The following is a 55287-nucleotide window of genomic DNA, read 5'->3' as shown; positions in this document are numbered from 1 at the left end:
ATCGCTAACGCGAACGCCGCGGAAGAGATGGAGGAGGACCAATATCAGACGTTGATGGATATCAACCTGAAAGGTGTCTTTCTTTCCTGCCAGGCCGAGGCTCGCGCCATGCTCAAGAATGGACGCGGCTCCATCGTCAACATCGCTTCCATGTCCGGCGTGATCGTAAATCGCGGGCTGAGCCAAGCGCACTATAACGCCTCCAAGGCGGGCGTCATCCATATGTCGAAGTCCATGGCGATGGAATGGGTCGACCGCGGCATTCGCGTCAACACCATCTCCCCCGGATACACGGCAACGCCCATGAACACCCGTCCGGAGATGGTCCACCAGACCAAGCTCTTCGAAGAGCAGACGCCGATGCAGCGCATGGCAGCGGTGGACGAGATGGTAGGCCCGGCGGTGTTTCTGCTGTCGAATGCAGCAAGTTTCGTGACCGGCGTCGATCTTCTCGTCGACGGCGGTTTCTGCTGCTGGTGATGAGAAAGCTCATTGCCGCTGCTGGAAAGTGACCGATCTCGCTTCCTCCCTGGCTGAGATCGAGGCGCTGAAGGGACCAACGGGCAAGACGGCGTGCGATATCGCCGTCTTGCCCGCCCTTCACGCTGATCGAACGGGTTGTCGAACGGACCGAGGGCTCGGATCGTCATCGGCGCTCTAGACTGCCTGAATTCGCGACAACCGTTTGATCTCCAATAATGATCGCATGGTAGGTCGCACCCAGATTTGCTGTTTATCGACGGACAAGGAAAGAGCATGAAACGCTTTGAGCAGAAGACTGTCGTCATTACCGGGGGTAGCCGCGGCATCGGAGCGGCGATCGCCAAACGCTTCGCGAAAGAAGGCGCCAATCTCGTCGTCTCGGCCAATGAGGACCTGGTCCACGGCGTCGCCGAACAGATCCGGGCCGAAGGCGGCAAGGCGATCTCCTTCATCGGCGATGTCACCGACAAGGCAAGCGTCACCGCCCTCTACGATGCCGCCGAGAAGGAATTCGGCTCGGTCGACGTTTCGATCCAGAATGCTGGCGTCATCACCATCGCCCGCGTCGAGGACCTGACCGAAAACGAGTGGGACAAGGTCATGGCCGTCAACACCAAGGGCGTCTTCCTCTGCGCCCAGGAGGCAATATCACGAATGCGCAAGCACAAGCGCGGCGGCCGCATCATCAACACCGCTTCCGGCCAGGCGCGCGACGGCTTCATCTACACCCCGCATTATGCCGCCTCGAAAATGGGGGTCGTCGGCATCACCCAGAGCCTGGCCAAGGAAGTCGCGACCGAGAAGATCACCGTCAACGCCTTCTGCCCCGGCATCATCGAGACCGACATGTGGGCCTATAACGACCAGGCCTGGGGCAAGCTGCTCGGCAACTACGCCCCCGGCGAGCTGATGAAGGAATGGGTCGAGGGCATCCCGATGAAACGGGCCGGCTCTGGGGAAGATGTCGCAGGCCTGGTGACCTTCCTCGCCAGCGATGACGCCGCCTATATCACCGGCCAGACGATCAATGTCGACGGCGGCCTGATCATGTCCTGATGCAGGCGCCCAAAATTGCGTAGCGGTTTTGGGACAACGACATGCATCGAACAAAGAGCAAACCACCAGCGAAGTGCGGAAGGCGACACGGTCGTCGCCTCCGTGTGAACAGTGTGTCCATCGGCGTCAGGGCAGCTTTGCATTTTTGCCTGGTCGAGTGACCTTGCCATCCGCCTGTTTTTGATCCTATCTTTGAAGTGTTCTCAGGGCGGGGTGTAATTCCCCACCGGCGGTATCAGGAGCAATCCTGGAGCCCGCGAGCGCTTCCGGCACCTCCTGTCGGAAGGTCAGCAGATCCGGTGAGATGCCGGAGCCGACGGTATAGTCCGGATGGAAGAGGACAACACGGGCAGTCGCACTCCATCCCGGAGTCGGCCGACGTTTGTTCGCCCAAGGGCAGAAGGCTCGCTCACGGACTGAGCCGAGCAGACCATGTCAGTCAGCTGACATAACCCTTGAAAGGCCAGACAGCATGACTATCGCAACAATCGAAGATGCCATATCAGCCATTGCCAGCGGCAAGATGGTCGTCGTCGTCGACGACCAGAACCGGGAAAATGAAGGTGATATCGTGGTCGCGGCCGATGCCGTCACCCCTGAGGCAATCGCCTTCATGATGACCCACGCCCGTGGACTCGTCTGCATCGCCATGGAAGGCGAGCGTCTCGATGCGCTCGATATTCCGCTCATGGTGCCCAACAACACGGAATCGCACAAAACCGCCTTCACGGTCTCGGTCGATTATCTCAAGGGCACGACGACCGGTATCTCGGCTGCCGACCGCGCCGCCACCGTCCGCGCCCTGGTCGACGATCGCGCAAAGCCCGCCGAATTCGCCCGCCCCGGCCATATCTTCCCGCTGCGCTCCAACCCCCGCGGCGTGCTCGGCCGCCCCGGCCACACCGAAGCCGCCGTCGATCTCGCCCGCCTCGCCGGACGGATCCCCGCCGGCGTCATCTGCGAAGTCGCCAACGACGACGGAACCATGTCCCGCCTGCCCGAACTCACGCTCTTCGCCGAACGCCACAACCTCCCCCTCGTCACCATCGAGGACCTGGTCGCCTATCTCGACCGCCAGGCGGCAAAAGACATACGCGAAGTCGCCTGATCTGCGCAAAGCGGCCAGCCCCGTCCTTCGAGGCCCCTGCGGGGCACCTCAGGATGAGGCTGGAGAGAGGTTGCGACCTGGTTCAACGGGAAGCGCAGCGGCATGGCACACGGACCAGCCCTCATCCTGAGGCACGCAGGCCGCAGGCCGCAGCCTCGAAGGACGAGGGCGGGTGGCTGGGTCCCAGACGCGCACGGCTGGTTGCCACAGCACACCCTATTTCCTGCCCCTATGTTCGGCTGATCGAAACCCCACCATCTGCCAGCATCGCCGTGCCGGTCACGAAGCTCGACATGTCGGAGGCGAGGAAAAGCGCCGCATTGGCGATCTCTTCGGGTTGCGCCATGCGTTTCAGCGCATGCAGCCCCTCCACGAAGGCGAGCACCTCCGGCGTGGCATCAGGCGCGTTGGTGATGCTGGCGGGTGTGTCGGTGCCGCCGGGAAGCAGTGCGTTGACGCGGATCTTCTGCGCTCCGAGTTCAGCGGCGAGCACCTGCACGAAGCCGATCAGCCCCGCCTTGCTCGCCGCATAGGCGGCCATGCCAGGCATGCCGACGGTGTGGCCGACGAAAGTCGAGGTGAAGATCAGCGATCCGCCGCCTTTTGCCATCGCCGCCGACTGGTGTTTGGCGCCGAGGAAGGCGGCGGTGAGATTGGTCTCGATCGTCTCGCGCCAGCCCTCCAGCGACAGCCCGGCGACCGGCCCCATCTCACCGAGGATGCCGGCATTGTTGAAGGCGATGTCGAGCCCACCGAAGCGCGAGACCGCCGTTTCGACGAGCCTTGCCTGCAGCGCCTCATCCCTGACATCGCCTGATATGGCGACGGCCTGACCGCCCTCCGCCTCGATTTCCGCGATGACGGCACCGAGCGCGTCCTGTCGCCGGCCGGTGACCACGAGCTTGGCGCCTTGCCGCGCAAAGAGTTTCGCCGCCGCGAGGCCGATGCCGGAGCTTGCGCCGGTGATGATGGCGATCTTGTCTTTGAGAAGTGTCATATCGGTCTCTCCTGGGTTGTTGCGAGATCTGAGATGCTCAAACATCAGGCGATGCAGCCACCCGTTTCCCGCGCAGGAAGAGAAAAATGCCTATGGCCGAACCGGCAGTGCGACGGCGCGTCCTCATCGACGCCTTGATTACGGCGTCGGAACTGTCGGAATTCAGCTTATAAAACGGAGATTTGCCTGGACCTCCACCCACACGCCTGCGTTGACATCAGCGCCATTGTGCACCGCATCATCGATTTATGGCTGGTGTGACATTCATCCGATTCCCTTCATGCATCTTCGCGACTAAAAGGGGCGCACAGGTAACGGGAATCTCTTCATGCCGCGGTCACGCAATACTGAGGGCGCCATCTATATGAGCATGGCGATGGCCGGCTTTTCTGCAAGCGACGCTCTATCCAAATCGGTGATCGCCTATATGAACGCCGGCGAGATCATGTTCCTGCGCGGCCTCTTCACCAGCCTGCTCGTCTATCTGATCGCCTGGAAAATGGGCGCGCTGCGCTCCTGGCGCATCATGCTGCAGCCGATGATCATCTTCAGGATCATCTGTGAGACGCTCTCCGCCGTCACCTATATCACCGCGCTCGGCATGATGCCGATCGCCAATGCCTCGGCGATCCTGCAGTCGCTGCCGCTGGTCGTCACCTTCGGCGCTGCCCTCTTCTTCGGCGAGCCGGTCGGTTGGCGGCGCTGGTCGGCGATCCTTGTCGGCCTCGTCGGCGTGATGATCATTATCCGTCCCGGCCCTGAAGGATTCACCGCCGCCGCCCTCCTCTGCGTCGCCGCGGTGCTGACGACGGCCGGCCGCGATCTCGCCACCCGTAGCATCAGTCCGGAGATTCCCTCGCTGATGATAACCGTCATCACCGCCATATCAGCCTCCTTCTTCGGCGCGCTGCTCATCCCGGTGCTCGGCGGCTGGCAGCCGGTCAGCGCCGCAGCACTTGGGCATCTCGTACTCGCATCGGTGCTGGTGCTCGTCGGCTACCAGTCGGTCATCCTCGCCATGCGCACCGGCGAAATCTCTTTCGTCGCGCCGTTCCGCTATACCAGCCTGATCTTCTCTTCTGTGCTCGGCTTCTTTTTCTTCGCGGAAGTGCCTGACAGCTGGACGCTCGTCGGGGCTGCGATCGTCATCGCCTCCGGCCTCTATACGTTCTATCGTGAGGCCAAGCGCCGTGTGTCGCCGATTGCGCAGGAATCCGCGCCGCGTGCGCCGGTTTGAGGAAGGATGATGGCTCAATTCTCGTTGGATAAATCTCATATAGCGGGCGTCGTATTGGCCGGCGGCCGTTCGCAGCGCATGGGCCGCGACAAGGCAGGCGTGATGCTTGGGGCCGAGAGCCTGCTCCGCCATGTGCTGACCCGCCTCTCGCAGCAAACTTTCCATGTTGCCGTCAATGCCGATGCCGCCGCCGAGGGTGTGCCTGTCATTCCCGACCGTTTTCCCGGCAAGGCCGGGCCGATGGCCGGTATCCATGCCGCCATGGTCTATGCCGCCGGTCTGCCCTCGATCACCCATGTCGTCACCGTCTCGGTGGATTGCCCGTTCTTCCCGACCGATCTCGTCGCCCGGCTGGCGGCCGCGGTCGAGCACGCGTCGCAGATCGCAATTGCCACCTCCGAAGGCCGCAGCCATCCGGTCTTCGGGCTCTGGCCGGTGACGCTGGCCGCCGATCTCGAAGCCTGGATCGCCACCGACGAGAAGCGCCGTGTGCGCGACTTCCTGTTGCGGCATGACGTTATGGAAGTGGCGTTTCCGCTGCATCCGACCCGCGCCAGCCTGCTCGACCCCTTCTTCAACATCAACACGCCCGACGATCTCGTCGAGGCGGAACGCTGGCTGGAGGCCCTTCGCGTATGACTGCACCGAAAATCTTCGGCATCGCCGGCTGGAAGAACTCGGGCAAGACGGGTCTCGCCGTCCGGCTAGTGACGGAGTTCACCCGCCGCGGTTACAGGATCTCGACGATCAAGCACGCCCATCATGATTTCGACATCGACAAGGTCGGGGCCGACAGCTACCGCCATCGCCAGGCCGGCGCCCACGAGGTCACCATCGTCTCCGGCACCCGCTACGCCATCATGCACGAGCTGCGCGGCGCCCCCGAACCTGAGTTCGAAGAGATCCTCGCCCGCCTCGCCCCCTGCGATCTCGTGCTGATCGAAGGTTACAAGCGCGAGCCGATCCCGAAGATCGAGGCCCGCCGCCTGGAAGCGGCAAATCGCGAACCGTTGGCGCCGAGCGATCCCCATATCTGCGCCATCGCCGCCGATCATGCCGTCACCTATACGGCCCTGCCGGTCTTCGATCTAGACGACACAGGCGCCATCGCCGATTTCATCGCTGACATCGTTGGCCTTGGACAGGCGAGGCTTTGAACCACCTGCGTTGCCGCCGGATCTAAGAAGCGGAACCGTTTCGCTTGCCATCGCCTTGGCGATTTCCTTGGCGAGCTGAGCCTGATCATAGGGCTTTGCCAATCTCGGAAGATCGATATCGGTGCCGGCAGGAAGATCGGCGTAACCTGTCGCCAGCACGATCGGTAACCCCGGATGAATGTCCCGCGCGGCCTGGGCAAGCTGTGCGCCGGTCATGCCAGGCATCGAATAATCGGTGATGACAAGGTCGAAATGCTGGCCGCTGCTGATCAGTTCCAGTGCCTGCGAGCCGGAATTTGCTTCGACGACCTCGTGGCCGAGATCTTCAAGCATGTCGACCGAACTCATGGCGATCAAGGCATCGTCGTCGACCAGAAGTATCTTCAGTCTGGACGCAGCTTGCGGAACGGGCAATTCCGCTTCGATCGCCCGCTCGGGGCGCCGTTCCGTCGCCGGAAGCCACAGCTCGGCGGTCGTTCCCACTCCAAGCTCGCTGGTCAGACGAAGTGCACCATTGAGCTGAACGGCCAGTCCGTGGATCATCGATAAGCCTAGGCCCGTGCCCTTTCCGAGTTCCTTGGTCGAGAAAAACGGATCGATCGCCTTCTTCAGCGTCTCCGCATCCATGCCGGTGCCACTGTCGGCCACCGCCAGCACCAGATAGGCCCCCTCGCCGAGAGCGCCGTCATCGCCGGGCACCTGCTCCTCGCGCAGCGATATGGACAGGGTCCCGCCATCCGGCATCGCATCGCGGGCATTGACCGCGAGGTTGAGCAGCGCCAACTCGAGTTGGTTCGCGTCGATCAGCGCCGGTGGCAGCGTCGCCGGCAGGATGGTTTCGATGCTGATCGAGGATCCGACCGAGCGCCGCAACAGGTCGTTCATGCCGGAGACCAGCTCGGCCAGATCGATGGGCTTGACCTGCAGATCCTGCTGTCTGGCAAAAGCCAGCAGCCGCTGCGTCAGCGCCGCCCCGCGCCGCGCGCCCTGGATAGCCCCGTCGACCAGACGCGTCGCTTTGGCATCTCCGCCAACGTGCTTGCCGAGCAGCTCCAGATTTCCGAGAACGACCATCAGCAGATTGTTGAAATCGTGGGCGACGCCGCCGGTCAGTTGGCCGATCGCCTCCATCTTTTGCGATTGGCGAAGCTGCTCCTCGGCTCTTTCACGCTGGGCGACTTCCTCAAGCAGGGTCTGGTGAGCGGCGTTGACCTCTTTGGTCCGTTCCCTCACGCGCTCTTCGAGGTTTTCATTGAGCCGCCTCAGATTTTCCTCGATGGTCTTGCGGACGGTAGTATCGGAGCAGACGCCGACGAGCTTCCTGGCGGAACCATATCTGTCGGAATAAAGCTGCGCATGGACCTCGGTCCAATGCAGTGATCCATCCGGCCAGATCGTCCTGTGCTCGATCGAATAGTCGCGTCCGGTATCGATCGTCTGGCGCAGGCGTGCCAGCACAAGGTCCCGGTCGTCGGGGTGAATGCTTGCGATCAGATCGTCGCGCGTGACATCATCATCCGGCTTTCGGCCGAAGACCGCTTTGCAGGTCGCCGAGGCCGACAAGGCCATCGAGGACAGCTCCAGCTCCCACGCCCCGAGACGACCGGCGGCAAGCGCCGTCTGCAACCGTCGCTCTCCTTCGCCCAGAGCCTCGAGCCGGGCTCGCGCTTCATATTGGCGCAGGCGCCCCTTCAATGCGGTCCGGGCAACGCTGATGAAGGAGGTCGCATGGAACGGCCTTTCCAGGAAAGTGACGTTGCCAAGAACCTCGGAAAGCCTGGCAGCGGCCGGATTTCGTTCAGGTCCCCCGCCGCGTTGGGTGAGAACGATGAACGGCAGGTCCGACCAGCTCGGCTGTGCTGAAACCCAGGCGGCGATCGGTTTGAGATCGCTCGAGCGAACGGCCTCTTCCGTCAAGACGCCAAGCGCAACGTCGTCGCTGAGCGATGACGCGAACATAGACAGGTCGGTGGCAGCAATCGATGCCAATCCGGCCTCATCGACCAACGATCTCGCCACCCAGGCATCACGACCGGCGGGGGTGTAGATCAATGCTTTCGGTTTTCCGGAATTAGGAATTGCCGCTGTCCCCGCCATCGGTCTTTAGGAGCGGCGTTGAGGTCGCGATAAATTCGGGAACGCCGCGAAGCACGCCCTGGAACCCGACGAGAGGATCTCCAAACCTCAACCCGGAGGCGTCGATACGATACTCGCGGATGGTATCCTCGTGAAAGCCGGTCCTCTTCTTGATCACCGAGACTGCCCGCCGCACCTTTCCCGCAGCCTCGAAGTAACGCAGCAGAATGACGGTATCTGCGAGATAGGTGACGTCGACAGGGGCTTTCATGTCACCGACCAGCCCGTGCTGGGCAACGGTGAGAAAGGTGTTGGCGCCTTGCCTGTTCAAATATTGCAGCAGCTCATGCATATGAAGGATCAGCGAATTCTCATCCGGCATCGAAGCCTGATAACCATTGATACTGTCGATGATAACGGTTTTCGCATCCGACTTGTCGACGCAGCTGCGCACGCGGTGGGCAAATTCGCCCGGCGACAGTTCGGCGGCATCGAGCTGTTCGATGTGGATATGACCGGCGTCCCGCATTGCTTCGAGATCTATTGCGAGCGCCTTCAGCCGCGTGAAGAGCAGGCCCAGCTCCTCGTCAAAAATGAAGGCCGCCACTTTCTCGCCGCGCGCGACCGCAGCCACCAGGAATTGAAACGAGAAAGTGCTTTTGCCGGTGCCGGCAGGACCAAGGATGAGTGTGCTGGAACCTCGCTCGAGGCCACCTCCCAGAAGAAGGTCCAGTTCCGCAATATTGCAGGAAATCTGATCGCGGGTGTAGCTCGACCTGTGTTCGGCGGCGACGAGCCGCGGAAAGACGATAACGCCGCCAGTCTGGATGATGAAATCGTGATAACCGCCTCGGAAGGCCTGACCGCGATATTTTATGACCCTTAGACGTCGGCGTTCGGAGCCGTAGTTCGGCGCCATCTCTTCGAGATGGATCACGCCGTGAACAACGCTGTGCACCGTCTTGTCGAGCACGTCGGAGGTCAGATCATCGAGCAGAAGGACTGTCGCGCCCTGCCGGGCAAAATAGTGCTTGAGCGCGAGGATCTGCCGGCGGTAGCGTAGTGAGCTTTGTGCGAGCAGCCTGATCTCCGACAGACTGTCGAGAACCACGCGACGTGGCTTGACCCGCTCGAAAGCGGCAAAGATTTCCTTTGTCGTCTCTCCGAGTTCAAGATCTGATGAATAAAGCAGGCTTTGCTGCTGGTCGGCATCCAGCAGGCTTTCCGGAGGCACGACCTCGAAGATCTCGATATTGCCATCGATCACCATGCCATGCGATGCGGCCCCGGCTCGGAGTTCGCTCTCGGTCTCTGAAAGGGTTATGTAGAGCCCCTGCTCGCCGAGCCGTGCACCTTCGATCAGAAACTGCAGCGCGATCGTCGTCTTCCCCGCTCCCGGGTTTCCTTCCAGGAGAAACACGTGGCCCGGCGAAAGGCCCCCCGCCAGAACTGTATCCAAACCGGACACGCCGGTCCGAGCTTTCGTGGCAGGTGCCGCAGTATTCATTCACTGTTTCCTTCGATTTCAAGTGTGAATTAGCGGCGAGTGATGGAATGTCAAATCACTGGCAGGCATGATTTCGCTTCCGACAAGAGCCGGTCACTGGTGGCTGCCTGTCCGGGCGACTCGAAACGGTGGGCGTTATGGTCGATAGCGAAGTGCATCGACGAGCAGAGCAAATGCCGGCGACGTATGCCGGCGGCTCGGATAGTAGAGATGGTAACCGGAAAACGGCAGGCACCAATCCTCGAGGACGCGCACCAGCCGTCCATCGGCTAGATGCGCGTCGACCAAGTTCTCCGGCATGTATGCCAGCCCCAGACCTGCCAGTACTGCGTTCAGCCGCAGCGCTATATTGTTGAATACCAATTGCCCTTCGACCCGAACCCTGAGTTCGCGCCCATCCTTCTCGAACTCCCATGCATAAACGCTGCCATAGGTCGGTAGGCGCAGATTGATGCAATTGTGATCCGTAAGCTCCTGTGGCGTCAGTGGTTTCGGCCTGGTGCCGAAATAGGCGGGAGAACCGACCACGGCCATGCGCATGTCGGGGCCAATGCGCACCGCGATCATGTCTTTCGCCACCTGTTCGCCAAGCCGCACCCCAGCATCGTAACGCTCGGCGACGATGTCGGTCAGACCGTAGTCGACAATGATCTCGACATTGATATCGGGATAATCGGGCAAGAGCTTTTGCAAGGCGGGCCAGAGGACGACATCGGCCGCATGCTCGCCGGCATTGATGCGGATGGTGCCTGCCGGCTTCTCCCGGAACGCACTCAAGGCCGCCAGCTCGCTCTCGATCTCGTCGAGCCGCGGTCCGATGGAGACGAGCAGGCGTTCGCCCACCTCTGTCGGCGCGACGCTGCGGGTCGTGCGTGTCAGCAATCGCAGTCCAAGCCGCTCCTCGAGCCCGCGGATGGTGTGGCTGAGCGCCGATTGCGACACACCCAGCTTGCCCGCCGCCTTTGTGAAGCTCTGTGCGCGTGCAACGGCGAGGAAGGCGATGAGGTCGTTGACGGCGGGGCGCGGCATTGATGAAACTTTCTCATGGGTTCTTGCCGTTTATACCATCTAATCGCGACCCGGCGCACGCCCTAAATACCTTGCTACTCGAGTGGACACGTCCACCCCGGCATCGAAAGGAAGAAGATAAAGATGGATATCAAGCGAAGCGGTTCGCAGCCTTCGGCCAAAGGACCAGCCGATTGGTTTACCGGCAGCGTGCGTGTCGACCCGCTGTTTGCCGTGACCAGCCCCGCACGCGCGGCTGGCGCCAGCGTCACCTTCGAGCCCGGCGCCCGCACCGCCTGGCACACCCATCCGCTCGGCCAGACGCTGATCGTCACATCGGGCTTCGGTCGCGTGCAGCGCGAAGGCGGTCCCGTCGAGGAGATCCGCGCCGGCGACGTCGTCTGGTTCGCGCCGGGTGAACGCCATTGGCACGGCGCATCGCCGACGACGGCGGTGACCCATATCGCCATCCAGGAACAGCTCGACGGCAAGGTCGTCGACTGGATGGAGCATGTCACCGACACGCAATACCAAGGTTAGAAAAGGAATTTCTATGCAGAAGCGTGAACTTGGAAAGAGTGGACTTCAAGTCTCGGCCATCGGTCTCGGCTGCATGGGGCTGAGTTACGGCTATGGCCCGGCGACAGATATTCAGGAAGCGACCGTACTGATCCGGCGGGCATTTGAACGCGGCGTGACCTTCTTCGATACGGCCGAGGCCTACGGCCCCTATAAGAACGAAGAGCTTCTGGGAGAGGCCCTCGCCCCCTTCCGCGAGGAGGTGGTGATCGCCACGAAATTCGGTTTCAACTTCGATGCCAATGGCGGCCAGAGCGGCATGAACAGCCGGCCCGAGCAGATACGCGCGGTGGCCGACCAGGCGCTGAAGCGTTTGAAGACCGATGTCATCGATCTCTTCTACCAGCATCGCGTCGATCCCGATGTTCCGATCGAGGATGTCGCCGGCACGGTCAAGGCGCTGATCGCGGAAGGCAAGGTCAGACATTTCGGCCTCTCGGAAGCGGGCGCCCAGACGATCCGCCGCGCCCATGCCGTCCAGCCGGTGGCGGCGTTGCAGAGCGAATATTCGCTGTGGTGGCGCGAGCCCGAACAGGAAATCCTGCCGACGCTGGAAGAACTCGGCATCGGTTTCGTGCCGTTCAGCCCGCTCGGCAAGGGCTTCCTGACTGGCGCGATCAGCGAAACGACCACCTTCGATAGCAAGGATTTCCGCAACGTCGTGCCGCGCTTTTCTCAGGAGGCGCGAAAGGCCAACCAGGCGCTCGTCGATCGTCTCGGAGAAATCGCCGCCCGCAAAAAGGCAACCTCCGCCCAAGTGGCTCTCGCATGGCTGCTGGCGCAGAAGCCCTGGATCGTGCCGATTCCCGGCACCACCAAGCTGCATCGCCTCGAGGAGAACAACCAGTCCTCCGAGATCGAACTGACGGCCGAGGATCTCCGTAGCATCGAAAGCGCGCTCGCCACGATCAAGGTGGAAGGCGATCGTTATCCCGCGCATCTGCAGGCAAGGGTCAACCGCTAAAAGCGACCGACGGGCCATGAAGGTGACGTCTTATCGCCAAGGCTAGAACACCAGAAGAGAATCGGCCGCAGTCACTTGCGGCCGATTCTTCATAGATTGGATCATTGTCTCGGGGCCGGTGCGTTCTCCTGGAAAGCCGGTATCGCCTCCAGTCTGGCGACAATCTCCGCGATATTCGGCCAGCGGGCGAGATCGAAGCCGAGGCGCCGAGCGCTGATCGCCTGCGGGAAGAGAAAGATCTCGGCAATACCAGGCTGATCCGCAACAGCGAAAGCCCCCTGCCTGTGGCCGGCGATCATCGCCTCGACCGCGGCCATTCCTTCACCGACCCAATGACGATTCCAGGCAGTAATGGCATCGGCATCCGCCTGGAAGACCTTGCCGAGATGCAGACCGATCCGCGGCGGCAGCAGCGCGTGGATCTCGGCTGCGATCGCAAGCGCGATCGACCGCGCCTGCGCCCGGCCTTCCGCGGTGTCAGGCAATAGCGGCGGTTCAGGCTTTATCTCATCGAGATATTCGACGATCGCCAGCGACTGGGTAATGAGGACACCACTATCCGTCAGCAAGGCGGGCACGAGCCCCTGCGGATTGATACTGCGATATCCGGCCTGCCGGCTCTCGGAATTTTCGCCGAGGATGGTGACCGGCAGCGCTTCGGCCATCAATCCTTTCAGGGCAAGTGCGATGCGGACTCGAGATGTCGCCGAGGAAATTTCGTTCTGATAGAGTTTCACTGTCTTTCTCCCTGGTGATCTAAAAGAACAGCTGGAGCGGCAGTCGCTCCCCTGAGGATGAAGCTGCGGATGCCGCCGTCACCAGGCCGGCAAGCGGCGACGGCTCCTGTGACGTTACATCGTAGATGCAGGGCGCTGCGAAAATCGTCGCCCCCAGAATGCAGATGATCATCAGTCTCATTGGTTCCTCCATCGACGAGGCCCGACTGGCCTCGTCATGTTTCCTTTTGGCGATCGATCCCATCTGTCAGGCAATGCTCAATTCGACATTGATATTGCCGCGGGTTGCTTTCGAATAGGGGCAGGTCCGGTGCGCTTCATCCACAAGCGCCCTTGCCAGATCCGCTTCGATGCCCGGAAGGCTGACCTTGAGGCGAGCCTGCAGGAAATAGTCGCCGTCGGTCGCCCCGAGATCGACCTCGGCGTTGACGGCGGCATCTGCAGGAAGCTTGACCTTCAGCTTGCCGGCAGCAATGCCGATCGCGCCGATGAAGCAGGCAGACCAGCCGGCGGCGAAAAGCTGTTCGGGATTGGTGCCGGCACGGTTGCTGCCCGGAGGCGAAAGCTTGATATCAAGCTGCCCGTCGTCGCTATGCGACGCGCCGTCGCGCCCGCCCGTCGTGTGGGTCTTGCCGGTATAGAGAACCTTGTCGATCTTTGTCATGGAACACTCCTTTGTTGCGTCGCTAAAGGCGACTGGCCGCGGTGCGCGGCCGGGTTGACGGAGTGTGGTTTGACCGACGGATATATCCGCCATGTTTCCGAAATCGCCCGAAATGTCACAAAACGTAGCATCCGATATCGAAGACATCTTTACATACAAACATCTCGAATTTTGTGGTGACTGCCGATGTCAGCGGATGGTGACTTCCGCAGCCAGCCCGCCGCCGGCGCGATTGTAGAGCCGGAGCGACCCGCCGATCTTGGCCGTCAGTTGCTGGGCGATCGCAAGACCGAGACCGGTGCCGCCGGTCTCCCGGTTGCGGGATTGCTCCAGCCGGAAGAAAGGCTGCATGGCGGCTTCCAGCATATCGTCCGGAATTCCAGGCCCGCGGTCCATGACTGATATGACGATATCGTTCTCGGCGCTACGCTCGACGCTGATCTCGGCAGCACCGGCAAACTTCAGCGCATTGTCGATGAAATTCGACAGGATGCGGCGAAGAGCATGCGGCTTGGTAATGGCGGCGCCCTGAACCAGGCCGACGACCGTGACGGCCTTTCCGGTATCCTGGTAGTCGTAGGCTATGCTGTCGATGAACGAGGCGAGATCGATGCGGGCACTCTTCTCGCCATTGCCATGCGCACTGCGTGCATAGGCAATGCCGTCCTGAACGAGGCGCTGGATCTCGGCGAGATCGTGCACCAGCTTGTTCTTCTCAGGCGAATCCTCCGCCATGTCGGCACGCAGCCGCATGCGGGTGATCGGCGTCTGCAGATCATGCGAGATTGCCGCCAGGATCTGGACACGCTCTTCGAGGTAATGGGCGATCCTCTCCCGCATCGCATTGAAAGCCCGTGCCGCATGCGCGACCTCGCTCGGGCCTGCCTCACTCAAAGCCGGGCCGTCCTTGTTCGGGTCGAGCGCATCGGCGGCGGCAGCAAGCTCGCCGAGCGGCCGGATTGCCTGGCGAACAGCAAACCAGGTACAGAGGATGAGCAGCGCCATCTGGATAACGAAGACGTAGGGCAGCCATGCGGCGATCGGCATGACGCCCTTCGGCGTTACGTCGATCGTCAAGGGGCTTCCGTCGCTCAGCGTCAAATGCGCCTGCAATCGGTTCACATCGCCAGGAATTCGTTCGATACGGATCGGAAAGCGATGCCCGATGGCCTCCTCGATTTTTCCTGAGATTTCTGCCCCTTTGCTTGACGTATCAGGCACGCCGGGAAGACCGGGTCCGAGCACGAAACGGTAATTGCCGCGGCTCAGCCGGTCGAGCAGCTCGCCGCGTTCGCTTGGCGGAAGCCGATCGAGAACAGCAATCGATGTTGCCACGTCATTTTCCAGCGTGCCGAGCATCACCGCCTTGGCCGACATGTACCGCTCCATATAGAGCACACTGAAGGACAGACCGTAGGCGAGGGCCAGTCCGATCAGCAGGATCAGGAAGATCCGCGACCGCAACGTGCTCGGCCACGTCAGCCCCGAACGCAAGGGGATTGCCGCCTTCATCGGCGCGGCTCCGATATTTCGACCGGAACCGAAAACACATAGCCTTCGCTGCGCACCGTCTTGATATAGGTCGGTTCGCGCGCATCGTCGCCCAGCCGTTGACGCAGGCGACTGACCAGAAGATCGATCGAGCGATCGAAGAGATCGGCGTCGCGCCCCTGCGTCAGGCTCAAAAGCTGGTCGCGATTGAGCACTCGCTGCGGATGGTCGATGAAGACGCGAAGCAGACGGTATTCGGCGCCGCTCAGCGCAATCGCGGTCCCCTCCTTGTCGAGAAGGTGCCGGGCCACCGTATCGAGCCGCCAGTCGCCGAAAGTCAGCAATTGCCCGGCTTCGCTGATCTGCAGGTTGGGCGGCAGCATCCGCGTGCGTCGCAGCACCGCCTTGATGCGGGCGAGCAGCTCACGCGCAGCAAAGGGCTTGGGAAGATAGTCGTCGGCGCCCATCTCCAGCCCGAGGATCCTGTCCATTTCGTCGGTGCGGGCCGTCAGCATCAGGATCGGGATCGCCTTGTGCCGGCCAGCGCGCAGTTCGCGGCACAGCACCAGCCCGTCATCGCCGGGCATCATCACATCTAGCACGATCAGGTCGACTGCATTGGCTTCGACAAAACTGCGCATCTGCCGTCCGTCGGCGGCAACGCTCGTGCGCAGGCCGTTCTTCTGCAGATAGCCCGATACCAACTCGCGGATTTCGCGATCGTCATCGACGATCAGGATGTGATCGACATGATCCATATTTCCCTGTTCCTTATCGATAGAAGCGGCCGCGCCGGTCGCTTCGTTCCCGACCGAAGCGACAGACGCGACCTACGCATATTCCGCTGGCCGGAGCAACGAGGCGCTGCAACCGGCATTGTCGACCTAGAAACGATCGACGTCTATGACCGCCTGCGCGAAGGCCTGCGGCGCTTCCTGAGGCAGGTTGTGGCCAATGCCGCCGCCGATCGTGCGATGCTCGTATTTACCGGAGAATTTTCCGGCATAAGCGGAAGGCTGCGGATGCGGCGCACCGTTTGCATCGCCCTCCATGGTGATGGTCGGCACCGAAATGACGGGCGTTGCGGCGAGCGTCGTCTCGTAGGCATCGTACTTGGCCTCGCCTTCGACAAGCCCCAGGCGCCAGCGATAATTGTGAATGACGATCGCGACGTGGTCGGGATTGTCGAAGGCAGCGGCCGACCTGTCGAATGTCGCATCGTCGAAGTTCCACTTCGGCGATGCCGTCTGCCAGATAAGCTTTGCGAAATCATGCGTGTTGGTCTCGTATCCCTGACGACCGCGTTCGGTGGCGAAATAGAACTGGTACCACCAGGCGAGTTCGGCTTTGGGCGGAAGCGGCTTCTTGTTGGCCTCCTGGCTACCGATCAGGTAGCCGCTTACAGATACCATCGCCTTACAGCGCTCGGGCCAGAGCGCCGCCATAATGTTGGCGGTCCGCCCGCCCCAGTCGTATCCGGCAATGACGGCCTTCTCGATATCCAGCGCATCGAGCAGCGCGATCATATCGGCGGCGAGCGCTGACGGCTGGCCGTTGCGCGGCGTCTGATCGTCCAGGAAGCGGGTCGTCCCGTAACCGCGTAGATAAGGCACAATCACCCTGTAGCCCGCCGCGGCAAGCAGGGGCGCGACATCGACGAAACTATAGATGTCATAGGGCCAGCCATGCAGCAGCAATACGACAGGGGCATCCGCCTTTCCCGCCTCGGCATAACCGATGTCGAGCACGCCTGCCTTGACCTGCTTCAGCGCTTCGAAGGACGTGTTGGTTCCGGGCTTTACAGCTGGCACCGAAGCGGCCGTCGCAGACGACTGGGCGGCGGCCCTGCCTGCCACGCCGAATTCGACGGCCGCAAGGGCGATTGCCGTCATGCCGAAGAAACGGCGGCGGTGATGGTTGATTTGCTCTGACATCGGTCTCTCCTGTCGAATGGATCACGGTCGCGAAAAGGCGCTCTACTTGTATCCCCGATATGTCGTAAGCAACCGTTTTTTGAATGCGGATGTAGCTTCCGGCCGCCTGGATACATTCCGATACAATCGCGCTGCCTCAGCAAGTGGTCGCATTGGCCGCAGCCGTTTCCTCGCCACCGCGGCAGTTTGTATCGCTTTGTATCGCCGCCCCCTACCCCGACACTTCGGTACATTTTCCCGCAAAGCCGGACACATCGGGGATACTTCACACCGGCCATATCCCCGCCGTTGCTGGTTCAGGCCCCATCGCCGCCCAGAGCCCGATCAATCGGTTTCAAAGGAAACGATGATGACACTTCTGATCATTGCCTATCTCGGAGGCGCGCTGACGATCCTCAGCCCGTGTATCCTCCCCATCCTGCCCTTTGTCTTCGCACGCGCCGGACAGCCCTTCGTCAGAAGCACGCTGCCGATGCTGGCGGGCATGGCCGCCACTTTCGCGCTGGTCGCCACGCTTGCTGCAGTCGGTGGCAGCTGGGCCATTCGCGCCAATGAATATGGCCGCCTTGCCGCCATCGTCCTGCTTGCCCTCTTCGGCGCGAGCCTGCTTTCGCCGCGTTTCGCAAGCACGCTTGCCCGGCCGGTCGTCGACCTTGGCAACAATCTTGTGAACGCCACCGGCGGCGGGCGCGGCACCACGACAGTGAAGAGCGCGCTTCTTCTCGGCGTCGCCACCGGACTGCTCTGGGCGCCTTGCGCCGGTCCGATTCTCGGCCTTGTGCTGACCGGAGCCGCATTGCAGGGCGCTAATCTGCAAACGACCTTCCTGCTGACCGCCTATGCCGCTGGTGCTGCAAGTTCGCTTGCCGTCGCCCTGCTTGTCGGCGGCAAGCTCTTCGCCGCCATGAAGCGCTCCCTCGGCCTTGGCGACCGGATTCGCCAGGTGCTCGGCGCTGCCGTGCTGGCGGGTGTCGCCGTCATCGCGCTCGGCCTCGACACCAGCCTGCTCGCCCGGCTCTCCTATGCCAGCACCGCATCGCTGGAACAGGCCGTGCTCGACAGGCTGCATGCAAAGCCGCTCAGTGGCGCATCTTCCGAGCTGGCGAGCAACGAGGTGATGATCGCCGCAGCCGATGCGAACAAACCCTTCCGTAGCGACTTGCCCGTCGAAGGCCACGCCCCTTCGCTCGACGGCGCGGTCGAATGGCTGAACTCTGAGCCTCTCACCACAGAACGGCTGCGCGGCAAGGTCGTCCTCGTCGACTTCTGGACCTATTCCTGCATCAACTGCATTCGTACCATCCCCTATGTCAGGGCTTGGGCCGAAAAATATGCGGACCAGGGTCTGGTCGTCATCGGCGTCCACGCCCCGGAATTTGCCTTCGAGAAGAAGATCGACAACGTCAAGAAGGCGATCGGCGACTTCCAGATCGGCTATCCCGTTGCGATCGACAATGATTATAGCATCTGGCGCGCCTTCGAAAACAGCTACTGGCCTGCCGCTTATCTGATCGATGCCAAGGGCCAGATCCGCTACCACCATTTCGGCGAAGGCAATTACAGCAGGACCGAAAAAGCCATCCAGGACCTGCTGCGCGAAGCCGGCAGCCAAACGACGGCGAGTGCGCCGGTCGTACCGGATGCCAAGGGTGTGGAAGCAGGTCCTGATCTCGGCAATATCGGCTCGGGCGAAACCTATCTCGGCTACGAACAGGCGGCGAACTTCGCCTCTCCCGAAGGGCTGCAGGCCGATACGGCGAAAAACTATTCGATCGCCGAACCCGGCCTCAATGGCTGGGGCCTGTCCGGAACCTGGATCGTCGGCCGGGATCAGGCGACGCTTGATCAGCCGGGCGGTGGCATCACCTATCGCTTCAGCGCCCGCGACTTGCATCTCGTTCTTGGGCCTGGTGCCGGCGACAAGCCGATCCGCTTCCAGGTGAAGATCGACGGCAAGGCGCCAGGGCCCGACCACGGCTCAGACATCGATGCCGATGGCAATGGCACGGTGACCGCGACGAGGCTTTATCAACTTGTCCGCCAATCCGGCACGGTCGCCGCCCGCAACTTCGAAATCCGCTTCCTCGACCCCGGCGTGCAGGCTTACGCCTTCACATTCGGCTGAACCTGAAACGCGTCAATATCCCGATCATCAACAATGACCAAAGGAGTGATAGTCATGAACAAACGTCTTCTTTTCACTGCAGCGCTTGCATTTGCCACCACCGCCATCGCGTTCGCAGCAGAGGCTGCCGCGGTAAAGAACATCGTGATCGTCCACGGCGCGCTGGCCGATGGCTCGGGATGGCGCAAGGCGACGGACATTCTCGAGAAGCGCGGCTTCAACGTCACCATCGTCCAGCAGCCCATTACCTCGCTCGACGACGATGTGGCGGCGACCAAGCGCGTTCTCGACCTTCAGGACGGACCGGTCCTGCTCGTCGGCCACAGCTATGGCGGCATGGTCATCACCGAAGCCGGCAACGATCCCGCGGTCGCGGGCCTGGTCTATGTCGCGGCATTCCAGCCCGACAAGGGCGAAAGCCTGCTCAGCCTCGCCAGCTCGAAGCCCGCCGGCAGCATGGATATAAAGGAAACGAAGGACGGCAAATATCTCTATCTCGATCCGGGCGCCTTCGCCGCGGATTTCGCAGCCGACCTTCCGCAAGCCGAAGCCGATTTCATGGCAAAGTCACAGGTCTTCGCCGCAAAGCAGGCATTCTCCGCCAAGATCACTCAGCCGGCATGGCGGACGAAGAAAAGCTGGTCGATCGTCGCCACCGAGGATCGCTCCATCAACCCCGAGCTTGAACGCGACATGGCAAAACGTGCCGGAAGCGACGTGACTGAAATAAAGGCAAGCCACGCCGTCTTCGCATCCCAACCGGAAAAGGTTGCCGATGCGATCGAAACGGCAGCAAGGAAAGCCGGCGAGTAGCGCGCGCAGCCAGGAATGTCCTCAGCAGCCGCGAGGATGAAGCCTCTGGTCGGAAGGCCACCCCGTCCAGAGGCGTGACCAACTCGCCCCTGCCGGCCGAGAATGTCGATCTCGTCGTCACCCGCTTCCCCGCAGCCGAGGTGATGCGCCATCTATGCAGTTTTGTGACTATTCCATCACAAAAATGGAAGATTGGTCACAAATTCTCATTTCAAATTGCGGGGTTTCCCTGTAAAATTGTGACGATATGCCATGTTGCGCGCAACTGGCTGGTGCAGAAGCTGTAGCTCGGCGCAAATGCCGAATCGTAGCTCGAGGGACATACAAGATGAGAATGGCAGTCCCTTGTTAAATTTTGATCAGAACACTATTCCAGGTGTAAACGATAAGGGAGAGATGCGATATGGATAGTCGCAAGGGCCGGCGCATCGCAGTCTTATCCGAGGCCCTTTCACAACATCGCATTCTGCACATCAAGAATGCTGCGGAGATCCTGGGCGTCTCAGAGATGACGGTTCGGCGTGATGTCAGCGCCAATACAGACCAATTCGCGTTTCTCGGCGGTCATATCGTTGCAGCTGTCGAAGCGGAAAACGATCCCTATGAAATTTCCAAGGCAGCCGACAGTCATGCCGCTGCAAAACGGCAAGTTTGCACACAAGCCATTGATTACATTCACCATGATGATACGGTGTTTTTCGATTGCGGCACCACCTTACCCTATCTGGTCGATCTCCTCCCAGACCAGATTCATATAACGGCGATCTGTTACGCCATGAATGTCGCTGATCGTCTGACGCGAAAACCCAACGTTCGCCTTGTTATGCTCGGTGGTCTTTACCACCCAGCATCGGCCAGCTTTTCCGGTGCCACGGGGCTGGAAATGCTCGATCAGCTTGTGATCAACGTGGCATTTCTATCAGCAGCCGGTGTCGATGCCCGACGTGGCGCAACCTGCGCGCATTTTCACGAAGCGGAGATCAAGAAAAAGGCGATGTCACGGGCACGAAAGAATATTCTTCTCGCCGACAGCAGCAAAATCGGCAAGCTCAAGCCAGCCTTTTTCAGCGACATGAAGTCGTTCGACGTGGTCATCACCGAAAACGGCATGAACGATTTCGATTGAGAAATCCCGCATTTTTTCCGCCTCTGCCGAAATCTAAACTTGACGCAGCGGCGCGGTGATGCAAACTTCACAATCAGTGAAAAAAAAATCACATTTGTGCCAGTCGTGAAGCTTCCTCTGCGTGCCTCTGCATTGATGGCAACAGGGTCTTCACGTTCGGATCGGGAGGATTCTAGTTGGAAACCGTTGCTGTTCACAATGCGGCAAACGCGGCGCATCATGGAGGCCCTTCGCGATTGCCGGGCGGCACCCATAACCGGCCACGCAATACCGGTATGGAACTCGATTTGTCGTGGGTGCTTGATACCCGGGTCAACCTGTCTGCCACCGAGCGCCGCGTAGCCTCGCTTCCCGGACGCCGCACCGTCAAAAAGGACGCACAGGCTGCTTGGCTCCTGAAGGCGGTGACCTGCATCGACCTGACGACGTTGAACGGCGACGATACCCCCGAACGCGTCAAGCGGTTGTGCGCGAAGGCGATGAATCCGATACGCGCCGACATTCTGGATTCTCTCGGCATGAGCGGCCGTTCGATCACCACCGGCGCCATCTGCGTCTACCATCGTTTTGTTGCAACGGCCGTCGAGGCGCTCGGAGATTCCGGCATTCCGGTCGCCGCGGTTTCGACCGGTTTCCCTGCCGGCCTCAGCCCGCACCACCTCAAGGTCAAGGAAATCGAGGCGTCAGTTGCCGATGGCGCGAAGGAAATTGACATCGTCATCACCCGCGAGCATGTGCTGACCGGCAACTGGACAGCACTCTACGAGGAAATGAAAGAATATCGCGCCGCCTGCGGTGATGCGCATGTCAAAGCCATTCTGGCGACCGGCGACCTGAAGACGCTCCGCAATGTCACCAGGGCCTCGCTGGTCTGCATGATGGCGGGAGCCGATTTCATCAAGACCTCGACCGGCAAAGAAGGCGTCAATGCGACGCTGGCCGTGACATTGACCATGCTGCGGGCGATCCGCGCCTATCAGGAGCGCACCGGTGTCAAGATCGGCTACAAGCCGGCCGGAGGCATTTCCGCGGCGAAGGACGTGTTGAACTACCAGTTCCTGATGAAGGACGAACTGGGGCGCGAGTGGCTGGAGTCCGATCTCTTCCGCATCGGTGCATCAAGCTTGCTTGCGGATATCGAGCGGCAGTTGGAGCATCACGTCACCGGTGCCTATTCGGCCCTCAACAGACACCCGATTGGATGATCCAGATGACTGTTGCAAAGTATTTCGACGAAATGTCATACGGCCCCGCCCCTGAATCCGATATCGAAGCTCGCGACTGGCTGGCGCGCCACGCTTCCGGTTTCGGTCACTTCATCAATGGCGCATTCGTGCCCTCCGCGTCGGGCAAGAACTTCGACACGTTCGAGCCAGCCACCGGCAAGGTCCTGGCGAAGCTCGCGAACGGCGGCGCGGCGGATGTGGACAACGCGGTTGCTGCGGCCCGCAAGGCACAGGCCTCATGGGCGCGACTGCCGGGCCATGCGCGGGCGCGCCATCTCTATGCACTTGCCCGGATGATCCAGCGCCATGCGCGTCTGATTGCTGTGGTCGAGGCAATCGACAACGGCAAGCCGATCCGCGAAACCCGCGATCTCGACGTGCCCCTGGCGGCCCGTCATTTCTATCATCACGCCGGATGGGCGCAAATCCAGGACACGGAATTTGCCGATCATGTGCCGGTCGGCGTCGTCGGCCAGATCATCCCGTGGAATTTCCCATTCCTGATGCTGGCCTGGAAAGTGGCGCCGGCTTTGGCGCTCGGCAACGCCGTCATCCTGAAGCCTGCCGAATTCACGTCGCTGACGGCGCTTCTCTTTGCCGAACTGGCATCCGCGGCGGGCCTTCCGCCGGGCGTACTCAATATCGTGACCGGAGAAGGCGAAACAGGCGCGCTGCTCGTCGGGCATGAGGATATCGACAAAATTGCCTTTACCGGATCGACCGAAGTCGGGCGCGTTATTCGCGAGCGTACCGCGGGCAGCGGCAAATCGCTGACGCTGGAACTCGGCGGCAAGTCCCCTTTCGTCGTTTTTGACGACGCCGATATTGACGGCGCCGTGGAAGGCGTGGTCGACGCGATCTGGTTCAACCAGGGACAGGTCTGCTGCGCCGGTTCGCGGCTTCTGGTCCAGGAAGGCATTGCCGATCTTTTCCACGAGCGGCTGAAGCGCCGGATGGAGACATTGCGGGTCGGTCAGCCCTTGGACAAGTGCATCGATATGGGTGCGATCATAGCGCCCGTGCAATTGACGCGTATTGAAGCGCTGGTGAAAAAGGGAGTTTCAGAAGGCGCGACACTGCATCAGGCCAAGATCGACCTGCCGAAGGGCGGCAGCTTCTACCCGCCGACGCTTCTGAGCGGCGTGCAGCCGACATCGATCGTCGCGACCGAGGAAATCTTCGGGCCGGTTGCGGTCTCCATGACTTTCCGCACACCGGAAGAGGCTATCCAGCTTGCAAATCACACCCGCTACGGCCTCGCCGCCAGCGTCTGGAGCGAGACGATCGGCTTGGCGCTGAACGTTGCGGCAAAGCTTGCAGCCGGCGTGGTCTGGGTGAATGCCACCAATCTTTTCGATGCCGCCGTCGGTTTTGGCGGCAAGCGCGAATCCGGATTCGGCCGCGAAGGCGGACGCGAAGGTTGCTACGAATATCTGAAGCCGAAGGCTTGGGTCGGTCGCAAGGCGCGCGCAGCAATGCCCGCACTTTCGCAAGTAAAGCCGGTTGCCGGCGATTTTACCCTGCCAAGCATCGACCGGACGGCAAAGCTCTTCATCGGCGGCAAGCAGGCACGCCCGGACGGCAATTATTCCCGTGTCATCGCCTCACCCAAGGGCAAGGCGATCGGGGAGGTCGGCGAAGGCAACCGCAAGGACATCCGCAATGCGGTGGTTGCCGCACAGGCCGCCTCCGCCTGGTCGAATGCGACCACGCATAACCGCGCCCAGATTCTCTATTACATCGCCGAAAACCTCAGTGGCCGCGCCGACGAGTTCGCCTCGCGGATAACAGCGATGACCGGAGCTTCCGCAGCCAATGCAAACGCCGAGGTCGACGCCGCGATTTCCCGTCTCTTCACCTACGCAGCCTGGGCGGACAAATATGAAGGCGGCATTCATCAGCCGCCGCTTCGCGGCGTTGCCCTGGCCATGCCGGAAGCCATCGGCGTCGTTGGCGTCATTTGCCCGCCGGAAGCGCCACTGCTCGGCTTTATCAGTCTGGTTGCGCCGTTGATTGCCACCGGCAATCGTGTCGTCGCGGTGCCGAGTGAGCCCTTCCCGCTTGCGGCCACGGATTTCTATTCCGTCCTGGAAACGTCGGATCTGCCTGCCGGTGTCGTCAATATCATCACCGGGTCGGCGATCGAACTGGCAAAGATCCTTGCCGCGCACAATGACGTTGATGCCTTGTGGGCCTTCGGCTCGGCGGAACTTTCGACGATGGTGGAGAAGCTGTCTTCGGGCAATCTCAAGCGAACCTTCGTGGACAATGGCAAGGCGACGGACTGGATGGACAGAGCCGCTGGCGAAGGCGCGCTATACCTTCGCCGCGCTGTGGATGTGAAGAATATCTGGATCCCCTACGGAGAATAAGGGCTCCAACCCTGATCATCCGGGCGGGAGGAGAACCGCACCGGCAGGCGAGAACAACGGAATTTGAGGGAATCGCAGAGCGGTAACGGAGCTGCGGTTATTGGGCTCTGTTTTGCGGCACGAGGTGCTGCGAAATGGTGCAACTAAGGGAGGATTTTCATGCTGAAGAATATCGATCCGGCTCTGAATGCGGATGTGCTGCACGCGCTCCGGTCCATGGGGCATGGTGACACGGTCGTCGTTTCCGACACCAATTTTCCTTCGGATTCCATTGCCCGGAAAACGGTGCTCGGCAAGCTGTTGCGCATAGACAATGTGTCCTCTGCCCGCGCCATCGAAGCTATTCTTTCGGTAATGCCGCTGGATACGCCGCTGCAGCCGTCCGCCGGGCGAATGGAAATCATGGGCGCGCCGGACGAGATCCCTTCAGTGCAGCAGGAAGTCCAGGCCGTTATCGACGGCGCCGAGGGCAAGCCGGCGCCGATGTACGGCATCGAGCGTTTCGCCTTCTATGAGGAAGCCAAAAAGGCCTATTGCGTCATCACCACGGGCGAAAACCGCTTCTACGGCTGCTTCCTGTTCACCAAAGGCGTGATTCCGCCGGAAACCGTTTGAGGGGAAACGATAATGAAGGTGGGTGTTTCGATCCTCGGGATTTTCGTCGCCGACACGGCCTATCTGGCCAAGCGCATGCCAAACATTGGCGAGACCATCACCGGGACCGGTTTTGCAGTAGGCCCGGGCGGCAAGGGATCCAACCAGGCTGTCGCTGCTGCCCGCGCCGGTGGAACAGTCTCCTTCATCTCGAAGATCGGCCGCGACACCTTCGGCGACATGGCGCTGAAGACCTATGCGGAAGCAGGGGTGACGCCGAAGGTTGTGCAGATGGACGATATGCCGACCGGCGCTGCCTTCATCTACGTCAATGACAGGAACGGCGACAATGCGATTATCGTCTATCCAGGTGCCGCAGGCACCATTGGCATTGGTGATGTTGAGGCGGCACGCGAAACCATCGAGCAATCAGCCGTTTTCGTGACCCAGCTCGAACAACCGGCCGAAGCGGCGCAGCGCGCCCTCGAAATCGCCCATGCGGCCGGCGTTACCACTGTTTTCAATCCAGCGCCGGCCGAGCCGTTTCCGGAGACGATCTATCCGCTCTGCGACTATATCGTGCCAAACGAGACCGAGGCAGCCGCCATCGTCGGCTTTCCGCTCGACACGCTCGACGACGCCAGACGGGCTGGCGACGCCTTTCTTGCCAAGGGCGTGAAAGCCTCGCTGATCACACTGGGTGGTCGCGGTGTGCTCTATCATACGGCCGGGCAATCGGTTCATGTTCCGGCGGTCTCGTCGGGAGCGGTCATCGATACCACCGGCGCCGGCGACGCATTTGTCGGTGGCTTCTCGGCAGCACTCTCGCGGGGCTTTAGTCCGGTCGAGGCCGTGCGTTTCGGCTGCGCGACCGCCGGTATCGCTGTGACGCGGCGGGGTACCGCGCCTGCAATGCCGAAGATCGAGGAAATCGAGGCGCTTCTCCAGAAAGGAGGCGCAGCATGACCCGCAACGATCCGGTCAAACACTTCTTCATCTGGCCGGCGTTGCTGATCGTGCTGGTGATCTCGATCTTCCCGCTGATCTATTCGCTGACCACCAGCTTCATGAGCCTCCGGCTCGTCCCGCCGATCCCCGCGCATTTCGTCGGCTTCGGTAACTATGCGGAACTGCTTCAGAATCCGCGCTTCTGGAGTGTCACCTGGACGACGACGATCATCGCTTTTGTTGCGGTGTCGCTGCAGTATGTCATCGGTTTTTCCGTGGCGCTGGCGCTCAGCCGTCGCGTGCCCGGAGAAGGTTTGTTCCGTGTCAGCTTCCTCGTGCCAATGCTGGTGGCGCCCGTCGCCGTTGCACTCATTGCCCGCCAGATCCTGAACCCGACGATGGGCCCGCTCAATGAGTTGATGACCGCCTTCGGCTTTCCCAATCTGCCGTTTCTGACCCAGACCAGATGGGCTATCGGCGCCATCATTTCCGTCGAAGTGTGGCAGTGGACACCCTTCGTCATCCTGATGCTTCTTGCCGGGCTGCAAACCCTGCCGGAGGACGTCTACGAGGCTGCCGCGCTTGAAAATGCCAGTCCCTGGCAGCAGTTCTGGGGGATCACTTTCCCGATGATGCTGCCGATTTCGGTGGCGGTGGTCTTCATCCGCCTCATAGAGAGCTACAAGATCATCGACACGGTGTTTGTCATGACAGGCGGAGGGCCCGGCATTTCGACCGAAACGCTGACCTTGTTCGCGTATCAGGAGGGCTTCAAGAAGTTCAACCTCGGCTACACATCCGCCCTGTCCTTCCTGTTCCTGATCGTCATTACCGTGATCGGGCTCGTCTATCTCGCCATCCTGAAGCCCTATCTGGAGAAGCACAAATGAGTGTGCGTGACCTCAAAGGATCCGGCCGCTGGTGGGCGCTCGCAGGTTGCCTGCTGTGGCTGGCCTTCACCTTCTTTCCGCTTTACTGGGTCGCGATCACCTCGTTCAAGTCGCCGCTCGGCGTCGTCGGCGGGCCAACCTATATACCATTTGTCGACTTCGACCCGACGCTGACAGCCTGGAGCGAGCTTCTGTCGGGCGCGCGCGGCCAGTTCTACAACACCTTCATCGCCTCGACGATCATCGGGCTTTCCGCATCGGTGCTGGCCACCTTCATCGGATCCATGGCAGCCTATGCGCTGGTGCGCTTCACCTTCGAGGTCAAGCTGCTGTCCGGCGTGATTTTCGTCGTTGTTGCCTTTGGCGGATATCTTCTCGGCCGTCATGTGCTGGGTTACGGGCAGGCTATTTCGCTGATCTTTGCCTTTATTGCAGCGCTTGCGCTCGCCATCGGCTCCAGCCGAATGAAGCTTCCAGGGCCGCTCCTCGGCAATGATGATATCGTCTTCTGGTTTGTCAGCCAGCGCATGTTTCCGCCGATCGTCGCCGCCTTTGCCTTGTTCCTGATGTACACGGAAATGGGCAAGTTGGGGTTCAAGCTGGTGGACACCTATACGGGCCTCACCTTCGCCTATGTCGCCTTCTCGCTGCCGATCGTGATCTGGCTGATGCGCGATTTCTTTGCGGCACTGCCGGTTGAAGTCGAAGAGGCGGCAATGGTCGACAATGTGCCGTCGTGGAGAATTTTCTTCGGTATCGTCCTGCCCATGTCCAAGCCGGGCCTGATCGCGACATTCATGATCACGCTCGCCTTCGTCTGGAACGAGTTCCTATTCGCACTCTTCCTGACCAGTTCCAAATGGCAGACCCTTCCCATTCTCGTCGCAGGGCAAAACAGCCAGCGCGGCGACGAGTGGTGGTCGATATCGGCAGCCGCCCTGGTCGCGATCATACCCATGGTCGTCATGGCGGGCATTTTGAGCAGGCTGATGCGGTCTGGCCTGCTTTTAGGAGCAATAAAGTGACCGTTCGACAAGCCTAGTCATTGTTCAATTCCGGGGAGGAAAACATGAGAAGATTGCTATTGAGTTCAACGGCCGCAGGACTACTTGCTGCGGCGGGCGTCACATCCGCGCTCGCGTGCGAACCTGATTACACCGGTGTCACGCTCACCGCCACGACGCAGACAGGCCCCTATATCGCCTCTGCGCTACAACTCGCGGCCAAGGGCTGGGAAGAAAAGACCTGCGGCAAGGTGAATGTCGTCGAATTTCCGTGGTCGGAACTCTATCCGAAAATCGTAACCTCGTTGACCTCGGGCGAAGACACGTTCGACGTGGTCGCCTTTGCGCCGGCCTGGGCACCGGACTTCACCGATTTTCTCTCGGAAATGCCCAAGGCGATGCAATCAGGTGCCGACTGGGAGGACATCGCGCCGGTTTACCGCGAGCAACTGATGGTTTGGAACGGCAAGGTCCTGTCGCAGACCATGGACGGTGACGCCCATACCTATACCTACCGCATTGATCTGTTTGAAAACGCGGAAAACCAGAGCGCCTTCAAGGCGAAGTATGGCTACGATCTGGCCCCACCGAAGACATGGAAGCAGTATCTCGACATCGCTGAATTCTTCCAGCAGCCGGACAAGGGCCTTTGGGGCACGGCGGAAGCATTCCGCCGTGGTGGCCAGCAATTCTGGTTCCTGTTCAGTCACGTGGCGGGATACACCAGCCATCCCGACAATCCCGGCGGCATGTTCTTCGATCCTGACACGATGGATGCGCAGGTCAACAATCCAGGCTGGGTGCGCGGCCTGGAGGAATATATTCGCGCCTCCAAACTGGCACCGCCAAATGCGCTGAACTTCTCGTTCGGCGAAGTGAACGCAGCCTTTGCCGGTGGCCAGGTCGCGGAATCGATCGGCTGGGGCGATACCGGCGTCATCGCCGCCGACCCGAAGCAGTCCAAGGTTGCTGGCAATGTCGGTTCGGCATCGCTGCCGGGATCCGACGAGATCTGGAACTACAAGACCAAAAAGTGGGACAAGCAGCCCGAGGTCGTCCAGACTTCCTTCATGGCCTTCGGCGGTTGGCAGGCAGCCGTACCGTCGTCCTCCAAGAACCAGGAGGCCGCTTGGAACTATATCCAGTTCCTGACGAGCCCGGCGGTTTCCGGTCAGGCGGCGATTACCGGCGGCACAGGCGTCAATCCATACCGTCTTTCGCACACGACGAATACAGCGTTGTGGTCGAAGATCTTTTCCGAGCGTGAGGCCAAGGAATATCTTGGAAGCCAGAAGGACGCGGTGACCGCCAAGAACACGGCGCTCGACATGCGCCTGCCGGGCTATTTCTCCTATACGGAAATTCTCGAAATCGAGCTTTCCAAGGCATTGGCTGGAGAGGTGACGCCGCAGCAGGCGCTGGATACCGTGGCTGCCGGATGGAACAAGCTGACGGACGAGTTCGGCCGCGACAAGCAACTGGCAGCCTATCGTTCGTCGATGGGCCTGCCTGCGAAGTAAGCCCATCCTCAACATCTCATCCCGGCGGTGCCGGGATGAGATCAGACATCGTGGAAAGAAGAAGCAAACCATCGCCGCTTAGAGTGCCGTGCGTCCTTTCGGACGAAGGACGCTCTAACTCTTTCAATCCTCGCATCGTGCTTTCCGAAAATCGATTCCGATTTTCGGGCCGATGCGCTGGGCCAGGCGATGGAATTCTCATGAAAAGGTTACAGCATGTCCCAGGTGCGTTTGGATCAGGTCACCAAATCCTTTGGTAGCGTTGAGGTCATTCCTCCGCTCGATTTGGCAATTGCCGACAAGGAATTCGTGGTTCTTGTCGGGCCTTCCGGCTGCGGGAAGACAACCACCCTGCGGATGATCGCGGGGCTGGAACAGACGACATCAGGGGAAATACGTATTGGCGAGCGGGACGTTACTGCGCTGCGCCCGGGTCTGCGCAATTGCTCGATGGTGTTTCAGAATTACGCGCTCTATCCGCATATGACAGTCGCCGAAAACATCGGCTACGGCATGAAGGTGCGCGGAACGCCGAAGCAGGACATCGATGCCGCCGTTGCAAATGCGGCGCGCATTCTCAATCTCGGTGCCTATTTGAAACGCAAGCCGAACGCGCTCTCAGGTGGCCAACGCCAACGAGTGGCAATTGGCCGAGCGATCGTTCGCCAGCCGGATGTGTTCCTGTTCGACGAACCACTGTCCAACCTCGACGCTAAATTGCGCATTGAAATGCGAACAGAAATCAAGCTCTTACACCGCAGACTCAAAACCACGATCGTGTACGTTACACACGATCAGGTAGAGGCGATGACGATGGCAGATCGGGTCGTGGTTATGAATCAAGGGCGGATCGAGCAGGCCGCTGATCCGATCACCCTTTATGAATCCCCGAAGAATCTCTTTGTCGCTGCCTTCATCGGCTCGCCAAGCATGAATTTCATCGAAGGGCGACTTGTGCAAAACTCCGGTGGAATTGCCTTCCAAGCTGAAGGTGGCGTCGACATTGCAGTTCCTACGCAAAAAGCGGAGCGCCTTTCGGCGGCAGTGGGACAGTCAGTGGTTCTCGGAATTCGACCGGAGCATACTATGGCTGGGGATCCCAACGTTCCAACTGTGAGCCTTCAGGTCGCCGATATCGAGCCTCTCGGTCCATACACACTGGCGATCGGCAAGGTCGGGTCAGCACCCTTTACTGCCCAGATCCACGCGTCATCGCGCGTTGGACCGGATGACAGGATTAGCGTTCCAATTGATACTCAAAAAATGCACTTTTTCCTTAAAAGTACCGGAGACACGGTGGGCTAAGAAGCATCGTGAACTTATACGGCAATCCACGAAGAGGACAGTCGGACATCGCGATCTGCGCCGTATGAATTCAAAGATACGTGGCGTCGGCAGCGCCGCATAGGCGCTAAAGGGCGTGGCAATGCCTCGATAGTCGACGACAATCCGCTCTCCTGCCGGCACCGCCCCGCCGGGGAGAAGAGCGAGCCGCACTTCTCAACCATCCTTCAAGCCACTTGGAAAGAAGAAGCAAGACCGAAATGCCCCTCCCCGAAAATGGGGAGGGGCAACATCCGTTACTTGTTGGCAGCGACCGGGCGGACCAGTGCCGTGACGCGGCGGATGGTGACGCGGCGGTTTTCCTGCTCAGGGGCCGACGTGTTGACCTTCAGGTAGCTCTCACCATAGCCCTGCGTCGCCAGATTCTCCGGCGCGATGCCGTAGACGTCGGAGAGCACGTTGGCGACCGATTCCGCCCGCTGGTCGGAGAGGATCAGGTTGCTCTGGTCAGAGCCGACGGCATCGGTATGACCTTCGATCAGGAAGGTTTCGCTCGGATCCTTCTCGAGTACCTGGCTGATCGCGTCGGCGACCTTGCGCAAGGTGCGCGCCTGGGTCATCGGGATATCGGCGCTGCCGGTCGCGAAGGTGATCGTGTCGAGGTCGATGCGACGTACCTTGTCGCGGATACGGGCCGAGTACTTCACCTCATCCAGCGAATAAACGCGCTCGACCGGCTCGACTGGCGGCTCGCTCAGGAACTCGTAATAGTCCCGGTTCGGGTCGCTGCGGGTGTCGATGATGTAGTCGCTGAGCGGCACACGCAGCCGCATCGGCGGCAGGTCGGCACCCGGATCCTCGAAATAGTCGCGGTCCGGATCGTCATAGAGATCCTGCGAATAATAGAGCACGTTCTCGCGTCCGCGGGCATCGACGCGCGACCGCTGGATGATGTCGCCGTAGCGGTTGCGGATCGTCACGATGCGATAGCCTTCCGGCCGCGTGATCGTCTCGCGGTAGCGGTCGCCGGACAGCTCTTCGTAGCTCGGCCGTTCGCCGTCGCGCAGGAAGCGCCTGTCATCGTCGCCGCGCACGATCGTCCTGTTGTCGTACTGGATGATCACCCGGCTGTCGTCGCTCCCACGGTCGTCGAAGCGCGCACCGTCGGGACGGACGAATCGTGGCCGCTCGTCGAGCTTCCTGCCCTTCTCGCGCGTCACCGCCTCGAGTTTGACCGGCGCCGGCGCCTTGCCGCCGGTGGCGGCCTGTGCATCGGCATCCGAGGTCGGCACCTTCACCTCCTGGCTGTCGGCGCGCTGCCTGTCGCGGTCGCGGCGGCCTTCCCGGCCCTTGCTACGGTCGGCATCTTTGTCGCTGTCGAGCACGGCCGCACCGTTCTCCACGGGCAGCACGACGGTCTCGCTGCTCTTGGCCGGATCTGCGGCGATCTTCTTGCGGCGTTCCAGCTCCTCGGGCGAAGCCTTTTCCGGCGCCGGAATAGCCTGCTCCGCCTGCTGGCCGCCGCTGGCATCCGGCAGCGGCTGGGCAGTGTCAGTTGCGGGCGCGGTCGGCTGTGCGCCGGCGGGCTGTTCACCGGCAGGCTTTGCTGCCGTGCCATCCTTGGGCTTTTCGGCGGGGGCAGCTTCCGGTGCCGCCGCCTTGTCCTCGGTCGCCTTGCCTTCGGTTGCCTTGCCTTCGGTCGCCTTGTCTGTGGGTGCTTTGTCTGCTGGTGCTGCAGTCTCACCCTTTGCCGGCTTTTTCTCGGCCGGCGCCTCGGCGGCGGGTTTGGCCTCAGGCGTGGCTTCGGGTTTGGCCGATTCCGCAGTCGGCTTCACGGCTTCGGGAGCGGCAGGCTGAGCTTCTTTTTCAGCCTTGCCCTTGCCTTTATCCCGGCCCTGGGCCTTGTCCTGTCCTTTATTCCGTTTGCCGCCTTCCGGCTTGGCTTCGGGCTGTGCCTGCTCCGCTTCCGGCTGAGCTTCCTTTGCTGCCGGCTGCTGTTCGGGTTCGGCCTGCTGCGCCTCCGCCTTCTTCGGCTTTTTCGGCTTTTCCTGGGTTACCGGCTGCTCGGCCTCGGGCTTTGCCTCGGGCTGCGCTTCCGATTTGGCTTTCCGCTCGGGCTTGCTTTTCGGCTGCTGAGCAGGCTCTTCTTTCGGCGCTGCTTCGGCCTTGGGCGCCTCCGGCTCTGCCTTGGGTTCCGGCGCCGGAGCTTCCTTGCGCTCAGCCTTCGGCTTTTCCGCGGGCGCTTCCTGCTGCGCCGGCTTCTCGGCGGCGGGCGCCTGTTCGGCCGGGGCTTCCTCCTTCTGCTTGCGCTTCTTCTTCAGCAACTCCTCTTCGGAAGGCGCATCCTGCGCCACCTCGGCTGGCGCATCTTGCGCCACCTGGAAGCTGCCCTGCTCGGCCTGCAGCACGGGCGAAGCTTGCGTCGCGACGTCACGTACGGCCGCCATCGCCGCTGCCGGCTGCAAAGCCAGCGAAAGAGAAAGCAACGGAAAAGCCGCGCTTGCGAACAATCTTGATTTCATGCCCATCGGGTTTCCTCGATCCTGTTTGAGCTTCTTGAGGCCGCCAGGCCCTGGTTCCGCCCCTAGCTTCGCATTGAGGCGAAACGGCGGAATGGCAATTGCCGAGCCGCCGATTTGTTCCGGTTCTAAGAAGTTGGGGATTAACCTCGCGTGAATGTTGCAGTCTGCCGGCGTTCATCTCGCCTGCTATTTGCACCGCACAATTGCGATGGGATTTGTGTTGCAATTCCATGAAAAAAAGTCTGATTATCGCCGCAAGGCGGTCTCGGCACCGTTGAACTGCGGCCGTCAGCCCAACAGAAATAAGGAGCGACGGCTACCAACAGAGAGGATCCTCATGCTTAATTCTACCCGTATTTTCGCGGCAGCCTCGATCGCGGCGATGTCCCTTTTTGCCGGATCGGCCATGGCCGATGGCGAGAAATATGTGATCGGCACCGATTCGACCTATCCGCCCTTCGAATTCGTCGATGCCAGCGGCACCATCCAAGGCTTCGACATCGATATCACCAAGGCGCTCTGCGCCGAGATGAAGGCTGAATGCACCTTCGTCAGCACCGACTGGGATGGCATCATCCCGGCGCTCAACGCCAAGAAGTTCGACATGATCGTCTCCTCCATGTCGATCACGCCGGAGCGTCTGAAGCTCGTCGACTTCTCAAACAAGTACTACAACACCCCGCCGGCCATTGCCGTGCCGAAGGATTCGACGATATCAGACGTCGCCGGCCTCAAAGGCAAGGTGATCGGCGCGCAGACCTCCACGACGCACGCCAACTACGCCGAAAAGCATCTCGCCGACACCGAGCTCAAGCTCTATCCGACCGCTGACGAATACAAGCTCGACGTTGCCAGCGGCCGTGTCGACGCCGTCATCGACGACGTCGTCGTTCTTTCCGAATGGGTCAAGTCCGACGCCGGCGCTTGCTGCAAGATCCTGACGACCCTGCCGGTCGACAAGGAAATCAATGGCAACGGAGCAGGCATTGCTATCCGCCAGGGCGATCCGCTCAGGGAAAAGCTGAACACGGCGATCGCTGCGATCCGCGCCAGCGGTGAATACAAGAAGATCCAGGACAAGTACTTCGACTTCGACGTTTACGGCCAATAAGAAATTCGTTATCTGGCCGACGAAGGTAATGGCGGAAGGCTTGCTCTTCCGCCATTTTTGTTTGACAAGGATTGCAAGATTAAAACGGCAAAAGCCGTGAGGGGAATTCTCGCATGGGCGGATTATTTTCCGCGCTGAGCTCCTTCTGGAGCTGGATTGTGCACATATTCGATCCGCTGTGCGGACCCGTTGGCATCTTCACGTGGTTAGGTCAGTCGACGATCCTTGCCTGTGGCGATACCGGCTGGGGCGACGAGATTGCACTTGGCCTGCAGGTCACCATTTCAGTGGCGATCGTCACCCTGCCGATCGGCCTCGCCATCGGCTTCCTGGTGGCGCTCGGCCAGCAGTCGGAGGAAAAGCCGCTGCGCCTGGCGGCCGGTATTTACACCACGATCTTCCGCGGCCTGCCGGAGCTTTTGACGCTCTTCATCATCTATTACGGCATGCAGATGCTAATCCAGTCTCTGCTGACCTTCGTCGGTTATGACGGACCGCCGATCGAGATCAACGCCTTCCTCGCCGGCGTCATCGCGCTTTCGGTCGTCTTCTCCGCCTACTGCTCGGAAGTGCTGCTCTCGGCCTTCCGCGCCATTCCCAAGGGACAATATGAGGCGGGCGACGCGCTGGGGCTGCATCGCGGCCGCACGCTGCGCCTCATCGTCCTGCCGCAGCTCGTGCGCATCGCGCTGCCGGGACTGACGAACCTCTGGATGGTCCTCCTGAAGGACACGTCCTACGTCTCGATCATCAGCCTTGCCGATATCCTGCGCCAGACGAGTGTCGCCGTACGCGTGACCAAGGAACCCTTCTTTTTCTATGGTCTGGCCTGCTGCCTCTATCTGGTGCTCGCCATCCTTTCCTCCTTTCTGCTCGTCTATGTCGAGCGCTGGGCCAAGCGTTCGGAGATCCGCCGATGAGCTACGCCGAAACACTGATCCCGCCGCAGCCCGCACCCCGGGAAGTGATGAAGCCGATGACACCGGCGCGCATGGCCGGCTATATCCTCGTCGCTCTCTGGGCTCTGCTTGGGGTGCTCCTGGTGATCTCCGTCATCAATGGCTGGGATCCGGAAAAATTCACCCGCTACGGGCCGCGTTATCTCCATGGCCTCTGGATAACGCTGAGCCTCGTTTTCATTTCCGTTATCTGCGGCGCCATCCTGTCGCTGCCGCTCGCCGTGGCGCGCATGTCAAAGAACCGGGTGCTGAATGCGCTGGCCTACGGCTACATCTATTTCTTCCGCGGCACCCCACTGCTTGCCCAGCTGTTCCTGGTCTATTACGGCCTCGGCATATTCCGGCCGCAGCTTGAGGCCGTCGGCATCTGGTGGTTCTTCCGCGAAGCCTGGTATTGCGGCCTCTTTGCCATGACCATCAACACCGCGGCCTACCAGGCGGAAATCCTGCGCGGCGCCATCGAAAGCGTGTCGCATGGCCAGCACGAGGCGGCCGCCGCACTCGGCATTCACAAGTTCATCGCCTTCCGCAAGATCATCCTGCCGCAGGCCCTCATCGTCGCACTTCGCCCTTATGGCAACGAAATCATCCTGCTGATCAAGGGCTCGGCGGTCGTCGCCATCATCACCGTACTCGACCTGATGGGCGAAACCCGTTACGCCTTCTCCCGCACTTTCGACTACCAGACCTATCTCTGGGCGGCGATCTTCTACCTCACCATCGTCGAAGCCTTACGCCATCTCTGGGCCTGGTTCGAGCGCCGCCTGACCCGGCATCTCAAGCGCTGAGCCTTTGGCAGCACTCTCGGGACGATGCTGCCAAACCATTGATATTAAAAATAAATTGCCCTTTTACGAAGTATCTGTAAAGCTTCCGTTAACCACTCGCATGTTTCCATATCATGCAGCGCTAATAAGCGCGCGAGTGGGAACAAGAAGAAGCGGAATACGATGCACAAGGAAATGGAAAAACAACTGAAGGGCTATGGTCTGACGACCGCCCAGATCCTCTACCGCCTGCCGGACCACCCGGTGATCCTACAAACCTATGTCTGGCAGGATTATGACCTCGCCCCCGATTTTCCCGAAATGCGCGGCTTCCTGAAATTCTGGGAAGAGAAGCTCGACGGGCCGCTGCATTCGGTGCGCTACATCCACCGCAAGCTGATCTCGGCAACCGAGTGGCGGGCACTGAAGGGCGAGTTGATCCTGCACTGATCGGTTCTGGAGCATGATGCCGAAAAGTGTGAACGGCTTTTCGTAGAACATCATGCTCACCAGATCAGACATGTGCTTCGCCATGGCCGAATTCGCCTTCGTCGCGATCCGGGCGCAGGGCGAAACCGAGCATGCCGACATAGAAGGCGATGACGATTGCAATGACCGCAAGGCCGGGAACCGGCCCGAGCACGGCATTGTCGATGACATAGGCCCATGACTGCGCCTGCAGCGCCGGCATTCCCTCCGTCTGCAGTTTCGGCGTCGAGATCTTCAGGCACCAGGCGAGCAACAGGATGAAATACATCCAGCCGTAATTGCGTTTAAGCCGGCGGTGCATCGCCTCTTGATAGCTGAGCAGAAAGTGCGGCTTGCGCAGGCTACTGGCGACCACCACTGCCCATTCGCTGCCGGCATTGGGGTCGGGCGCCAGAATCTGTGCGAAATAGCAGCGCTCGATCTGGCGAATGCGAGCGCGATAGATATCGAAGAAGCGGTAGCGCCGCGCCTCGATCATCAGAAGCAGCGTCACCAGCATCATCCCGAACAACAGCACTCCGTGATGCGAGGTCGGCGTCGACAGCGACACCGAGAGAAGTGCGGCGACCACCGTGATCGCCCAGTTGGACGTCCGGTCGATGCGGTCGCGCCAGCTCGTCATCCGCCCGAGTTCACCGCGGTAATAATGGCAGAGCGTATTGGTGACCTCGCCTGGTGTGCTAGGCAGCAGCAATGGCCACCCGCCCTCTCCTTCCCTTGCCGATGAAGTCCCGTCTTCCTCCATTTTCATGGCTCATTCCTCCCTTCGTCTTCTTTTCGGCCATTCTGCGCCCGCAATCGCGCCATTGCAAAACATCGAAAGCCGTCTTAGACGCATGCCTGAAACAAAAGGACGATGGACTGTGATGGCAAAGAAGATCGACGAAGATGCCCTTGGCGAGGCCTACAACCGCGCGCTGGAGCTGGAAAAGGCCGGAGATGTTGATGCGGCCGTTGCAGCCTATGAGGAAGTCCTGGCACTCGATCCCGACGATCACGGTGGTGCGGCCGTACGCATCGCCGCGATGGGCCGCGGCGAAACGCCGGTCAAGGCGCCCGATGCCTATGTCGAGACCTTGTTCGACCAGCATGCCGAGGTTTTCGAGGACGTGCTCGTCGAGCAGCTCGGCTATCACGTGCCGATGCTGGTGCGCCAGCGCCTGCAGGCGCTGAAGCTCGGACCGTTCAAGCGGCTGCTCGATCTCGGCTGCGGCACGGGCCTCACCGGCGGCGCGCTACGCGACCTCTGCGCTGATATGACCGGCATCGACATATCGGAGAAAATGGTCGAGATCGCCCATGAGAAGGATCTCTACGAGACGCTCTTCGTCGCCGAGGTCGAGGATTTCCTCGACGACAACGACGAGGAAGCCTTCGACATCATCGCCGCCACCGACGTGCTGCCCTATCTCGGCGCACTCGAACCGCTGTTCTTCGGCGCCGCCGAGAACATAATGCCGGGCGGATTGTTCATCTTCTCCTCGGAAACCCTGCCTGAGGAAATTCTCGCCGGCCGCGCCTATATGGTCGGCCCGCACCAGCGCTTCGCTCATGCCGACGCCTATGTCAGAGAACGCCTGACGGCCACGGGTTTCGAACTCGTCGAGATATCGGATATCAACGTGCGCATGGAAGAAGGCCGGCCGACACCAGGCCATTTGGTGATCGCCCGGTATAATGGCTGACGCCAACACCTGGTAGATCGGCTGACGGAATACTTGCACGGTTAGCGAAGTATCTGTTGCGAAATGTGTCATGACCTGATAGTTAGTCGATCGGTAAAGTTTACCGCAACGATAGGAAAGGTCGCCGCATGTCGCTCGTGCTCTATGGGCATCCGCTCGCCTCTTTCTGCCACAAAGTACTTATCGCGCTTTATGAAAACGGCACTCCCTTCGAGAATCGCATCGTCGATCTTTCCGACGAAAGCTCGCGCGCCGATCTCTTTCGCTTCTGGCCGATCGGCAAGATGCCGCTGCTGCGGGACGAGGCGCGCGACAGCACCATTCCCGAGACATCGATCATTATCGAATATCTCGAGCAATATTATGCCGGCCCCGTTCGCCTGCTGCCGCCGGAGATCGACCGGGCGCTGCAGGTTCGTCTCTGGGATCGCTTTTTCGACCACTATGTCCAGGCGCCGATGCAGACCATCGTCAGCAATCGCCGGCGCCCCGACGGCACGGCGGACGAGATTGAGGTAGCCGCCGCCAGGGCGACACTCGCCACCGCCTATGCAATGATCGAAAAGCAGCTCGCCGACAAGCAATGGATATCAGGTGACGGCTTCACCATGGCCGATTGCGCCGCCGCCCCCGCCCTTTTCTATGCCGAAACGCTGGTTCCGTTTTCATCGGAACACCCGAACCTTCGCGGCTATTACGATCGGCTGCTGGCACGCCCGTCCTTTGCAAGGGCGTTGGATGAGGCCAGCCCCTACTTCAAGTTCTATCCCTACAAAGAGAGGCTGCCGGCCCGCTTCCGGGATGCGGCGGGATGATCGAAAGCCAGGCAGATCTCGACCGCATGTTCCATGCGCTTTCCGACCGCAGCCGCCGCGGCATGATCGACCGCCTCGGCCGTGGCCCAGCCTCCGTCACCGAACTGGCCGCACCGCTCGCGGTTGCCCTGCCGACGGTGATGAAACATCTGCAGGTGCTGGAGGAGAGCGGTCTCGTTCTCTCCGAAAAATCAGGCCGGGTGCGAACCTACCGCCTGCAGCAGGACGCGTTTGCCGCCGTCGAGCGCTGGGTGGAACAGCGGAAGATCCAATGGACGACCACCTTCGACAGGCTGGACCACTTTCTCGCCAATGAAACGGAGAGCCTTCCCGAATGACGACACGATCCGCCGAACACGCCACTCTCGTCATCGAGCGTCACCTGAAGGCGCCCGTCGCCCGCGTCTTCCGCGCCTGGTCGGTGCCAGAGGCCAAACGCCAATGGTTCGCATGCCATGGCGAGTGGGTGCCGCTGGACTACGGGCTCGATTTCCGCCCCGGCGGCACGGAAAGGAACTACGTCGCCGATACTGACGGCCTTCTGCACGCCTATGACGCCCATTATATCGATATCGTGCCCGATGCCCGCATCGTCTATGCCTATGAGATGAAGCTTGGGGAAAGCCGCATCTCCGCGTCTCTCACAACCGTTGCCTTCGAAGCCGCACCCGGCGGCACGAAAATGATCTTCACCGAACAGGTGGTATTCCTCGACGGCTACGCCGATAACGGTGCCCGCCTCCAGGGCACCGAGATCGGCCTCGACAATCTGGAACTCTTCCTCGAGCGCGAGGAAAGCCCGATCCACTGATCGCATGGCGCACAAAACTGAATCGTCTCGCATGAATCAAGTTTGACGCGATGCGTTTCAGGCGAAATAAGCCAAGCCTCAAGCGTTGCTTGCTTTCTTCCGCGAGCCGGCAGGACGAGCCGCGGCCCGCTTTGAAGTGTTGAGTGTGACAGCACCGCGAATGAGCGCCTTCAACGCCTCCTCGTCAACCTCATCGCCTTCGTGGAAATCGATGGCGCGCCTGGTATTGCCGTCAAGGCTGGAGTTGAAGAGGCTTGAAGGGTCCTCCAGCGAGGCGCCCTGGGCGAAGGTCAGTTTCACCACGCTCTTGTAGGTCTCGCCGGTGCAGATGATCCCGGCGTGCTCCCACACCGGAACGCCTCTCCACTTCCATTCCTCGACCACGTCGGGCACGGCCTGCTTGATGATAGTTCGGACCCGAGCGAGCATCTCGCCGCGCCAATCGCTCAACTCCTCGATTCTCGCATCGATCAAACGAGAAGGAGAGTCTCCGTCCTTCTCTTCGCTGGAGCCGCTCTTCTTCAGGGTTGCCGTGGCTTTATTCATCGATATCTCCCCTTCATCCCTTAAATGCTGATGGCCTAAGCGCCGTGCGTCTTTTCGAACGAACAAAGGACGCTCTAACGCTTAAATCTACGCGTCCGCTCACATTCGTTCGCCGGGCAATTGGCTTGCCTGTTCCACCCAGGCGGCGAGCTGGGCCTCGTCGAGTCGGTCTTCCTCATGAATGTGGAAGTAACGCACTTCCTTTTGTTTGGACTCGCCGGGCGGAACGGGACTGAGCGACGTGCCGCGGAAGAAAGCAACCTTGATGTATTTTGCGAAGCAATGGACACCGAGAAACCAGCCCTGCCCTTCCATGCCATAAAGGGGCGAGTTCCATTTGACTGCCTTGTGTACGTCGGGAACGGAACGGGTGATGAGCGCGTCGAGACGGCGCCCGACGTCGCTTTTCCAGCCCGGCATGGCGGCGATGTAGGCTTGCACGGGAGCGTCGCCGTAACCCTTGGCGATCTGAGGGTTGCCGCCCGAGAGAAGGGTCGGCTCCGCGGTATCAGGCTTGGCGGCTGTCTTCTTCGTGACCTTTGCCACGGCCTTGGATGTCTTCCCGGACATTGCCTTCACTCCTACCCTCCGCTGCGTCCCGCGCCGCGCCACCGGGTGGCATATGGCAGCGCGAACAGGTAGAGACCGGTGAGCAGCAGCAAGGTCAGCGGCAGCAGCGCCGTGAGGCCCACCCAGACGGACGATTTCTCCTGCACCATTGCGATGATATTAATTATGACGGCCAGCGTAAAGGCAATGGACAGCCAACGGTGGATCTGCCGAAGCCAGTTATTCCAATTCAAGGGAACCTCCTGCGAAAACAAGCGAAGCGGATGGTGTGATCCGTTTTGGCCGCGGCCTCACTCGATCCGCGTCAGCACCTGCTCGAGATTTGCGAAGAACTGCGGCCAACCGCTTTTGGCGCCCCCGTAGGCCTGCCGCTGATCCGGCCGGAAGCCCGACTGCTCCATGCGTAACTGCGTGCCCGCGCCCGTGGGCGTGAGAGTCCAGGTGACGACACTTTCGAGATCATAGGCAGCCCAGGTGTAAGACAGGGTTTTATTCGGCTCGACTTCCAGGACCTGGCAGTCGACCGAGCCCCAATCCGCGCTCAGCTTGAAACGCTGATCCACGATCGGCACGAAGTCGTTTTTCATCAGCCAGTCCGCAATCAGATGCGGCTGCGTGAGCGCGCGCCAGATCTTTTCCGGCGGAAAAGGGATCTCTCGTTCGACGATGACGGAACGGGTTTCGTTTGAAATTTCGGTCATTGGTCCATCCTTTTCAATAGATCTTCCAGCTGGTCGAACCGGTTTTGCCAAAAGCCAGCCATCTCGCTTGTCCAGTCGACCAGCGGCGACAGCGCGCCGAGCTGGGCGCTATAATGCGTCTGCCGCCCTTCATGGCGGTCGCGCACCAATCCGGCCTGCTTCAGGATTCCAAGATGTTTCGAGACGACTGGTTGCGAGACCCCGGCCCGAGCCGTCAGAGCCCCGACCGTCTTTTCTCCTTCGCGGCACAGCCGTTCGAAAAGAGCCCGCCGGGTCGGATCGGCGAGCGTTCTGAAGAGCACGTCCTGGGTGTCCGACATCTACAATCCATACCTCGTTGACTATGGATTAACGTATAGCCATGGAGATATGAATGAGTCAAGCTGAACGTAAAACAACTTGAGGAAAATAGTATTGCTGAATTTGGTGCGCATGGCAGCGCGCGTGGCAGAGGTAGGGTGAACTTCACATACCCAAGAGGCTATGCATTTTCGCCATTGGTCATGTATGCTCGCGCGGACACGCCTCGCCTGTGCCGAGGTCATTTAGCGTTGCGAATAGCCTTGGGATCAATGGCCGCCGTCGGTGCCGAGAATCGCGGCAAGCAGCCGGCCTTCCAGCTCGGCGAGGCCGGGATGGCCGTGCCGGCGCGGACGCGGATAGGGAATGGGAAGATCGAGTGCGATCCGCCCCTCGTCGAGCACGATGACCCGGTCGGCGAGATGCACCGCCTCGCTGACATCATGGGTGACGAGCACTGCGGTGAAGCCGAGTTCGCGCCAGACACGGTTGATGAGTTCCTGCATGCTGATCCGCGTCAGCGCATCGAGTGCGCCGAGCGGTTCGTCGAGTGCCAGCACGCCCGGCCGGCTGACCAACGCCCGCGCCAGCGCCACGCGCTGCCGTTGCCCGCCGGAAAGCCGCGCCGGCCATTCCCCGGTCTTTTCGCCAAGCTGGACTTCGGCAAGCACGGCGTCGGTCGCCTTCAGCGCCGCCCGCCTGTCGATGCCGTCACCCAGCCCAACAACCACATTGTCGGCAACACTAAGCCAGGGCAGCAGCCGCGGCTCCTGAAAGACGATGCGCGCGTTCGGACTCGCCTGCGCGCCGCCGGCATCCTCGAAATGCAATTCGCCGGCACTCGGCTCGTCAAGGCCCATCAGGATGCGCAGCAGGGTGCTCTTTCCACAGCCGCTCTTGCCAATCACGGCAACGAACTGGCCGGCCGGAATATGCAGGTTGATGCCGCGCAGTACGCGGTTGGCCCCAAAACTCTTTTCAAGTCCCGTCAGGCTGATCGCCGCGGGCGCACTATGGCCTACCGCGGGCGCGTTTTCACGCGCATAAGCTGGCTCTTCGGCGACGGCGTGAAAACGCTCATGCGCGATCGATGTCATGGCGTCTCTCCTATTTCTGATAGACCGAGTTCCAGGCGAGCAGCCGCCTCTCCAGAACCCGGGCGATGACATCGGCAAGCTTGCCGAGCACGGCATAGATGACAAGGGCGAGCACGACGACGTCAGTCATCATGAATTCGCGGGCATTGTTGGCCATGTGGCCGATGCCTGACGATGCGGCGATCGATTCCGATACGATCAGCGTCAGCCACATGATGCCGAGCGCATATCTGAGACCGACGAAGATCGACGGCAGCGCGCCTGGAAAAATCACCTTGCGGAAGAGCGTCCAGTTGCCCATGCCATAGACCTTGCCCATTTCGATCAGGTCGCGATCGACATTGCGCACCCCGTGATAGGTGTTGAGATAAACGGGGAAGAGCACGCCGAGCGAGGTGAGAAACAGCTTCGATTCCTCGCCGATTCCGAACCACAGGATGACAAGCGGGATCATCGCCAGATGCGGAATGGTGCGCAGCATCTGCAGCGTCGTATCGGTCAACTGCTCGGAAATGCGCGATACGCCATTGGCAATGCCGAGCAGGAAGCCGATCGAACCGCCGACGAGAAGGCCGGCAAAGGCGCGGCCGGCGCTCACCAGCACGTCATTCGGCAACTGGCCGGAAACCGTCGTCGACCAGAAGGCAAGGCCGACATCGGCCGGCGACGGCATGATGCGCGATGAGATCCAGCCGGCCGAGGAGGCAAGCTGCCACAACGCCACGATCGCCACCGGCACCAGATAGGGGGTTAGCTTGTCCAGGCCGGGCAGCGGCAGGCGCAAACCCGCCTTCCCGGCCTTTTCGGAAGCGACCGACCGTACGAACGGAGTATCGAAAGTCGACATGCATTGTCCTCGCGCTTATCGGGAGCAGGATGCCGCAAGCCGTAAGCGGCTTGCGGCGGTGTCAAGCTCTACGTCTTCGTTCGAGATCAGGAACCGGAGACGACTTTCAGATTGCCGCCATGGCTGCCGCCTGCGAAGACCTGCTTGCGGCCGAACTCGTTGTTGAAGCCCAGACGCTGCTGCTCGCGGGTGATGCCGAGTTCGGGGAAAAGCAACTCGGCGACGCGATAGGCCTCTTCGAGATGCGGATAGCCGGAGCCGATAACCGTATCGATGCCGATCTCCTGATATTCGCGAAGGCGCGCGGCCACCGTCTTCGGCGATCCCACAAGCGCCGTGCCCGCACCGGCGCGCACCAAGCCGACGCCGGCCCAGAGGTTCGGCGAGACTTCGAGCTTGTCGCGGCGCCCGCCATGAAGGGCAGCCATTCGCTTCTGGCCGACCGAGTCGGACTCGTGGACGAAGCGCTCCTGCGCCTCGCGGATCGTATCGTCGTCGAGATGGCGGATCAGTCGCTCGGCCGCCTCCCATGCTTCATCATCGGTTTCGCGCACGATGAAGTGCAGACGAATGCCGAAGCTCACCTCGCGGCCGCGTTCGCCGGCAGCCTTGCGCACCTTGGTGACCTTCTCGGCAACCTGTGCCGGCGGCTCGCCCCAGGTCAGGTACTTGTCGACACGGCCGACGGAGAAATCGATGCCGGCATCCGACGAGCCGCCGAAATAGAGCGGCGGGCGCGGGTTCTGCACCGAGGGAAAGCCGAGGCGCGCATTGGTCGCCTTGATGTATTTGCCGTCGAAGCTTGCCGTTCCCTTTTCCAGCAATTCCTCGAAGATGGTGAAGAACTCTTCGGCATGGGCATAGCGCTCGTCATGCTCGAGATGGATGCCATCGCCGGCTAGCTCCGCCGGGCTACCGCCGACGACGATGTTGAGCAGCAGGCGGCCGTTGGAGATGCGGTCGAGCGTCGTCGCAAGACGCGCGTAATAGGCAGGCGATGCGGTGCCGGGACGGATCGCCACCAGGAACTGCAGCTTCTCGGTTTTGGCGGCAAGGGCTGCCGCCGTCACGAAGGATTCTTCGCAGGCAACCCCGGTCGGCAGCAGCACGCCGGAATAGCCGAGCCGGTCGACGGCCTGAGCGATCTGCGTGAGATAGCCGATCTCGGGCGCGCGGTTGAGATCAGAGGAGCCGAGATAGGTGCCGTCGCCCGATGTCGGGATGAACCAGAGGAAATTGATGGGCTCGGATGTGCCTGTATGGGAGGTGGTCATTGGAAGACGGTCCTTTAGCTGCGGAATTCGAAAATCAACTCGCGTGGTCGAGATAGCTCTCTGTCTGCCTTGCGTAGCGCCGCCGCCGCACAGATGCTTGGGAGGATCGTAGTGGGCGGGGCGGCAAGAAGGCCGGCTGTCTGTCTATGCGCGAGCATCTGAAATATCCCTGTCGATCGGATGGCAGCAGGCAGATGCCTTTCGGTGTCCGCTCGATCGCGAGGATAGTGACATAGACTATCAATTAGATCGACAATATCAATTTGCTATTCTAATCCGTTTTGGAGAATATTTTTCCGGTTCAGCGGCATGGAGGCCCTCTCCATGCCGCCTCGCGGAAATCTTGGCTCGGCCGGAAAATCAGCTCGCCTTGGGACGCCAGACGATATCGCCGGTCACGAGCTTCTTCGGCAGGATGCCGAGCCCGTAGAACTCGTCTGCGAGTGCTTGCTGATAGGCGGCGGCGGCATCGGTGATGGTCGAGACGCTGCCGAGATCGGCGCCCTTGCGTGTCAATGTCACGCGCGTCACGTCAGCCGGCACACCGGTAATTTCGGAAAGCTCCTTCACCGTTTCGTCGAGATTGCTCTGTGCCGACTTACCGACCTTGGCAAGCTCATCGATCACGTCGACGATCACTTGCCCATTAGCATCGGTAAAATCGCGATTGGCGAGGAAGAAACTGTAGGAGTCGACGATGCCTTCAGCGGTCGTGATGATACGAGTCTCCGGATCAGCTTCGGCAATCGCCAGATATGGATCCCAGATCGACCAGGCGTCGATACTGCCATTCTTGAAAGCGGCGGCAGCATCCGGCGGCGAAAGGTCGAGCTGCTCGACATCTTCGGGCTTCAGGCCTGCCTTGCGCAGAACCTTGACCGTTACATTATGCGCGCTGGAGCCGCGCTTGAAAGCGACCTTTTTTCCCTTGAGGTCTTCAAGTGTCTTGATCGACGAATCCTTGCGCACGAGGATGGCCGAGGCTGCCGGGCAACCCTTGTAGAGACCGACATAATAGAGCTGCCCGCCGGCCGCCTGGGCAAAGAGCGGCGGTACATCGCCGGTCGCGCCGAAATCGAGAGCGCCTGCGCCTAACGCTTCGAGAAGCGGCGGGCCGGAGGTGAATTCCGACCAGCTGACGGTAATGCCGTGATCGGCAAGCCGCTTTTCAAGTGCTCTGCGACGCTTGGCGAGCGCCAGCACGCCGTTCTTCTGCCAGCCGATACGGAACTCGCTGGCGGCAGCGCGTGCCGGCCTGACAGCCGGCAGGATTGCCGTGGCCGCAGCTGCTGCGAAAAGCCCGAGCGTTTGTCGACGTGAAATCATGACTTTCCCCTTTTTTTATGGTGTCGGGCCTGTCTTTCGGCTGGTCGACCCCGTCAGTGGTGAATTCCATGATGATGAAATCTATAATTTATATCGACAATTTTATTTGCAAGTTTCCGCCTTTGCTGAAATTTTGCAGCTCGGAAATCGCCCTTGAGCGGATTTTTTTTCGCGCGCCATATGCTGCCTACCATCCCGGCTCACTCCCGACCTTCCGCGGCCAGCCGCTCCCAGATGAAGGTGGGGCCACCTGTGAGACGCTTCGCAAGCAGACTTGCGGGATCGACCATGCGCCAATAGGGCGTAACCGTCGACACCGGCTCGCCCTTCTCCAGTGCCCCGAAGGATAGCTCGGCGATCGCACGCAAATGCCGCTGCATGGTCACCGGGCAACAGGCGTCTGCCCCGTATTGAGCAGCGAGACGGCGACGGAGAAGGCCGACGTCGGTGAGGACACCTTCCGGTGCCGATCGAATTTGCTCTGCGACCATCTGCTGCGATGGAATAAGCATCGCCTGCATTCCGCTGCGGCCTTTGCGCCGCGGCTTGATCGTCGGAATTTCGCTCATGTCACCTCCCGGAAACATAATGCCCTGTCGCTAATCTAGGGCTCGGCCGAACGGCGGCCAGCCTCATATGCGCCAATCGGAGGGAAGTCCGTCTTCACGGGCTTTTCTGCTCCCGCCGTTTCGGTTAATCCTCGGGCCTGCACTTCAGGAAAAGGATAGGACATATGGCAAAAGTCGCGTTCATCGGTCTCGGCGTCATGGGGTTTCCCATGGCGGGCCATCTGAAGACGAAAGGCGGCCACGATGTCACCGTCTATAACCGCACGCCGGCAAAAGCCGCCGCCTGGGCCGAGAAATTTTCGGGCCACGCCGCTCCCACTCCGGCCAAGGCAGCCACTGGAGCCGATTTCGTCTTCGTCTGCGTCGGCAATGACGAAGATCTCCGCTCGGTGACATTGGGTGAAAACGGCGCCCTGCACGGCATGAAGCCGGGTTCGGTGCTGATCGACAACACCACCGCCAGCGCTGAGATCGCCCGCGAACTTCATGCCGCGGCAAAGGAAAAAGGTGTCGATTTCATCGATGCGCCCGTCTCCGGCGGCCAGGCCGGCGCCGAAAACGGTGTCCTGACCGTCATGTGCGGCGGCGACGAGGCCGTCTTCGAACGCGCCAGGCCTGTCATCGACGCCTATGCCCGCATGGTTGGCCTGATGGGGCCGGCAGGCTCGGGCCAGCTGACCAAGATGGTCAACCAGATCTGCATCGCCGGCCTCGTCCAGGGACTTGCCGAAGCGCTGCATTTCGGCAAGCGCGCCGGCCTGGATATTGAAAAGGTCGTCGAGGTGATTTCCAAGGGTGCGGCCGGTTCCTGGCAGATGGAAAACCGCCACAAGACCATGAACGCAGGCAAATATGACTTCGGCTTTGCGGTCGACTGGATGCGCAAGGATCTCGGCATCGTGCTCACCGAAGCCCGCCGCAATGGCGCCAAGCTACCGGTCACCGCCGTCGTCGACCAGTTCTACGGCGACGTGCAGGCAATGGGCGGCAATCGCTGGGACACATCCTCGCTGCTTGCCCGCCTCGAAAAATGATCGACCCCTCCTCCGATGCGGCCGAACTGATCGCGCATCTCGAAACCCTGCGTTCGGAGGAGAATGTCGCCGCCATGGCGCGCTTCGGCATCGTTACCGATCACGCCCTCGGTATCTCCAATCCCGATATCAGGGCGGTCGCCAGACTGGCGAAGAAGGATCACCTCAGGGCAATGCAGCTCTGGCGAAGCGATATCCGCGAAGCCCGCCTGCTTGCCCTCTACACAGCCGAGCCGAAGCGGTTGACGTCTGAAGAAGCCCGAAATTGGGCCGCTGATTTCAACTCCTGGGAGATCGTCGATTGCGCCGCCGATCTCTTCGTTGAAGCCCGGCTGGATGAACTCATCTCAGACTTCGCCGCCGACGAGCGTGAATTTATCAGGCGCACCGCCTTCGCCATGATTGCCGGTGCCGCCGTCCATCGGAAAACGGAGTCCGACGCGACCCTCCTTGCCTGGATGCCGCTGATCGCGGCCCATGCCTGCGACCCGCGAAACTTCATTCGCAAGGCGGTGAATTGGGCGCTGCGCAGCATCGGCAAGCGCAATCTCGCCTGCCATGCACCGGCGCTGGCACTTGCAAAGATCCTGGCGGAAAGCCCTGATAAAACCGCCCGCTGGATCGGCAAGGATGCCGCCAGGGAACTGGCCGGCGAAAAGCTCTTGGCACGGTTGAGATAAGGCGGGATGCCGGCTCGAATAACTAGAGCCTTTCCGGGTTAGATTGAAGCATTCTGTTGGCTCAAACGGAGTCGGATGGTTGGCCGGCCGGCGCGCGTCGTAGCCAAGCTCTACGGCCAAGCCGGCCGGTCGATCAGCCGGCCCGTTTCAGCCAACCCGAAGGGCCGGGCATCTTTCCGCCAGGACAAAGGCGATCGGCTCGGACGTACCCTGGGGTATGCCCGTGGCCAATCGCCTTTGCCCTGACGAAAACCTGCTCCGGCAGAATGCTTCAATCTAACCCGGAAAGGCTCTAAATCAATGCTGCCTGGATTTTTCGACCAGGAAATCGATCAGGACCCGCACCGCCGGCGGCATGCCCTTCGCTGTCGTGAAGACGATGTAGAACTGGCTCTCCTCCGACTGCCATTCCGGCAGCACCCGCACCAGCTTGCCGGCCTGGAGATCGGCCTCGCAGGCACTTTCGAGCAAAAGCCCGAAGCCGAGGCCGGCACGGGCTGCGTCGAGGATGGCGGTCATACTGCGGCAGGTGAGCCGCGGCTGATGCCGAATCACCTGCTTGGCGTCATTCGGACCGACCAGTTCCCAGGTGTGGAACGACACCCATGACGTCATCGCCAGCGTCGGCAGGTCCGCGAGTTCGTCCACACAATGCAAGTTGCCGGTACGTTCGACGAGCGACGGACTTGCGACCAGGATACGCCTGATACGGTCGAGCTTACGCATCGTCAGGCTCGTCTGCGTCTCCGGCTCGTTGGTCGCCCTCACCTCGAGGTCGATCCGTTCGTTGATGAGATCGGCGCGCCGCTCGGAGCCGATGATCTGCAGCTTGATCTTCGGATAACGTTCCAGGAATTCGGGCAGAATCCCCCCGACCGATATGTCGACGAGACCGAGCGGGCAGCCCATACGCACCACACCTTGCGGGTCGGACTGAGCCTCGCTGACGATCGATTTGGCGCGATCGGCCTCCTGCAGGATGGTCTGGCATCTTTCGTAGAAAGCCTGGCCGATCTCAGTCACCCGGAAGTGGCGAGTCGAGCGTTCTATGAGCCTTGCGCCAAGCCCTTCCTCAAGCCGGCTGACCCGCCTGCTGAGCTTCGAACGTGGTATTTTTAGATCGCGACTTGCAGAAGCGAAACCGCCGCTGGAGACGACAGCGGCGAAATAATAGTAGTCGTTGAGATCGTCCATAAGAACAAGCTATCCGAGAGTAGGAATGAATGCCGGCCCCCAGCAAGGGTTGTATCCTCTCTCCCAAAAAGCTGTGATCACATTGTCGGCATTGGATTTTCTTTTCGCGACCTATTGCGGCAAAGCCAGCCGACGCCGCATAGGCAGACAGACCAACAGCCGTCCGCACGATAATTCTATCGGTGGATCCAGCTCGTTTGAAAGATTGAAAAACGGAGTGCCTCGAGAGGCGAGGCTGGCAGATGCCGACGTGCGATACGCAACGTACCTGTTGGGTTCACCTCAAAAGGCGATTCTGAAAAACGGCATTGAAGACGGCGCTTCAAAAACGCTGCAAGGACGGTCCGGCAGGGAAGACCGGACCCGTCCCCGTAGCTGATCGGAGGTCACTCGGATCAGAAACTGATTTAAGTGCTCCCGGTCCGAAGACCGGGAGCATCCACTAAGTGGATTAGAACGAACGCTGCAGACGGAAGTAGCCCGTCGTGGAGTCGTCACCATCATCCGGATCGAGGTACTGAACCGAAGCCTTGGCGTAGAAGTTGTCGACGATCTGGTAATCAACCGTCAGACCGACCTTCCAGGCATCGCCGAGACCGTCGAAGTCATCCGGAACGGCCTTGTCGCCGCCGAAGTAGTTGCCGTAGTACTGAACGGCCGGCGTGATCTTCAGCTTGTCAGTTGCCTTGATTGCGTATTCGGCAGCAACAGCCCATTCAGCCGAAGAGTAGTAGGAGTTCGGGCCGGAAGAGTATACGCCGGCGAGGCCGAGCGTACCGGGACCGATGTCAACCGTGCCCATTGCACGGACAGCACCGTCTTCGTTGTCGACGTCATAGCCACCGGTGATCTGGTAGCTGAACGCACCGGCAGTGCCACCAACGCCGAAGGCAACGCCAACGTTGTTGGCTTCTTCGTCGGCCTTGTAGACGCCGTCTTCCAGTTCGTCGACGCTGAGGCCAGCGTAGAAGGTGCCGCTTTCATACTGATAACGGATGGAGTTGTGCAGCGTTACAACCGAGCCGATGTCGTCGGTTTCGCCGGAGAGACCATCGTCCCACCAGCTGTAGAACAGACCGGCGCGGAAGCCCGCGACGTCGAGGTAAGCGGAGTCGAGAATGGCGTCCTGATCGGTGGCGTTGTCAGCATTGAACTGCATGACGATGACGCCGGTCAGCGGACCATACTCGGTGTCGCTCTTGGCCGTGAACTGAACCTGACCGCGGGTGACAGCATCCCAGTCCGAATCGCCGCCGACATCTTCGCCAACGTTAACCTGGAAACGGATGTAGCCTTCGATCTTGAGGCAGGTTTCGGTGCCCGGGATGTAGAAGTAGCCGGTGCCGTAAGCGTCGCAGACGCGAACATATTCAACCGGTTCCGGCTCAGCAGCAACAATAGCGTCAGCTGCAAGAACCGGCGTCGATGCAGCAAATGCTGCTGCTGATGCAAGCAAAACCATTCTGATGTTCATTTACCAATCCATTCCTTTGTCGATCGGGGCTGGCTTCAGATCGGGTAGTCGATTTGAAGCCGGCCCAGTTTGAACAGCCATCTCGGCGTGCGGATCGATCGAACCGCCAAACCGTCATCACATACAAGGACCTATCAAGCAATTCTCGATACACGCCAGGTGGGCTCCTTCGAGCAACTTTCCCCGGTGACGTGATTTTTATACAACAACTTCAAATATTTAGGCGAAAAACACGACAAACGGCTCCGCGACGGAAATCCTCCATCGCAAGCCGCAAAACGCTACACCCCATCTGTCAAATTCTCCACCGCTCGACCCCCGTCGAACATACTGGTGAAGCGCATAAACTCTACCGCCGGCTAACAAGCACAAACAAGGCAGCGGTTTAGAACATGGTGTTCTGAATTCGATACCAATGAGACGAAATTATGACATATCGCCCCGTGGTTTCATCAACCATAACCCCGGAATCCTTACCAGGCTATTCACTTTTCCAGGAATTTGGGTCGATTTGAGCGTTTTTTTGCTATTTTTGAGGCCTTTTTTTTGCAATCGCCGACCGCACTGGCCAAAACTTGGTTTTGCGGAACCGGCGTTCCCGCTTGCGGCCAGAACACACCCAATAGGTATATCCCCGGTCAGACTCACGCGTGGTCCCAGTCTTCGGATTTGGCATTATCGCGTGCGGTCATGACCGCACGCTTGACCTCAATCCTCGTTGGATTTGGCATTGTCGAGAATCATGTAGTCGAGCGGCAGCTGCGTCGAATACTTGATCTGCTCCATCGCAAAGGCGGAGGAAACGTCGCGAATCTCAATCTTGGCGATCATCCGCTTATAAAAAGCGTCATAGGCGGCAATATCAGGCACGACGACTCGCAGGAGATAATCGACATCGCCGCTCATCCGGTAGAATTCGACCACTTCGGGGAATTCGGCGACCACCTCGGAAAAGCGGCGCAGCCATTCAATCGAATGGGTGGCGGTGCGAATCGACACGAAGACGGTGACCTTGGTGTTGACCTTCTCCGGATCAAGGATGGCGACTCGGCGCTTGATGACGCCGTCTTCTTCCATTTTCTGGATGCGCCGCCAGCATGGCGTCGTCGAAAGCCCCACTTTCTTGGCGAGATCGGCAACGGCAAGCGTCGAATCTTCTTGCAGAAGACGCAGTATTTTTCGGTCGAGGCGGTCCATGCGCACAACAGTCCTTTCGAATTATTTTCTTTGTATAACTCGATTCCGTGCAACTAAAAGAATTTTGTTTCAGGAAAGCAGCATTTTCGTCCGTTCCTGCAAGACCGGGAGCAATTCTTCCTCGAACCAGGGATTGCGCTTCAGCCAGCCGCTGTTGCGCCAGCTCGGGTGCGGCAGCGGCAGCACCGCCGGCGATCGGTTGGACAGAAAACAGTCACGCCATGCCCGCACCGTCTCGGTCATATTGTCCCGCCTTTCACCGGCCATATGCCAGGCCTGCGCATATTGGCCGATGACCAGCACCAGTTCGATCTGCGGCATGGCCGAGATCACTCTTTGCCGCCAGAACGGTGCGCATTCACGTCGCGGCGGCAGATCCGCGCCCTTGTCATCATAGCCGGGAAAGCAGAAGCCCATCGGCACGATGGCGAATCGGTCGCGGTCATAGAAGCTTGCCCTGTCAACGCCGAGCCATGATCGCAGCCGGTCGCCCGATGCATCGTCGAACGGCAGGCCGCTCTCATGCACCCGAAGCCCGGGCGCCTGCCCGGCGATCAGGATGCGCGCGCTCGATGAGATCACCGCCACCGGCCGCGGCTCGTGCGGCAGCCGGTATTCGAGGCCTTTTCCCGGTGCGTCGCGACAGATGCGACAGCAGGCGATCTCCCGCCGTAGCGTCTCCAGCATGGCTTCGTCGCTCATGGTTTTACTCCCACCCGACGATCTGCCCGATGAAGCGCAGGGCGCCATCGAAGCCGGAACTCTGGCGCGCATGATCGCGCACATCGCGCGGCCGCTCGAAAGTTCCGGCCCAGAGACCGGTCTTCTCAGCCTTCGCCTCGGCCTCCTCCTTGCCATAATCGCCATAGGAGATGGCCATGCCCCGGCGCACCATGGCGGCATTGATGTCGCCGCCCGCCCCGCTCCGGCAGACGACGAGCAGCCTGTCGTAGCGGTCACGCCGGCTGCCCTGACAAAGCGTTCCCGATGTGAGCACCATCTCCTGCAGCGCCGCGCGCGCCGCGCGCCCGCAGGCCCAGGCCTTCCCCGCCCGCTCGCAGCTCTGGTTGAGCTCCGGTGCATCGATGCCTTCGAGGCGCAACCGTTCGTCTCCCAATGCCAGACTGTCGCCGTCGGCAGCATGAAAGACGCCGGCATGATTGATTTTTGCTGCATCGTTGAATTTGGCGGCGATCAGCGCCACGAGCGCCAGCAGGGCAAAAGCAGTCACGCCGTCGCGAATCAGGCGCAGGCCCCGTGTCACGCTTTCGCCTCCTTAAAAAACAAATCCTTGGCAAAGATGGCAAACATCTTCTTAAGAATTGCCGGTTAAGCTCTTATCCACCCTGGGATGAAGTTTCAACGTGCACATGAGTACCGGCGTAAGCACATCGACCGACAAGATCATCGTCGACAGGTCGCGCAGCCACCGCAACAAGGCCGTTTCCAAGGCCGTGCGGCAGACGCGCGAACGTCTTCAGTCCGGTCATGCGTCAAATTCCTCCTTCGATCGTGACGTGCTCAACATGTATGTGGCATCGGTGCTGCAGAGCGCGACGATCATGCCGCTCTTCGTCGTCATCATCACCGCGCTTGGCGTCTATTTCACCCAGAACACCCAATTGCTCTTCTGGGCGCTGCTGACGCTCATCTGTCATGCCGGCAATATCCTGCTGGCCCGCCGCGCCCGCCGGCAGGAAATTACCTCCGAGAGCGCCCGCAAATGGCGCCGCCTGCTGCTCTCCGGCCAGTTCCTGCTCGGCTGCTGCTGGGCCGTCTTCGCGCTGCAGGGCTGCGACACCTGCGAGCCATCGAGTTTCATTCTTTATAAGGGCGCGACGCTACTGATCGCGCTCTCCGTCACGGCGATGTCGAACTTCATGCTGACGCCCGCCGTGCTCGCCGCCTTCTCGCCGGCCGTCCTGGCGCTCGCCGCCAAGAGCGGCCTGTCGCGCGACCTGCTCGAAATCAGCCTGACGGTGGCCTTCACCACCACCCTTGTCTTCTTCAATTATATCAGCGACCGGCTCTTCAAGTCGAACCTCAGGATCCTTTCCTACCAGTCGGAGAAGGACGACCTGATCGCTGAGCTGGAAGTGGCGAAATCGATGTCGGACGAGGCTCGCCGCCGCGCCGAAGAGGCAAACCTCGCCAAGTCCCGTTTCCTTGCCTCCATGTCGCACGAACTTCGAACCCCGCTCAACGCCATCCTCGGCTTTTCCGAGGTGATGTCGGCAGAAGTCATGGGGCCGCTCGCCAATCCGACCTACAAGGAATATGCCGGCGATATCCACCGCTCCGGCCAGCATCTGCTCGATCTCATCAACGAGATCCTCGACCTGTCGCGCATCGAGGCCGGCAAATACGAGCTGAGCGAGGAGGCGATTTCGCTTCTCGATATCACCGAAGATTGCATCGG

Annotated in this window: 58 protein-coding genes and 1 riboswitch (2 of these 59 only partly in view); of the genes, 31 read left to right on the top strand and 27 right to left on the bottom strand. The window is 60.5% G+C overall.

Annotated elements, in window-relative coordinates; all coding sequences use genetic code 11:
- The 3 genes from ACM5SV_RS25555 to ribB all read left to right on the top strand — a co-directional run.
- Positions 1-480, top strand: the 3' portion of a protein-coding gene (locus tag ACM5SV_RS25555; protein WP_128407320.1) for an SDR family oxidoreductase. 309 nt of this gene lie to the left of the window's left edge; only the last 480 of its 789 coding nucleotides appear in the window; the start codon falls outside the window, past its left edge; it ends in the stop codon at positions 478-480.
- A gap of 276 nt (positions 481-756) precedes the next feature.
- A complete protein-coding gene (locus ACM5SV_RS25550; RefSeq protein ID WP_017994294.1) occupies positions 757-1539 on the top strand; it encodes a glucose 1-dehydrogenase in 783 nt (260 codons plus the stop codon).
- A 195-nt stretch (positions 1540-1734) separates the two neighbouring features.
- Positions 1735-1885: riboswitch (FMN riboswitch) on the top strand.
- A 126-nt stretch (positions 1886-2011) separates the two neighbouring features.
- Positions 2012-2647 (top strand): 3,4-dihydroxy-2-butanone-4-phosphate synthase, encoded by a 636-nt coding sequence (gene ribB / locus ACM5SV_RS25545; protein WP_012757739.1) that lies wholly within the window; start codon positions 2012-2014, stop codon positions 2645-2647.
- A gap of 229 nt (positions 2648-2876) precedes the next feature.
- On the opposite strand, the gene ACM5SV_RS25540 is transcribed toward ribB, so the two are convergent.
- Entirely contained in the window at positions 2877-3644 is a 768-nt protein-coding gene (locus ACM5SV_RS25540) for an SDR family oxidoreductase (protein ID WP_222014892.1), read from the bottom strand.
- A 328-nt stretch (positions 3645-3972) separates the two neighbouring features.
- On the opposite strand from ACM5SV_RS25540, the gene ACM5SV_RS25535 reads away from it, so the two are divergent.
- The 3 genes from ACM5SV_RS25535 to mobB are packed head-to-tail and all read left to right on the top strand — an operon-like array spanning position 3973 to position 6038.
- Positions 3973-4881 carry a DMT family transporter gene (locus ACM5SV_RS25535; protein WP_012757741.1) on the top strand — a complete coding sequence of 303 codons (909 nt, stop codon included), beginning with the start codon at positions 3973-3975 and terminating at the stop codon, positions 4879-4881.
- Between the two features lie 9 nt (positions 4882-4890).
- Positions 4891-5520 (top strand): molybdenum cofactor guanylyltransferase MobA, encoded by a 630-nt coding sequence (gene mobA, locus ACM5SV_RS25530; protein ID WP_222014893.1) that lies wholly within the window; start codon positions 4891-4893, stop codon positions 5518-5520.
- Positions 5517-6038, top strand: coding sequence for a molybdopterin-guanine dinucleotide biosynthesis protein B (gene mobB / locus ACM5SV_RS25525; protein ID WP_017994298.1), 522 nt, complete (start codon positions 5517-5519; stop codon positions 6036-6038). Before mobA ends, mobB begins: the two co-directional genes overlap by 4 nt.
- Here the strand turns inward: mobB and ACM5SV_RS25520 are convergent.
- The 3 genes from ACM5SV_RS25520 to ACM5SV_RS25510 form a co-directional block, all read right to left on the bottom strand.
- A complete protein-coding gene (locus ACM5SV_RS25520; RefSeq protein ID WP_017994299.1) occupies positions 5970-8135 on the bottom strand; it encodes an ATP-binding protein in 2166 nt (721 codons plus the stop codon). The genes mobB and ACM5SV_RS25520 overlap by 69 nt on opposite strands.
- Complete coding sequence (locus ACM5SV_RS25515) at positions 8110-9621, bottom strand: ATPase domain-containing protein (RefSeq protein ID WP_222014895.1); 1512 nt, start codon at positions 9619-9621, stop codon at positions 8110-8112. Before ACM5SV_RS25515 ends, ACM5SV_RS25520 begins: the two co-directional genes overlap by 26 nt.
- 135 nt (positions 9622-9756) lie before the next feature.
- Positions 9757-10650 carry a LysR family transcriptional regulator gene (locus tag ACM5SV_RS25510; RefSeq protein WP_017994300.1) on the bottom strand — a complete coding sequence of 298 codons (894 nt, stop codon included), beginning with the start codon at positions 10648-10650 and terminating at the stop codon, positions 9757-9759.
- A gap of 123 nt (positions 10651-10773) precedes the next feature.
- On the opposite strand from ACM5SV_RS25510, the gene ACM5SV_RS25505 reads away from it, so the two are divergent.
- Both ACM5SV_RS25505 and ACM5SV_RS25500 read left to right on the top strand, forming a co-directional pair.
- The gene (locus tag ACM5SV_RS25505; RefSeq protein ID WP_017994301.1) at positions 10774-11169 is read left to right on the top strand and encodes a cupin domain-containing protein; all 396 of its coding nucleotides are present in this window, start codon (positions 10774-10776) and stop codon (positions 11167-11169) included.
- Positions 11170-11182: 13 nt separating this feature from the next.
- Positions 11183-12172 (top strand): aldo/keto reductase, encoded by a 990-nt coding sequence (locus tag ACM5SV_RS25500; protein ID WP_222014897.1) that lies wholly within the window; start codon positions 11183-11185, stop codon positions 12170-12172.
- Between the two features lie 101 nt (positions 12173-12273).
- Here the strand turns inward: ACM5SV_RS25500 and maiA are convergent, their stop codons facing one another.
- The 6 genes from maiA to ACM5SV_RS25470 all read right to left on the bottom strand — a co-directional run bounded on the left by maiA (position 12274) and on the right by ACM5SV_RS25470 (position 16998).
- Positions 12274-12909, bottom strand: a complete 636-nt coding sequence (maiA, locus tag ACM5SV_RS25495; protein WP_029870778.1) for a maleylacetoacetate isomerase — start codon at positions 12907-12909, stop codon at positions 12274-12276.
- A gap of 19 nt (positions 12910-12928) precedes the next feature.
- Entirely contained in the window at positions 12929-13090 is a 162-nt protein-coding gene (locus ACM5SV_RS25490; RefSeq protein WP_017994304.1) for a hypothetical protein, read from the bottom strand.
- A 66-nt stretch (positions 13091-13156) separates the two neighbouring features.
- A complete protein-coding gene (locus ACM5SV_RS25485; RefSeq protein ID WP_011652269.1) occupies positions 13157-13573 on the bottom strand; it encodes an organic hydroperoxide resistance protein in 417 nt (138 codons plus the stop codon).
- A gap of 189 nt (positions 13574-13762) precedes the next feature.
- The gene (locus ACM5SV_RS25480) at positions 13763-15085 is read right to left on the bottom strand and encodes an ATP-binding protein (protein ID WP_017994305.1); all 1323 of its coding nucleotides are present in this window, start codon (positions 15083-15085) and stop codon (positions 13763-13765) included.
- Positions 15082-15822, bottom strand: coding sequence for a response regulator (locus ACM5SV_RS25475; RefSeq protein ID WP_017994306.1), 741 nt, complete (start codon positions 15820-15822; stop codon positions 15082-15084). Before ACM5SV_RS25475 ends, ACM5SV_RS25480 begins: the two co-directional genes overlap by 4 nt.
- Positions 15823-15948: 126 nt before the next feature.
- Positions 15949-16998: an alpha/beta fold hydrolase gene (locus tag ACM5SV_RS25470; protein ID WP_128407252.1), complete on the bottom strand. Its 1050-nt coding sequence runs from the start codon at positions 16996-16998 to the stop codon at positions 15949-15951.
- Between the two features lie 349 nt (positions 16999-17347).
- Here ACM5SV_RS25470 and ACM5SV_RS25465 point away from each other — a divergent pair, with 349 nt between their 5' ends.
- The 11 genes from ACM5SV_RS25465 to ACM5SV_RS25415 all read left to right on the top strand — a co-directional run bounded on the left by ACM5SV_RS25465 (position 17348) and on the right by ACM5SV_RS25415 (position 30921).
- Positions 17348-19123: a cytochrome c biogenesis protein DipZ gene (locus tag ACM5SV_RS25465; protein WP_017994308.1), complete on the top strand. Its 1776-nt coding sequence runs from the start codon at positions 17348-17350 to the stop codon at positions 19121-19123.
- A 54-nt stretch (positions 19124-19177) separates the two neighbouring features.
- On the top strand, positions 19178-19936 hold the full coding sequence (locus ACM5SV_RS25460; RefSeq protein ID WP_017994309.1) for an alpha/beta fold hydrolase: 759 nt from the start codon (positions 19178-19180) through the stop codon (positions 19934-19936).
- A gap of 403 nt (positions 19937-20339) precedes the next feature.
- The gene (locus ACM5SV_RS25455) at positions 20340-21062 is read left to right on the top strand and encodes a DeoR family transcriptional regulator (protein ID WP_017994310.1); all 723 of its coding nucleotides are present in this window, start codon (positions 20340-20342) and stop codon (positions 21060-21062) included.
- Positions 21063-21238: 176 nt separating this feature from the next.
- Positions 21239-22267, top strand: coding sequence for a deoxyribose-phosphate aldolase (deoC, locus tag ACM5SV_RS25450; RefSeq protein ID WP_026157380.1), 1029 nt, complete (start codon positions 21239-21241; stop codon positions 22265-22267).
- A 5-nt stretch (positions 22268-22272) separates the two neighbouring features.
- Positions 22273-24660, top strand: a complete 2388-nt coding sequence (locus ACM5SV_RS25445) for an aldehyde dehydrogenase family protein (RefSeq protein WP_222014899.1) — start codon at positions 22273-22275, stop codon at positions 24658-24660.
- Positions 24661-24819: 159 nt separating this feature from the next.
- Positions 24820-25275, top strand: a complete 456-nt coding sequence (locus ACM5SV_RS25440; protein WP_222014901.1) for an RbsD/FucU family protein — start codon at positions 24820-24822, stop codon at positions 25273-25275.
- Between the two features lie 12 nt (positions 25276-25287).
- Entirely contained in the window at positions 25288-26220 is a 933-nt protein-coding gene (rbsK, locus tag ACM5SV_RS25435) for a ribokinase (RefSeq protein ID WP_222014904.1), read from the top strand.
- Positions 26217-27092: a carbohydrate ABC transporter permease gene (locus ACM5SV_RS25430; protein WP_003560016.1), complete on the top strand. Its 876-nt coding sequence runs from the start codon at positions 26217-26219 to the stop codon at positions 27090-27092. The genes rbsK and ACM5SV_RS25430 overlap by 4 nt, the downstream gene beginning before the upstream one ends.
- Positions 27089-28117 (top strand): carbohydrate ABC transporter permease, encoded by a 1029-nt coding sequence (locus tag ACM5SV_RS25425; RefSeq protein ID WP_003560018.1) that lies wholly within the window; start codon positions 27089-27091, stop codon positions 28115-28117. The genes ACM5SV_RS25430 and ACM5SV_RS25425 overlap by 4 nt, the downstream gene beginning before the upstream one ends.
- A 44-nt stretch (positions 28118-28161) precedes the next feature.
- Complete coding sequence (locus ACM5SV_RS25420; protein ID WP_130668605.1) at positions 28162-29616, top strand: extracellular solute-binding protein; 1455 nt, start codon at positions 28162-28164, stop codon at positions 29614-29616.
- 216 nt (positions 29617-29832) lie between these two features.
- Positions 29833-30921 (top strand): ABC transporter ATP-binding protein, encoded by a 1089-nt coding sequence (locus ACM5SV_RS25415; RefSeq protein WP_128438419.1) that lies wholly within the window; start codon positions 29833-29835, stop codon positions 30919-30921.
- A 275-nt stretch (positions 30922-31196) separates the two neighbouring features.
- On the opposite strand, the gene ACM5SV_RS25410 is transcribed toward ACM5SV_RS25415, so the two are convergent.
- Entirely contained in the window at positions 31197-33428 is a 2232-nt protein-coding gene (locus ACM5SV_RS25410; protein ID WP_222014905.1) for an OmpA family protein, read from the bottom strand.
- A 331-nt stretch (positions 33429-33759) separates the two neighbouring features.
- On the opposite strand from ACM5SV_RS25410, the gene ACM5SV_RS25405 reads away from it, so the two are divergent.
- The 4 genes from ACM5SV_RS25405 to ACM5SV_RS25390 all read left to right on the top strand — a co-directional run bounded on the left by ACM5SV_RS25405 (position 33760) and on the right by ACM5SV_RS25390 (position 36709).
- Positions 33760-34533, top strand: coding sequence for a transporter substrate-binding domain-containing protein (locus ACM5SV_RS25405; RefSeq protein WP_003560025.1), 774 nt, complete (start codon positions 33760-33762; stop codon positions 34531-34533).
- 113 nt (positions 34534-34646) lie between these two features.
- Positions 34647-35453, top strand: coding sequence for an ABC transporter permease (locus tag ACM5SV_RS25400; protein WP_003560027.1), 807 nt, complete (start codon positions 34647-34649; stop codon positions 35451-35453).
- Entirely contained in the window at positions 35450-36280 is an 831-nt protein-coding gene (locus tag ACM5SV_RS25395; RefSeq protein WP_012757766.1) for an ABC transporter permease, read from the top strand. Before ACM5SV_RS25400 ends, ACM5SV_RS25395 begins: the two co-directional genes overlap by 4 nt.
- Before the next feature lie 162 nt (positions 36281-36442).
- The gene (locus ACM5SV_RS25390) at positions 36443-36709 is read left to right on the top strand and encodes an usg protein (RefSeq protein WP_012757767.1); all 267 of its coding nucleotides are present in this window, start codon (positions 36443-36445) and stop codon (positions 36707-36709) included.
- A gap of 64 nt (positions 36710-36773) precedes the next feature.
- On the opposite strand, the gene ACM5SV_RS25385 is transcribed toward ACM5SV_RS25390, so the two are convergent.
- The gene (locus ACM5SV_RS25385; RefSeq protein ID WP_222014906.1) at positions 36774-37499 is read right to left on the bottom strand and encodes a DUF2270 domain-containing protein; all 726 of its coding nucleotides are present in this window, start codon (positions 37497-37499) and stop codon (positions 36774-36776) included.
- A 115-nt stretch (positions 37500-37614) separates the two neighbouring features.
- On the opposite strand from ACM5SV_RS25385, the gene ACM5SV_RS25380 reads away from it, so the two are divergent.
- The 4 genes from ACM5SV_RS25380 to ACM5SV_RS25365 all read left to right on the top strand — a co-directional run bounded on the left by ACM5SV_RS25380 (position 37615) and on the right by ACM5SV_RS25365 (position 40059).
- Entirely contained in the window at positions 37615-38433 is an 819-nt protein-coding gene (locus tag ACM5SV_RS25380; RefSeq protein ID WP_012757769.1) for a class I SAM-dependent DNA methyltransferase, read from the top strand.
- Positions 38434-38561: 128 nt separating this feature from the next.
- Entirely contained in the window at positions 38562-39248 is a 687-nt protein-coding gene (locus ACM5SV_RS25375; RefSeq protein WP_012757770.1) for a glutathione S-transferase family protein, read from the top strand.
- The gene (locus ACM5SV_RS25370) at positions 39245-39586 is read left to right on the top strand and encodes an ArsR/SmtB family transcription factor (protein ID WP_012757771.1); all 342 of its coding nucleotides are present in this window, start codon (positions 39245-39247) and stop codon (positions 39584-39586) included. Before ACM5SV_RS25375 ends, ACM5SV_RS25370 begins: the two co-directional genes overlap by 4 nt.
- Positions 39583-40059: an SRPBCC family protein gene (locus ACM5SV_RS25365; RefSeq protein WP_012757772.1), complete on the top strand. Its 477-nt coding sequence runs from the start codon at positions 39583-39585 to the stop codon at positions 40057-40059. The genes ACM5SV_RS25370 and ACM5SV_RS25365 overlap by 4 nt, the downstream gene beginning before the upstream one ends.
- A 78-nt stretch (positions 40060-40137) precedes the next feature.
- Here the strand turns inward: ACM5SV_RS25365 and ACM5SV_RS25360 are convergent, their stop codons facing one another.
- From ACM5SV_RS25360 to ACM5SV_RS25315, 10 genes are all read right to left on the bottom strand, one after another.
- Positions 40138-40605: a DUF1801 domain-containing protein gene (locus ACM5SV_RS25360; protein WP_113548315.1), complete on the bottom strand. Its 468-nt coding sequence runs from the start codon at positions 40603-40605 to the stop codon at positions 40138-40140.
- Between the two features lie 99 nt (positions 40606-40704).
- A complete protein-coding gene (locus ACM5SV_RS25355; RefSeq protein ID WP_222014907.1) occupies positions 40705-41175 on the bottom strand; it encodes a DUF1801 domain-containing protein in 471 nt (156 codons plus the stop codon).
- 11 nt (positions 41176-41186) lie between these two features.
- Positions 41187-41408, bottom strand: coding sequence for a hypothetical protein (locus ACM5SV_RS25350; protein WP_128438415.1), 222 nt, complete (start codon positions 41406-41408; stop codon positions 41187-41189).
- A gap of 57 nt (positions 41409-41465) precedes the next feature.
- On the bottom strand, positions 41466-41876 hold the full coding sequence (locus ACM5SV_RS25345) for an SRPBCC family protein (RefSeq protein WP_012757776.1): 411 nt from the start codon (positions 41874-41876) through the stop codon (positions 41466-41468).
- Positions 41873-42196 (bottom strand): ArsR/SmtB family transcription factor, encoded by a 324-nt coding sequence (locus ACM5SV_RS25340; protein ID WP_128438414.1) that lies wholly within the window; start codon positions 42194-42196, stop codon positions 41873-41875. The genes ACM5SV_RS25345 and ACM5SV_RS25340 overlap by 4 nt, the downstream gene beginning before the upstream one ends.
- A gap of 249 nt (positions 42197-42445) precedes the next feature.
- Entirely contained in the window at positions 42446-43273 is an 828-nt protein-coding gene (locus tag ACM5SV_RS25335; RefSeq protein WP_128438413.1) for an ATP-binding cassette domain-containing protein, read from the bottom strand.
- A 10-nt stretch (positions 43274-43283) separates the two neighbouring features.
- On the bottom strand, positions 43284-44120 hold the full coding sequence (locus ACM5SV_RS25330) for an ABC transporter permease subunit (protein ID WP_419425442.1): 837 nt from the start codon (positions 44118-44120) through the stop codon (positions 43284-43286).
- An 86-nt stretch (positions 44121-44206) separates the two neighbouring features.
- Entirely contained in the window at positions 44207-45394 is a 1188-nt protein-coding gene (gene ssuD / locus ACM5SV_RS25325; protein ID WP_128438411.1) for an FMNH2-dependent alkanesulfonate monooxygenase, read from the bottom strand.
- 360 nt (positions 45395-45754) lie between these two features.
- The gene (locus ACM5SV_RS25320; RefSeq protein ID WP_222014909.1) at positions 45755-46720 is read right to left on the bottom strand and encodes an aliphatic sulfonate ABC transporter substrate-binding protein; all 966 of its coding nucleotides are present in this window, start codon (positions 46718-46720) and stop codon (positions 45755-45757) included.
- 200 nt (positions 46721-46920) lie between these two features.
- Positions 46921-47289, bottom strand: a complete 369-nt coding sequence (locus ACM5SV_RS25315; RefSeq protein ID WP_419425441.1) for a hypothetical protein — start codon at positions 47287-47289, stop codon at positions 46921-46923.
- A gap of 164 nt (positions 47290-47453) precedes the next feature.
- Between ACM5SV_RS25315 and ACM5SV_RS25310 the strand changes: the two genes are divergently transcribed.
- Both ACM5SV_RS25310 and ACM5SV_RS25305 read left to right on the top strand, forming a co-directional pair.
- Positions 47454-48323 (top strand): NAD(P)-dependent oxidoreductase, encoded by an 870-nt coding sequence (locus tag ACM5SV_RS25310; protein WP_012757782.1) that lies wholly within the window; start codon positions 47454-47456, stop codon positions 48321-48323.
- Positions 48320-49003, top strand: a complete 684-nt coding sequence (locus ACM5SV_RS25305) for a DNA alkylation repair protein (RefSeq protein ID WP_222014918.1) — start codon at positions 48320-48322, stop codon at positions 49001-49003. Before ACM5SV_RS25310 ends, ACM5SV_RS25305 begins: the two co-directional genes overlap by 4 nt.
- Before the next feature lie 297 nt (positions 49004-49300).
- On the opposite strand, the gene ACM5SV_RS25300 is transcribed toward ACM5SV_RS25305, so the two are convergent.
- Positions 49301-50197: a LysR substrate-binding domain-containing protein gene (locus ACM5SV_RS25300; RefSeq protein WP_017994334.1), complete on the bottom strand. Its 897-nt coding sequence runs from the start codon at positions 50195-50197 to the stop codon at positions 49301-49303.
- Between the two features lie 25 nt (positions 50198-50222).
- On the opposite strand from ACM5SV_RS25300, the gene ACM5SV_RS25295 reads away from it, so the two are divergent.
- Positions 50223-50576, top strand: a complete 354-nt coding sequence (locus tag ACM5SV_RS25295; RefSeq protein WP_128408013.1) for a hypothetical protein — start codon at positions 50223-50225, stop codon at positions 50574-50576.
- 72 nt (positions 50577-50648) lie between these two features.
- On the opposite strand, the gene ACM5SV_RS25290 is transcribed toward ACM5SV_RS25295, so the two are convergent.
- The 4 genes from ACM5SV_RS25290 to ACM5SV_RS25275 form a co-directional block, all read right to left on the bottom strand.
- Positions 50649-51671: a porin gene (locus tag ACM5SV_RS25290; RefSeq protein WP_012757785.1), complete on the bottom strand. Its 1023-nt coding sequence runs from the start codon at positions 51669-51671 to the stop codon at positions 50649-50651.
- A gap of 708 nt (positions 51672-52379) precedes the next feature.
- Positions 52380-52868, bottom strand: a complete 489-nt coding sequence (locus tag ACM5SV_RS25285) for an Lrp/AsnC family transcriptional regulator (RefSeq protein ID WP_003540387.1) — start codon at positions 52866-52868, stop codon at positions 52380-52382.
- 69 nt (positions 52869-52937) lie between these two features.
- Positions 52938-53570 (bottom strand): uracil-DNA glycosylase family protein, encoded by a 633-nt coding sequence (locus ACM5SV_RS25280; protein WP_222014919.1) that lies wholly within the window; start codon positions 53568-53570, stop codon positions 52938-52940.
- A 4-nt stretch (positions 53571-53574) separates the two neighbouring features.
- The gene (locus tag ACM5SV_RS25275; protein WP_222014921.1) at positions 53575-54132 is read right to left on the bottom strand and encodes a thermonuclease family protein; all 558 of its coding nucleotides are present in this window, start codon (positions 54130-54132) and stop codon (positions 53575-53577) included.
- Between the two features lie 106 nt (positions 54133-54238).
- Between ACM5SV_RS25275 and ACM5SV_RS25270 the strand changes: the two genes are divergently transcribed.
- Positions 54239-55287, top strand: the 5' portion of a protein-coding gene (locus tag ACM5SV_RS25270; RefSeq protein WP_222014922.1) for a sensor histidine kinase. It continues 487 nt past the right edge of the window; only the first 1049 of its 1536 coding nucleotides appear in the window; the start codon lies at positions 54239-54241; its stop codon lies off the right edge, out of view.

It is taken from the genome of Rhizobium sp. CRRU65 (assembly GCF_048551595.1).
Lineage (GTDB): Bacteria > Pseudomonadota > Alphaproteobacteria > Rhizobiales > Rhizobiaceae > Rhizobium > Rhizobium leguminosarum_J.
Note: the sequence above shows the minus strand (reverse complement) of the source record. Positions and strands in the feature narration are given on the sequence as shown.

Coding starts and splice junctions, on each gene's coding strand:
- ACM5SV_RS25445 (WP_222014899.1), top strand. CDS start 22,273: ATGACTGTTGCAAAGTATTTCGACGAAATGTCATACGGCCCCGCCCCT.
- ACM5SV_RS25370 (WP_012757771.1), top strand. CDS start 39,245: ATGATCGAAAGCCAGGCAGATCTCGACCGCATGTTCCATGCGCTTTCC.
- ACM5SV_RS25285 (WP_003540387.1), bottom strand. CDS start 52,868: ATGGACCGCCTCGACCGAAAAATACTGCGTCTTCTGCAAGAAGATTCG.
- ACM5SV_RS25295 (WP_128408013.1), top strand. CDS start 50,223: ATGAATGCCGGCCCCCAGCAAGGGTTGTATCCTCTCTCCCAAAAAGCT.
- ACM5SV_RS25310 (WP_012757782.1), top strand. CDS start 47,454: ATGGCAAAAGTCGCGTTCATCGGTCTCGGCGTCATGGGGTTTCCCATG.
- ACM5SV_RS25355 (WP_222014907.1), bottom strand. CDS start 41,175: ATGTCCGGGAAGACATCCAAGGCCGTGGCAAAGGTCACGAAGAAGACA.
- ACM5SV_RS25520 (WP_017994299.1), bottom strand. CDS start 8,135: ATGGCGGGGACAGCGGCAATTCCTAATTCCGGAAAACCGAAAGCATTG.
- ACM5SV_RS25330 (WP_419425442.1), bottom strand. CDS start 44,120: ATGTCGACTTTCGATACTCCGTTCGTACGGTCGGTCGCTTCCGAAAAG.
- ACM5SV_RS25410 (WP_222014905.1), bottom strand. CDS start 33,428: ATGGGCATGAAATCAAGATTGTTCGCAAGCGCGGCTTTTCCGTTGCTT.
- ACM5SV_RS25480 (WP_017994305.1), bottom strand. CDS start 15,085: ATGAAGGCGGCAATCCCCTTGCGTTCGGGGCTGACGTGGCCGAGCACG.
- ACM5SV_RS25505 (WP_017994301.1), top strand. CDS start 10,774: ATGGATATCAAGCGAAGCGGTTCGCAGCCTTCGGCCAAAGGACCAGCC.
- ACM5SV_RS25440 (WP_222014901.1), top strand. CDS start 24,820: ATGCTGAAGAATATCGATCCGGCTCTGAATGCGGATGTGCTGCACGCG.
- ACM5SV_RS25550 (WP_017994294.1), top strand. CDS start 757: ATGAAACGCTTTGAGCAGAAGACTGTCGTCATTACCGGGGGTAGCCGC.
- ACM5SV_RS25430 (WP_003560016.1), top strand. CDS start 26,217: ATGACCCGCAACGATCCGGTCAAACACTTCTTCATCTGGCCGGCGTTG.
- ACM5SV_RS25460 (WP_017994309.1), top strand. CDS start 19,178: ATGAACAAACGTCTTCTTTTCACTGCAGCGCTTGCATTTGCCACCACC.
- ACM5SV_RS25315 (WP_419425441.1), bottom strand. CDS start 47,289: ATGAGCGAAATTCCGACGATCAAGCCGCGGCGCAAAGGCCGCAGCGGA.
- ACM5SV_RS25390 (WP_012757767.1), top strand. CDS start 36,443: ATGCACAAGGAAATGGAAAAACAACTGAAGGGCTATGGTCTGACGACC.
- ACM5SV_RS25345 (WP_012757776.1), bottom strand. CDS start 41,876: ATGACCGAAATTTCAAACGAAACCCGTTCCGTCATCGTCGAACGAGAG.
- ACM5SV_RS25380 (WP_012757769.1), top strand. CDS start 37,615: ATGGCAAAGAAGATCGACGAAGATGCCCTTGGCGAGGCCTACAACCGC.
- ACM5SV_RS25540 (WP_222014892.1), bottom strand. CDS start 3,644: ATGACACTTCTCAAAGACAAGATCGCCATCATCACCGGCGCAAGCTCC.
- ACM5SV_RS25300 (WP_017994334.1), bottom strand. CDS start 50,197: ATGGACGATCTCAACGACTACTATTATTTCGCCGCTGTCGTCTCCAGC.
- mobA (WP_222014893.1), top strand. CDS start 4,891: ATGGCTCAATTCTCGTTGGATAAATCTCATATAGCGGGCGTCGTATTG.
- ACM5SV_RS25400 (WP_003560027.1), top strand. CDS start 34,647: ATGGGCGGATTATTTTCCGCGCTGAGCTCCTTCTGGAGCTGGATTGTG.
- ACM5SV_RS25375 (WP_012757770.1), top strand. CDS start 38,562: ATGTCGCTCGTGCTCTATGGGCATCCGCTCGCCTCTTTCTGCCACAAA.
- ACM5SV_RS25385 (WP_222014906.1), bottom strand. CDS start 37,499: ATGAAAATGGAGGAAGACGGGACTTCATCGGCAAGGGAAGGAGAGGGC.
- ACM5SV_RS25535 (WP_012757741.1), top strand. CDS start 3,973: ATGCCGCGGTCACGCAATACTGAGGGCGCCATCTATATGAGCATGGCG.
- ACM5SV_RS25320 (WP_222014909.1), bottom strand. CDS start 46,720: ATGATTTCACGTCGACAAACGCTCGGGCTTTTCGCAGCAGCTGCGGCC.
- ACM5SV_RS25280 (WP_222014919.1), bottom strand. CDS start 53,570: ATGAGCGACGAAGCCATGCTGGAGACGCTACGGCGGGAGATCGCCTGC.
- ACM5SV_RS25470 (WP_128407252.1), bottom strand. CDS start 16,998: ATGTCAGAGCAAATCAACCATCACCGCCGCCGTTTCTTCGGCATGACG.
- ACM5SV_RS25290 (WP_012757785.1), bottom strand. CDS start 51,671: ATGAACATCAGAATGGTTTTGCTTGCATCAGCAGCAGCATTTGCTGCA.
- ACM5SV_RS25510 (WP_017994300.1), bottom strand. CDS start 10,650: ATGCCGCGCCCCGCCGTCAACGACCTCATCGCCTTCCTCGCCGTTGCA.
- ACM5SV_RS25515 (WP_222014895.1), bottom strand. CDS start 9,621: ATGAATACTGCGGCACCTGCCACGAAAGCTCGGACCGGCGTGTCCGGT.
- ACM5SV_RS25340 (WP_128438414.1), bottom strand. CDS start 42,196: ATGTCGGACACCCAGGACGTGCTCTTCAGAACGCTCGCCGATCCGACC.
- ribB (WP_012757739.1), top strand. CDS start 2,012: ATGACTATCGCAACAATCGAAGATGCCATATCAGCCATTGCCAGCGGC.
- ACM5SV_RS25405 (WP_003560025.1), top strand. CDS start 33,760: ATGCTTAATTCTACCCGTATTTTCGCGGCAGCCTCGATCGCGGCGATG.
- ACM5SV_RS25395 (WP_012757766.1), top strand. CDS start 35,450: ATGAGCTACGCCGAAACACTGATCCCGCCGCAGCCCGCACCCCGGGAA.
- ACM5SV_RS25420 (WP_130668605.1), top strand. CDS start 28,162: ATGAGAAGATTGCTATTGAGTTCAACGGCCGCAGGACTACTTGCTGCG.
- ACM5SV_RS25335 (WP_128438413.1), bottom strand. CDS start 43,273: ATGACATCGATCGCGCATGAGCGTTTTCACGCCGTCGCCGAAGAGCCA.
- rbsK (WP_222014904.1), top strand. CDS start 25,288: ATGAAGGTGGGTGTTTCGATCCTCGGGATTTTCGTCGCCGACACGGCC.
- ACM5SV_RS25465 (WP_017994308.1), top strand. CDS start 17,348: ATGACACTTCTGATCATTGCCTATCTCGGAGGCGCGCTGACGATCCTC.
- ACM5SV_RS25475 (WP_017994306.1), bottom strand. CDS start 15,822: ATGGATCATGTCGATCACATCCTGATCGTCGATGACGATCGCGAAATC.
- ACM5SV_RS25365 (WP_012757772.1), top strand. CDS start 39,583: ATGACGACACGATCCGCCGAACACGCCACTCTCGTCATCGAGCGTCAC.
- ACM5SV_RS25490 (WP_017994304.1), bottom strand. CDS start 13,090: ATGAGACTGATGATCATCTGCATTCTGGGGGCGACGATTTTCGCAGCG.
- ACM5SV_RS25425 (WP_003560018.1), top strand. CDS start 27,089: ATGAGTGTGCGTGACCTCAAAGGATCCGGCCGCTGGTGGGCGCTCGCA.
- ACM5SV_RS25485 (WP_011652269.1), bottom strand. CDS start 13,573: ATGACAAAGATCGACAAGGTTCTCTATACCGGCAAGACCCACACGACG.
- ssuD (WP_128438411.1), bottom strand. CDS start 45,394: ATGACCACCTCCCATACAGGCACATCCGAGCCCATCAATTTCCTCTGG.
- ACM5SV_RS25360 (WP_113548315.1), bottom strand. CDS start 40,605: ATGAATAAAGCCACGGCAACCCTGAAGAAGAGCGGCTCCAGCGAAGAG.
- ACM5SV_RS25455 (WP_017994310.1), top strand. CDS start 20,340: ATGGATAGTCGCAAGGGCCGGCGCATCGCAGTCTTATCCGAGGCCCTT.
- ACM5SV_RS25500 (WP_222014897.1), top strand. CDS start 11,183: ATGCAGAAGCGTGAACTTGGAAAGAGTGGACTTCAAGTCTCGGCCATC.
- ACM5SV_RS25305 (WP_222014918.1), top strand. CDS start 48,320: ATGATCGACCCCTCCTCCGATGCGGCCGAACTGATCGCGCATCTCGAA.
- mobB (WP_017994298.1), top strand. CDS start 5,517: ATGACTGCACCGAAAATCTTCGGCATCGCCGGCTGGAAGAACTCGGGC.
- ACM5SV_RS25415 (WP_128438419.1), top strand. CDS start 29,833: ATGTCCCAGGTGCGTTTGGATCAGGTCACCAAATCCTTTGGTAGCGTT.